This window comes from Arthrobacter sp. R1-13 (assembly GCF_054161475.1).
Genome location: NZ_CP096420.1, coordinates 223,975 through 280,315 on the forward strand (window position 1 = coordinate 223,975; position 56,341 = coordinate 280,315).

54 protein-coding genes and 2 pseudogenes (2 of these 56 running past the window's edge) are annotated in these 56,341 nt (G+C 61.6%); 31 read left to right on the top strand and 25 right to left on the bottom strand.

Annotated elements, in window-relative coordinates; translation table 11 throughout:
• Together dhaM and M1D88_RS01145 are read left to right on the top strand one after the other, a co-directional pair.
• Positions 1–674 carry the 3' portion of a dihydroxyacetone kinase phosphoryl donor subunit DhaM gene (gene dhaM, locus M1D88_RS01140; protein ID WP_458112798.1) on the top strand. 31 nt of this gene lie to the left of the window's left edge, so the window shows 674 of its 705 coding nt (coding positions 32–705); the start codon falls outside the window, past its left edge; the stop codon is at positions 672–674.
• Between the two features lie 157 nt (positions 675–831).
• Positions 832–1,302, top strand: a complete 471-nt coding sequence (locus M1D88_RS01145; protein WP_458112799.1) for a sensor histidine kinase — start codon at positions 832–834, stop codon at positions 1,300–1,302.
• A 6-nt stretch (positions 1,303–1,308) separates the two neighbouring features.
• Here the strand turns inward: M1D88_RS01145 and M1D88_RS01150 are convergent, their stop codons facing one another.
• Together M1D88_RS01150 and M1D88_RS01155 are read right to left on the bottom strand one after the other, a co-directional pair.
• Complete coding sequence (locus M1D88_RS01150; protein WP_458112800.1) at positions 1,309–1,839, bottom strand: hypothetical protein; 531 nt, start codon at positions 1,837–1,839, stop codon at positions 1,309–1,311.
• Positions 1,840–1,941: 102 nt separating this feature from the next.
• Positions 1,942–2,931 (bottom strand): A/G-specific adenine glycosylase, encoded by a 990-nt coding sequence (locus M1D88_RS01155; RefSeq protein ID WP_458112801.1) that lies wholly within the window; start codon positions 2,929–2,931, stop codon positions 1,942–1,944.
• Between the two features lie 92 nt (positions 2,932–3,023).
• Here M1D88_RS01155 and M1D88_RS01160 point away from each other — a divergent pair, with 92 nt between their 5' ends.
• The gene (locus M1D88_RS01160) at positions 3,024–3,782 is read left to right on the top strand and encodes a hypothetical protein (protein ID WP_458112802.1); all 759 of its coding nucleotides are present in this window, start codon (positions 3,024–3,026) and stop codon (positions 3,780–3,782) included.
• Between the two features lie 87 nt (positions 3,783–3,869).
• Here the strand turns inward: M1D88_RS01160 and M1D88_RS01165 are convergent, their stop codons facing one another.
• Together M1D88_RS01165 and M1D88_RS01170 are read right to left on the bottom strand one after the other, a co-directional pair.
• Entirely contained in the window at positions 3,870–4,391 is a 522-nt protein-coding gene (locus M1D88_RS01165) for a DUF2087 domain-containing protein (RefSeq protein ID WP_458112803.1), read from the bottom strand.
• A gap of 90 nt (positions 4,392–4,481) precedes the next feature.
• Positions 4,482–4,919 (bottom strand): hypothetical protein, encoded by a 438-nt coding sequence (locus tag M1D88_RS01170; RefSeq protein ID WP_458112804.1) that lies wholly within the window; start codon positions 4,917–4,919, stop codon positions 4,482–4,484.
• A 183-nt stretch (positions 4,920–5,102) separates the two neighbouring features.
• On the opposite strand from M1D88_RS01170, the gene M1D88_RS01175 reads away from it, so the two are divergent.
• Complete coding sequence (locus M1D88_RS01175) at positions 5,103–5,372, top strand: GlsB/YeaQ/YmgE family stress response membrane protein (protein WP_458112805.1); 270 nt, start codon at positions 5,103–5,105, stop codon at positions 5,370–5,372.
• Positions 5,373–5,398: 26 nt separating this feature from the next.
• Here the strand turns inward: M1D88_RS01175 and M1D88_RS01180 are convergent, their stop codons facing one another.
• Positions 5,399–6,169 (bottom strand): HNH endonuclease family protein, encoded by a 771-nt coding sequence (locus tag M1D88_RS01180; RefSeq protein ID WP_458112806.1) that lies wholly within the window; start codon positions 6,167–6,169, stop codon positions 5,399–5,401.
• Between the two features lie 58 nt (positions 6,170–6,227).
• On the bottom strand, positions 6,228–7,304 hold the full coding sequence (gene disA, locus M1D88_RS01185) for a DNA integrity scanning diadenylate cyclase DisA (RefSeq protein WP_247041202.1): 1,077 nt from the start codon (positions 7,302–7,304) through the stop codon (positions 6,228–6,230).
• A gap of 341 nt (positions 7,305–7,645) precedes the next feature.
• Between disA and M1D88_RS01190 the strand changes: the two genes are divergently transcribed.
• Positions 7,646–9,259, top strand: a complete 1,614-nt coding sequence (locus tag M1D88_RS01190) for a peptide chain release factor 3 (RefSeq protein ID WP_458112807.1) — start codon at positions 7,646–7,648, stop codon at positions 9,257–9,259.
• Positions 9,260–9,268: 9 nt separating this feature from the next.
• On the opposite strand, the gene M1D88_RS01195 is transcribed toward M1D88_RS01190, so the two are convergent.
• Positions 9,269–9,997 carry a FadR/GntR family transcriptional regulator gene (locus M1D88_RS01195; RefSeq protein WP_458112808.1) on the bottom strand — a complete coding sequence of 243 codons (729 nt, stop codon included), beginning with the start codon at positions 9,995–9,997 and terminating at the stop codon, positions 9,269–9,271.
• Positions 9,998–10,171: 174 nt separating this feature from the next.
• Here M1D88_RS01195 and eat point away from each other — a divergent pair, with 174 nt between their 5' ends.
• The 8 genes from eat (at position 10,172) to M1D88_RS01235 (ending at position 18,494) form a co-directional block, all read left to right on the top strand.
• Positions 10,172–11,608, top strand: coding sequence for an ethanolamine permease (gene eat, locus M1D88_RS01200; RefSeq protein ID WP_458112809.1), 1,437 nt, complete (start codon positions 10,172–10,174; stop codon positions 11,606–11,608).
• 64 nt (positions 11,609–11,672) lie between these two features.
• Positions 11,673–13,082, top strand: coding sequence for a glutamine synthetase family protein (locus M1D88_RS01205; protein WP_458112810.1), 1,410 nt, complete (start codon positions 11,673–11,675; stop codon positions 13,080–13,082).
• Entirely contained in the window at positions 13,063–13,830 is a 768-nt protein-coding gene (locus tag M1D88_RS01210) for a gamma-glutamyl-gamma-aminobutyrate hydrolase family protein (protein ID WP_458112811.1), read from the top strand. Before M1D88_RS01205 ends, M1D88_RS01210 begins: the two co-directional genes overlap by 20 nt.
• Positions 13,811–15,178 (top strand): aldehyde dehydrogenase family protein, encoded by a 1,368-nt coding sequence (locus tag M1D88_RS01215; RefSeq protein ID WP_458112812.1) that lies wholly within the window; start codon positions 13,811–13,813, stop codon positions 15,176–15,178. Before M1D88_RS01210 ends, M1D88_RS01215 begins: the two co-directional genes overlap by 20 nt.
• A 28-nt stretch (positions 15,179–15,206) precedes the next feature.
• Positions 15,207–15,986, top strand: coding sequence for a 3-oxoacyl-ACP reductase (locus tag M1D88_RS01220; protein ID WP_458112813.1), 780 nt, complete (start codon positions 15,207–15,209; stop codon positions 15,984–15,986).
• Positions 15,987–16,211: 225 nt separating this feature from the next.
• Positions 16,212–17,630, top strand: coding sequence for a sigma-70 family RNA polymerase sigma factor (locus M1D88_RS01225; RefSeq protein ID WP_458112814.1), 1,419 nt, complete (start codon positions 16,212–16,214; stop codon positions 17,628–17,630).
• 162 nt (positions 17,631–17,792) lie between these two features.
• Positions 17,793–18,032, top strand: a complete 240-nt coding sequence (locus M1D88_RS01230) for a hypothetical protein (RefSeq protein WP_458112815.1) — start codon at positions 17,793–17,795, stop codon at positions 18,030–18,032.
• A 219-nt stretch (positions 18,033–18,251) separates the two neighbouring features.
• Complete coding sequence (locus tag M1D88_RS01235; RefSeq protein WP_458112816.1) at positions 18,252–18,494, top strand: hypothetical protein; 243 nt, start codon at positions 18,252–18,254, stop codon at positions 18,492–18,494.
• Positions 18,495–18,723: 229 nt separating this feature from the next.
• On the opposite strand, the gene M1D88_RS01240 is transcribed toward M1D88_RS01235, so the two are convergent.
• Positions 18,724–18,960, bottom strand: coding sequence for a hypothetical protein (locus M1D88_RS01240; protein ID WP_458112817.1), 237 nt, complete (start codon positions 18,958–18,960; stop codon positions 18,724–18,726).
• Between the two features lie 279 nt (positions 18,961–19,239).
• Between M1D88_RS01240 and M1D88_RS01245 the strand changes: the two genes are divergently transcribed.
• Complete coding sequence (locus M1D88_RS01245; RefSeq protein ID WP_458112818.1) at positions 19,240–19,824, top strand: RNA polymerase sigma factor; 585 nt, start codon at positions 19,240–19,242, stop codon at positions 19,822–19,824.
• Here M1D88_RS01245 and M1D88_RS01250 read toward each other — a convergent pair.
• Both M1D88_RS01250 and M1D88_RS01255 read right to left on the bottom strand, forming a co-directional pair.
• Positions 19,824–20,037, bottom strand: a pseudogene (locus M1D88_RS01250) (DDE-type integrase/transposase/recombinase); the annotation flags it as partial. The gene M1D88_RS01245 and the pseudogene M1D88_RS01250 overlap by 1 nt on opposite strands.
• A gap of 187 nt (positions 20,038–20,224) precedes the next feature.
• Complete coding sequence (locus M1D88_RS01255; RefSeq protein WP_458112819.1) at positions 20,225–20,956, bottom strand: alpha/beta fold hydrolase; 732 nt, start codon at positions 20,954–20,956, stop codon at positions 20,225–20,227.
• A gap of 109 nt (positions 20,957–21,065) precedes the next feature.
• Here M1D88_RS01255 and M1D88_RS01260 point away from each other — a divergent pair, with 109 nt between their 5' ends.
• Positions 21,066–21,728, top strand: a complete 663-nt coding sequence (locus tag M1D88_RS01260) for a helix-turn-helix transcriptional regulator (RefSeq protein ID WP_458114601.1) — start codon at positions 21,066–21,068, stop codon at positions 21,726–21,728.
• Positions 21,729–22,069: 341 nt separating this feature from the next.
• Here the strand turns inward: M1D88_RS01260 and M1D88_RS01265 are convergent, their stop codons facing one another.
• The 3 genes from M1D88_RS01265 to M1D88_RS01275 all read right to left on the bottom strand — a co-directional run bounded on the left by M1D88_RS01265 (position 22,070) and on the right by M1D88_RS01275 (position 25,023).
• Positions 22,070–23,191: an IS110 family RNA-guided transposase gene (locus tag M1D88_RS01265; RefSeq protein WP_458111517.1), complete on the bottom strand. Its 1,122-nt coding sequence runs from the start codon at positions 23,189–23,191 to the stop codon at positions 22,070–22,072.
• 296 nt (positions 23,192–23,487) lie between these two features.
• Entirely contained in the window at positions 23,488–23,820 is a 333-nt protein-coding gene (locus M1D88_RS01270) for a histone-like nucleoid-structuring protein Lsr2 (protein WP_458112820.1), read from the bottom strand.
• Between the two features lie 261 nt (positions 23,821–24,081).
• Positions 24,082–25,023 carry an NAD-dependent epimerase/dehydratase family protein gene (locus M1D88_RS01275; protein ID WP_458112821.1) on the bottom strand — a complete coding sequence of 314 codons (942 nt, stop codon included), beginning with the start codon at positions 25,021–25,023 and terminating at the stop codon, positions 24,082–24,084.
• 92 nt (positions 25,024–25,115) lie between these two features.
• Between M1D88_RS01275 and M1D88_RS01280 the strand changes: the two genes are divergently transcribed.
• On the top strand, positions 25,116–25,778 hold the full coding sequence (locus M1D88_RS01280) for a ScbR family autoregulator-binding transcription factor (RefSeq protein WP_458112822.1): 663 nt from the start codon (positions 25,116–25,118) through the stop codon (positions 25,776–25,778).
• Positions 25,779–25,887: 109 nt separating this feature from the next.
• Here M1D88_RS01280 and M1D88_RS01285 read toward each other — a convergent pair.
• Positions 25,888–26,700: pseudogene (locus M1D88_RS01285) on the bottom strand (ScbA/BarX family gamma-butyrolactone biosynthesis protein); the annotation flags it as partial.
• A gap of 182 nt (positions 26,701–26,882) precedes the next feature.
• Here M1D88_RS01285 and M1D88_RS01290 point away from each other — a divergent pair.
• Positions 26,883–27,119, top strand: a complete 237-nt coding sequence (locus M1D88_RS01290) for a hypothetical protein (protein WP_458112823.1) — start codon at positions 26,883–26,885, stop codon at positions 27,117–27,119.
• Between the two features lie 32 nt (positions 27,120–27,151).
• On the opposite strand, the gene M1D88_RS01295 is transcribed toward M1D88_RS01290, so the two are convergent.
• The 4 genes from M1D88_RS01295 to M1D88_RS01310 all read right to left on the bottom strand — a co-directional run bounded on the left by M1D88_RS01295 (position 27,152) and on the right by M1D88_RS01310 (position 32,141).
• On the bottom strand, positions 27,152–28,675 hold the full coding sequence (locus M1D88_RS01295; protein WP_458112824.1) for a flotillin family protein: 1,524 nt from the start codon (positions 28,673–28,675) through the stop codon (positions 27,152–27,154).
• A gap of 137 nt (positions 28,676–28,812) precedes the next feature.
• Positions 28,813–31,452, bottom strand: a complete 2,640-nt coding sequence (locus M1D88_RS01300; protein WP_458112825.1) for an AMP-binding protein — start codon at positions 31,450–31,452, stop codon at positions 28,813–28,815.
• Between the two features lie 224 nt (positions 31,453–31,676).
• Entirely contained in the window at positions 31,677–31,961 is a 285-nt protein-coding gene (locus M1D88_RS01305; RefSeq protein WP_458112826.1) for a hypothetical protein, read from the bottom strand.
• A gap of 9 nt (positions 31,962–31,970) precedes the next feature.
• A complete protein-coding gene (locus tag M1D88_RS01310; RefSeq protein ID WP_458112827.1) occupies positions 31,971–32,141 on the bottom strand; it encodes a hypothetical protein in 171 nt (56 codons plus the stop codon).
• A 115-nt stretch (positions 32,142–32,256) separates the two neighbouring features.
• On the opposite strand from M1D88_RS01310, the gene M1D88_RS01315 reads away from it, so the two are divergent.
• The 6 genes from M1D88_RS01315 to M1D88_RS01340 all read left to right on the top strand — a co-directional run bounded on the left by M1D88_RS01315 (position 32,257) and on the right by M1D88_RS01340 (position 37,176).
• Positions 32,257–32,889 (top strand): RNA polymerase sigma factor, encoded by a 633-nt coding sequence (locus M1D88_RS01315; protein WP_458112828.1) that lies wholly within the window; start codon positions 32,257–32,259, stop codon positions 32,887–32,889.
• Positions 32,890–32,908: 19 nt separating this feature from the next.
• Positions 32,909–33,136 carry a hypothetical protein gene (locus M1D88_RS01320; protein WP_458112829.1) on the top strand — a complete coding sequence of 76 codons (228 nt, stop codon included), beginning with the start codon at positions 32,909–32,911 and terminating at the stop codon, positions 33,134–33,136.
• The gene (locus M1D88_RS01325; RefSeq protein ID WP_458112830.1) at positions 33,133–33,495 is read left to right on the top strand and encodes a hypothetical protein; all 363 of its coding nucleotides are present in this window, start codon (positions 33,133–33,135) and stop codon (positions 33,493–33,495) included. The genes M1D88_RS01320 and M1D88_RS01325 overlap by 4 nt, the downstream gene beginning before the upstream one ends.
• Before the next feature lie 465 nt (positions 33,496–33,960).
• Positions 33,961–34,524, top strand: coding sequence for a hypothetical protein (locus tag M1D88_RS01330; protein ID WP_458112831.1), 564 nt, complete (start codon positions 33,961–33,963; stop codon positions 34,522–34,524).
• A 325-nt stretch (positions 34,525–34,849) separates the two neighbouring features.
• Positions 34,850–36,295 carry a collagen-binding domain-containing protein gene (locus tag M1D88_RS01335; RefSeq protein WP_458112832.1) on the top strand — a complete coding sequence of 482 codons (1,446 nt, stop codon included), beginning with the start codon at positions 34,850–34,852 and terminating at the stop codon, positions 36,293–36,295.
• A 173-nt stretch (positions 36,296–36,468) separates the two neighbouring features.
• Entirely contained in the window at positions 36,469–37,176 is a 708-nt protein-coding gene (locus M1D88_RS01340) for an RNA polymerase sigma factor (protein WP_458112833.1), read from the top strand.
• Positions 37,177–37,258: 82 nt separating this feature from the next.
• Here M1D88_RS01340 and M1D88_RS01345 read toward each other — a convergent pair whose 3' ends face one another.
• Positions 37,259–39,832: a GH32 C-terminal domain-containing protein gene (locus tag M1D88_RS01345; protein WP_458112834.1), complete on the bottom strand. Its 2,574-nt coding sequence runs from the start codon at positions 39,830–39,832 to the stop codon at positions 37,259–37,261.
• A 223-nt stretch (positions 39,833–40,055) separates the two neighbouring features.
• Positions 40,056–41,099 carry a LacI family DNA-binding transcriptional regulator gene (locus tag M1D88_RS01350; protein ID WP_458112835.1) on the bottom strand — a complete coding sequence of 348 codons (1,044 nt, stop codon included), beginning with the start codon at positions 41,097–41,099 and terminating at the stop codon, positions 40,056–40,058.
• 218 nt (positions 41,100–41,317) lie between these two features.
• Here M1D88_RS01350 and M1D88_RS01355 point away from each other — a divergent pair, with 218 nt between their 5' ends.
• Complete coding sequence (locus M1D88_RS01355; RefSeq protein WP_458112836.1) at positions 41,318–41,881, top strand: AAA family ATPase; 564 nt, start codon at positions 41,318–41,320, stop codon at positions 41,879–41,881.
• A 15-nt stretch (positions 41,882–41,896) separates the two neighbouring features.
• On the opposite strand, the gene M1D88_RS01360 is transcribed toward M1D88_RS01355, so the two are convergent.
• The 3 genes from M1D88_RS01360 to soxR all read right to left on the bottom strand — a co-directional run bounded on the left by M1D88_RS01360 (position 41,897) and on the right by soxR (position 44,406).
• Positions 41,897–42,904, bottom strand: coding sequence for an NAD(P)/FAD-dependent oxidoreductase (locus M1D88_RS01360; protein ID WP_458112837.1), 1,008 nt, complete (start codon positions 42,902–42,904; stop codon positions 41,897–41,899).
• 8 nt (positions 42,905–42,912) lie between these two features.
• Entirely contained in the window at positions 42,913–43,839 is a 927-nt protein-coding gene (locus M1D88_RS01365) for an aminoglycoside phosphotransferase family protein (RefSeq protein WP_458112838.1), read from the bottom strand.
• Positions 43,840–43,938: 99 nt separating this feature from the next.
• On the bottom strand, positions 43,939–44,406 hold the full coding sequence (soxR, locus tag M1D88_RS01370) for a redox-sensitive transcriptional activator SoxR (RefSeq protein WP_458112839.1): 468 nt from the start codon (positions 44,404–44,406) through the stop codon (positions 43,939–43,941).
• A 164-nt stretch (positions 44,407–44,570) separates the two neighbouring features.
• On the opposite strand from soxR, the gene M1D88_RS01375 reads away from it, so the two are divergent.
• Positions 44,571–45,110: a hypothetical protein gene (locus M1D88_RS01375; RefSeq protein WP_458112840.1), complete on the top strand. Its 540-nt coding sequence runs from the start codon at positions 44,571–44,573 to the stop codon at positions 45,108–45,110.
• A gap of 56 nt (positions 45,111–45,166) precedes the next feature.
• On the opposite strand, the gene M1D88_RS01380 is transcribed toward M1D88_RS01375, so the two are convergent.
• Positions 45,167–47,197: an amylo-alpha-1,6-glucosidase gene (locus M1D88_RS01380; RefSeq protein ID WP_458112841.1), complete on the bottom strand. Its 2,031-nt coding sequence runs from the start codon at positions 47,195–47,197 to the stop codon at positions 45,167–45,169.
• Between the two features lie 383 nt (positions 47,198–47,580).
• Here M1D88_RS01380 and M1D88_RS01385 point away from each other — a divergent pair, with 383 nt between their 5' ends.
• The 5 genes from M1D88_RS01385 to M1D88_RS01405 all read left to right on the top strand — a co-directional run bounded on the left by M1D88_RS01385 (position 47,581) and on the right by M1D88_RS01405 (position 52,501).
• A complete protein-coding gene (locus tag M1D88_RS01385; protein ID WP_458112842.1) occupies positions 47,581–48,831 on the top strand; it encodes a sugar ABC transporter substrate-binding protein in 1,251 nt (416 codons plus the stop codon).
• Positions 48,828–49,949 (top strand): carbohydrate ABC transporter permease, encoded by a 1,122-nt coding sequence (locus M1D88_RS01390; protein WP_458112843.1) that lies wholly within the window; start codon positions 48,828–48,830, stop codon positions 49,947–49,949. The genes M1D88_RS01385 and M1D88_RS01390 overlap by 4 nt, the downstream gene beginning before the upstream one ends.
• Entirely contained in the window at positions 49,946–50,845 is a 900-nt protein-coding gene (locus M1D88_RS01395; RefSeq protein ID WP_458112844.1) for a carbohydrate ABC transporter permease, read from the top strand. The genes M1D88_RS01390 and M1D88_RS01395 overlap by 4 nt, the downstream gene beginning before the upstream one ends.
• Before the next feature lie 168 nt (positions 50,846–51,013).
• Complete coding sequence (locus tag M1D88_RS01400) at positions 51,014–52,087, top strand: LacI family DNA-binding transcriptional regulator (protein ID WP_458112845.1); 1,074 nt, start codon at positions 51,014–51,016, stop codon at positions 52,085–52,087.
• 186 nt (positions 52,088–52,273) lie between these two features.
• A complete protein-coding gene (locus M1D88_RS01405) occupies positions 52,274–52,501 on the top strand; it encodes a hypothetical protein (protein ID WP_458112846.1) in 228 nt (75 codons plus the stop codon).
• Positions 52,502–52,623: 122 nt separating this feature from the next.
• Here M1D88_RS01405 and M1D88_RS01410 read toward each other — a convergent pair whose 3' ends face one another.
• A complete protein-coding gene (locus tag M1D88_RS01410) occupies positions 52,624–55,260 on the bottom strand; it encodes a GH32 C-terminal domain-containing protein (protein WP_458112847.1) in 2,637 nt (878 codons plus the stop codon).
• 258 nt (positions 55,261–55,518) lie between these two features.
• Between M1D88_RS01410 and M1D88_RS01415 the strand changes: the two genes are divergently transcribed.
• Positions 55,519–56,341 carry the 5' portion of a LacI family DNA-binding transcriptional regulator gene (locus M1D88_RS01415; protein ID WP_458112848.1) on the top strand. Its footprint extends 248 nt past the window's final position, so only the first 823 of its 1,071 coding nucleotides appear in the window; the start codon lies at positions 55,519–55,521; the stop codon falls past the right edge of the window.

A 56,341-nucleotide genomic window follows, 5' to 3' on the forward strand; every position in this document is an offset into this window, starting at 1 on the left:
GCGAAAAAATCGCCGACGGTGCGGTGGAGCTTGCCGCTCAGATGGCCCCCGACGTCGTCATACTCCCCGCCGGGGGAACTGAGGACGGCCGGATCGGCACGAGCCTTGAAAAGGTGATGGCGGCGCTCGCCAAAGCCGCAGACGGCGACGGTATTGTGGTCCTCACGGACCTGGGCTCAGCCGTTATGACTGCTGAAGCGGCCATCGAGTTTTCCGACGACCCCGATTCAGTGATGCTTGCCGATGCGCCGCTGATCGAGGGGCTCATCGCCGCCGCTGTGGCTGCCCAGACAGGTGCCGATCTGCGGACGGTGAAGAAGGCGGCGGAAGCTGTCCGGGGAGCCCTCGGGCAGGGACGGTACGAGCCTTTTGACGTCAATGAAGGGGCCCGGACTCAACAGACGACGGAATGGGTCCCGGAGGTCAGTGAGAGTTTTGAGCTCGTCAACGAAGCGGGGCTGCACGCAAGGCCCGCTGCCAAGATCGCCGGCGGTCTCGCCGGGATGGATGCCGAAGTGACCATCAACGGCGTCGACGGTGCTTCCATGACCGGCCTGATGACCCTAGCGGCGGGCAAAGGTTCGGTGCTTCGCGTCGAGGCCAATGGTCCGGATGCGGCTAGAGCTGTGCGCTATGTACAGGGGCTGGTGCAGTCCGGGTTCGGCGAATCCTGAATCCTTGCACTCTTGAGGAGAATTTGCGGAACTCCTGCTATAAGCCGACATGGTTCTTGAGTGTCCCGGCGCAGTCTGGGGATATGAGCCTTTGGGGCCCGGCGAGGGGCCGGCCCCAAAGGCCGTCAAAGGACTAGAGCAGCGGGGGGCCGACGCCATGACCACTACATCGGAAGAAGAAATCAAAGCCGTGCACGGTGTTCTCACCGACCCGCGGCCGCTGGATTTTCAAGCCCTGGGTCTCGCAGGGTGCATTGACAGGCTGGCAACTCCACTGCGGGGGCAGGGAACCAGGCTGCACTGGGAAACACCTCACCACGGAGTTGAGATCGACGCCCGTTCTGCGTCACTGCTCTACCGGGCCGCCCAGGAAACTCTGAGCAACACTTACAAATATGCCCACGCAACAGATGTCACCATCCGGCTTGACGCTGTTTACCACGGTATCCGGCTGGTCATCTCAGATAACGGGACCGGCTTCGATTGCAAAAAGGCGGTCCGGGGCAGGCGGCACGGATTCGGGCTGCGCCTGATGTGCGCCGCCGTGACGGGGGCAGGTGGCAGCAGCGTGGTGGACTCCAATCCTGGAGCCGGCACCAAGGTCACCATCACGCTCCCGCTGGACTAGTGGCATTTAGCTGGCAGGGATGTCTGGCTCGATGCTCTGGTTCAGGCCCGTCTGGCGGAGGCTATCGGCGTCGAGAATGAGGGAAGCACCGAGGAACTTTCCACACTGCTGGCCAAAGGGATACTCGCTCGTCGGGGTGAACGTCAGAGAGCGCTGGGGCAAGGGAGCACCATTGGGGGATGTTCCGGTCAGGGAAGCGTCAATCGGGGATTCCGTCAGGACGTCCAGCATGAGCATGCCCACCAGGGTGCCGTTGGGAACTGAAGTGGCGGAGCAGGAATCGTCCGGCCCATCGCCAGTGCAGCCCTGGTCAACGGAGGCGGTCCCCGGCCTTAGATCGAGGTCCGCTTCCTTGCAGACGCCGTCTTGGCATGCTTTGAGATGGATGCTTTTCACCGAGGGCACATAGCTGGACTCCACCGTCAGGGAGACGACCGAAGCCTGCGCAATCGCCGGGCACGGCTGCTCGTAAAAGTGGCAGCCCGAGGTCAGAACCGCCGTCACCCCGAGAGCAAGGAATCCGTACAGGATGCGCATACTTCAGGGTAGATCTGCGGGTGCAGGGGGGTATGGAGGAAGCCGAAGTGGGACCTACATCGTTACTTTTAGGGCCCCAGGCCGCCCTCTCAGCCATCCCCCTCACCCCGGGAGTTGGAAGCCGGCGCGGTGCAGCTCGGCGAGACCGTCGTCGAGAAGCCCTGCCAGTGCACGCTCCAACTGCTCGGGTGCGGAGTTGAGGCCATGAAGGGCCGCGAGCGGCACGCCGATCCCGTCCGGTTGGAACCCCAGATCGGCGGGAGCCTGCAAAAAGAATTCGGGGGCCACCGGAGCGTCCGCGGCCCGGAGGACCGCCATGATGGCGCCGCGGACCTGCCGGTCTGTCCCGTGCCAGGACTGCCCCTTCGGAATGTACGACGGCGGCGGCTCACCTGCCGCCAGCCACTCGCAGGATTCGCGAACAGGACAGTCAGCGCACTTTGGGGAACGGGCGGTGCAGATGAGAGCGCCCAGCTCCATAACCGAGGCGTTCCAGCGGACCGAGGCATCGTCGTCGAACGGAAGCAGCTGTTCCGCAAGCCTCATCTCCGCCGCCGTCAAAGCCGGCGAAGGTAAGGCTGCACCGCAAACGAGCCGGGCGTGGACACGGCGGATATTGGTATCCACCACGGTCTCCCGCTTCCCGAAGGCAAACGCCGCCACGGCAGCGGCTGTATAGCTGCCCACCCCCGGAAGTTCTAGGAGCTCAGCGTACGTCCGTGGCACGCTTCCGCCATGATTGCGGGTTATGTCGACGGCGGCTGCGTGGAGCCTGAGTGCCCGCCGGGGGTAGCCGAGGCGTCCCCAATGCCGGACCGCTTCACCGGCAGCATCCCTGGCCAGGTCCCCCGGCGAGGGCCAACGGTCGAGCCATTCTTTCCACACGGGCAGAACCCGGACCACCGGAGTCTGCTGCAGCATGATTTCGCTCACCAGTACGCCCCAGGGGCTGCAGGCGGGATCTCGCCACGGGAGTGTGCGGGCGGTCTCCTCGAACCAGGCGTCGAGCGCACTGTGGAGCTTATTCAGGGCCAGGCCAGGAGGAATGACCGGCGGAATGGCGGAGGGATCTGTTGGAGCTTTGATTCCCATACTTTAGTGGATGTCGGCCCGCTGCCGGAAAGGGACTGGCGGGCGGCGTGGTGGTTCCTCATCCGTGCCGCTGGTTCTCTAGCCTAGAAGATATGGTCAGGCAAGGCAGCACAGGAAACAACGGTTCAAGGCAGGGGACGTCCTCCGGCAGGAAGCCCGCGAGCAGTTCAAACGGCGCTTCCAGAGGAAGGTCGGCGGGAACGTCTCGCGGCAGGTCCGCGGGCAAGTCTGTCAGTGCCCTGTACCGCCGTCGCCGTCTGTTCGTTGGGGTCGCTTTGCTTATGGTGCTGGCCATGGGCTTCGGAGGTTTTGCAGCGGTGTCAGGGATGCTGAACGGCGACCAGGAGCATGTTTCTTCCACGGATGGTGGCAACGCTGATGGCGGCTCAAATGCCTCTCCGCAGCCAACCGCCGGCCAGGACGTTTCCGCCGCAGCGCCCAGCTCCCCGCCTGCGACCCCGAGCTGCGACCAGAACCTGGTGACTGTGACGGCCTCAACCGACAAGCCTGTGTATGGCGATGGTGAAAACCCGTTGCTGAGCCTGAAGGTCACGAATGGCGGCGAGCTGCCTTGTGACGTCAATATCGGCACTTCGCAGATGGAATTCCTGGTGACGAGTGGTTCGGACCGGATCTTCTCTTCCCTTGACTGCCAAGCGAACAGTGAGGACCTGATAAAGACCATCGCTCCCGGGAAAAGCGAAACCGCCAACTTCCCCTGGCCCCGCAACCGCAGTGTGCAGGGCTGTTCAGCTGTCTCGGCTAAGCCCGGTGCCGGCGGCGCCTACTACGTCTTCACCGCCAAGCTCGGGGCCAAGACCAGCCCCAAGGCAGTTTTCCAGCTGGGTTAACGTTGGACGAGCGGCCCTGCCCCACATGAACGGCCCTGCCCCGCTCAACCGTTGCCGGCCAGCAGCGGTTGAGCGGGGCAGGGCAGCTCAAGCCGGCTGACCTGAGCTGCCGGGTGGTGTCGGGGCCAAGGAATATTCGGAACCTGATGCTGTCCGCACGAGCCAGCCGCGGTCGACGAGGTATCGCCGCAACAAAACGTAGTCGTCGGCCACCGCCTTCAGCCGCTCGTTAATTGCCTTTTCGCTCAGGACTTCCCCGCCGCTGATGACCTTCGCGCAGGCCCAGGCAAGCACCTCATCCCGATGCCTCGCTCTAGTGGGATACGTTTCTATCTTGCCCTTTGTAAGAAAGCGTTCCACTCCGGAAGGGCCACGTGGTTCTTTAGCGGCTTCGAGAATGTCCTTCATAAAGGAAGAGTTGAAGGCTGCATCCTCGCTCCGGAACAGGCCCGATTTCACAAGACGGTCCCGGGCTTTCCTCCGCTCTCCCTCGGAGAGGGACCGGCCTGACCTGGCCGCTTCTTCCAGGATGAGTTCCGCTGCTGCCAGCCGCAGGTTCTCATTGGCGAGGATGGACAGCACGCCTTTCCACTGTTGGGGGTCGTTCAAAATGCTCCTCCTTCGCCACTGTCTTTTTCCATTCTGACTTGCCCGGTTCGAGACGTGGAGACCCCGGCCAGAGACCCGGAGAAGGATCGGCTACTGCTCAGCGACGAGGACGTTTTCGTGGATCCTGGTCCATCCCGCGGACTCCAGCTGACTGGTGTCAACGCCGTCCTTGACGAGCATGGCGGATAGCGCCAGGCCGGTATCTGTAACAAGGACTATCTGTTCCGAGGCGACCTGGTTGCCGCAGCCGGCGGACCCCGAGAGGTCGGCGCCTGACGGGATCATGGCCAGGCAGGCCACCGTTCCCTCCTCGTTCTCGCCGGCAAAGTACCTAACGCCGGAACGAGTGGCGAGCAAACGTTCTCCGCCTGCCTTCACTTCTTCGCCAAGTGCAACGCCACTCGGAAGGGTGTCGTCCGGTGTGGCCGCTCGGTCCAAAGCCTGCAGCCCGTTCTGCACCGAGCAACCGCTCATCAACAGCGCTAAGCCGATCACCAGTGTGACCAGACGATTCCGAAACCGATTCATTGCACTGCCCCCTCAGGCTCTTATTTCCCCTGAGGCTATCCCAAAGAACGAGGTCTGGAGGGGAACTGGGTCAAGGCTCACGGGACATCCGGGAACCGCACGTTTATGATCGACAGAAGAGCAGGCCCCGGGCAGCCAAGCGATCCCGGGAGCGTGGACAGAAGGACGAGAAGGGTGCACATCATGATCGGATTCATTGTTGCGGGCCTCGTTATCGGTGCTTTGGCCCGGCTCATCAAACCAGGCAAGCAGAACCTCAGCCTCCTCGCCACACTGCTGCTCGGCCTTGTGGGCTCAGTCATCGGTGGCAGCATTGCCAGCCTGCTGGGAACGGGAGACATCTTCGAACTGAACTTCCTCGGGTTCATCGTGGCGGTCATCGCTTCGGTGCTGCTGGTCGGCGTGGCTGAAGGCCTGTCCTCCCGCCGTGCGGCCGCCCGCCGGAACCCCTGAGGGTCCTAGATCAGTCGACTCCAGACCTACTTGCAGGCGGTGAGAATTCGGGCGATAGCATCGCGTTCCGGCTGGGTGACCCACAGCTGGTATTTGGCCTTCACCGCCGTCTGTCGCCCCACGTACTCACACCGAAACGTTTTGTTGCCTGGCAGCCAGCTCGCGGCGTCTTTATCGCCCTTGCTCATGTTCGCCGTGCCATCGGCGGCCATGAGGTTCAGTGGATCGTTGGCGAACTGCCGTCGCTGTTCTTCGCTGATCTGCTGGGCGCCGGTCTGCCAGGCCAGGGACAGCGGAATGATGTGGTCGATCTGGACTTCGGAGCTGGTGTTGGCACCGCGGACGAAACTGATGGTGGTGCCGGTGTACTTGTCGGCAAGCTTTCCGGTCAGCACTATGCAGTTGTGCGTGCCTGGCTTGAAGGTCTCACCTTCGAGGTCCCTTGCGAGGATATCGTTGCGGGTATCACAGCCGTTATGGTCGACGTCGGCCCAGGCGGCACCAAACTCCTCCCGGCTGTAGCCGGTCTTAGGGGCGCGGCCCTTCACAGGGATGGTTGCCAGTTGCTCCAGTGCGGCGGCGGCTTCGCCGGCCGCCGAGGATCCTGGAGCGGCCCCGGCGGGGGTTGAAGGCCCCGCTTCCTGAACCGCCTCCACCGCATCGGCGACGGCGGTGTTAACCGTGCCGCATCCCGCCAGCCCTCCGATCAACAGAACAGCGGTCAGCGAGGTCAGGGCTTTAGCGGTGCGGTGTGCGATTGTTCTGTCTTTCTTCAAGCATCGGGAGGGCAAAGACACCCTACCCCCTGCGCACGCTGCAAAGCGGGAGGCCAAAGTCCGGGAGCGGTGGCCGGGCCTACAGGAAGCGGTCCAGCAGGCTGGCTTCTGCCATGCGGCTCAAGCCCTCGCGCACGGTCCGGGCACGCTGATCGCCAATACCGTCCACGGTCATGAGGTCGTCGATGGTGGCAGCCATAAGGTTCTGGAGCCCGCCGAAGTGGTCCACCAAGCGGTCGGCCACCGCTTTCGGGACAGCTTTGAGTCCCGAAAGGAGCCGGTAACCGCGGGGCTGGACGACGGCGTCGAGCGTTTCCACACCTCCGGCGAAACCGATGATGTGGGCGATCTTGCCCAGATCGATCAGTTCGGTGGGCCCAAGACTGACCAGGGCATTGACGGCGCCGTCGATGTCTTCAGGCGAGGCGTCCGGCCCGGCGTAGTCGCGGATAATCACATCACTGCCCGGACCGCGGCCCACGGTGAGTTCATCGAGCTGGAGGGACAGCAGACGGCCGTCTTCGCCCAACTCAAGCACGTACTGCGAGATCTCCTCCGAGATGCGCCGCACCATTTCCTGGCGCTGCAGTGTGACGGCAACGTCCCTGACCGTGACCATGGCCTCGATCTCCAGGGCGGACAGCGAACTGGTGACCTGATCCAAACGAGAACGGTACCGCTCCAGAGTTGCCAGTGCCTGGTTGGCGCGGGCCAGGACCTTCTCTGAGCCTTCCAGGACGTGGCGCAGGCCGTTCACATACAGGGCAATGATCTGCATGGACTGGCTGACGGAAATGACGGGAACGCCGGTCTGGATGGCCACGCGCTCGGCGGTCCTGTGGCGGGTGCCCGATTCCTGGGTTTCGATACTGGAATCCGGAACAAGCTGGACGGCGGCCCGGAGGATGTTGCCCGCATCCTTATCGCAAATGATTGCGCCGTCCATCTTGGCCAGCTCCCGAAGGCGGGTCGGGGAAAAATCAATGCCGATGTCAAAACCGCCTGAGCAGATGGATTCGATGGTCCTGTCAGAGCCCAAAACGATCAGAGCGCCTGTGCGTCCGCGCAGGATGCGTTCGAGTCCGTCGCGCAGCGCTGTTCCGGGAGCCACTCTGCCCAGAGTCGCCTTGAGTGAATCTTCAGGGCTCCGAGCCATAGATTTTCCCTTCAAAGGTGCGGGCCGCTGCCCGCAGGTATGCCGGTTTTCGAAGAGCTCCGACAGGATAAAAAGTACTCGTTTTCCCGCAAGCACCATGATAGAGGTAAAGCCGCCCATTAACCGCACGGGCAAGCCTTAAAGTGCCTCATTTGCTCTCGTCGGAAACAGCCAGGCAGGTGCCTCCGGGGAACCTTCACCAAGGGCCGTTTTAGTCCGCCCATCAGCATCCCCGGGTGGGCTGCGATAAACTGGGGAACCGGACTGCACCACTGTGTGCACCACGCACCCGGCTCCCAGATCCCCTCCGCGTTCCCCTTGACTGCAGCGAAAGTAGCACCGTGTCCCAAGAAGTCCTTAGCCCCGCCAGAGTCCACGAGATTCACAAGCAGGCGGCCCGGCGTCGGACGTTCGCTGTTATTTCCCATCCCGACGCCGGCAAGTCGACGCTCACCGAGGCGCTTGCCCTGCATGCCAAAGTGATCGGAACCGCCGGGGCCTCCAGCGGCAAGGCCAACCGCAAGGAAACGGTCTCGGACTGGATGCAGATGGAGAAGGACCGCGGTATTTCCATCAGCTCCGCAGCCCTCCAGTTCTCCTACCGGGATACGGTCATCAATCTCCTGGACACCCCGGGTCACGCCGACTTCTCAGAAGACACTTACCGCGTGTTGGCCGCCGTTGACTGCGCTGTGATGCTCGTTGACGCGGCGAAAGGCCTGGAAACGCAGACCATGAAACTCTTTGAGGTCTGCAAGCAGCGCAACCTCCCCATCATCACCGTTATTAACAAATGGGACCGTCCGGGCCTGGATGCCCTTGCCCTGATGGACGAAATCACCGAACGTACCGGGCTGCTTCCCATGCCGCTGACGTGGGCCGTCGGCATCTCCGGCGACTTCCGTGGGGTGTGGGATCTCCGCAACGACCGCTTCGCGCAGTTCAAGCGCAACAACGCTGGCGCGAACATCGCCCTCACCGAGTACTTCACCCCGGAAGAGGCCGCTGCCAGCCAGGGCAACGACTGGGATAACGCCGTGGATGAGGCGGGTCTCGTGATCGAATCGAACCTGGAGTTCGATGTCGACAGCTTCCACGCCGGCAAGGCAACCCCCATCCTCTTCAGCTCGGCCGCCCTGAACTTCGGCGTCAAGGAAATCCTCGACGCCCTCGTGGACTTTGCTCCTCCGGCAGCGCCGCGTCCGGATGTAGACGGTGCGCCCCGGGCCGTTGACGCTCCTTTCGCTGGCTTCGTCTTCAAGGTCCAGGCCGGCATGAACAAAGCGCACCGGGACCACGTTGCCTTCATCCGGGTGTGCTCGGGGGTCTTTGAGCGCGGAATGGTGGTCACGCAGACGCGTACGGGCAAATCATTCGCGACGAAGTACGCCCAGCAGGTGTTCGGCCGGGAACGCGAAGTGATCGACGAGGCCTACCCGGGCGATGTTGTTGGTCTTGTGAACGCGTCGTCGCTGCGGGTGGGAGACAGCCTGTTCCTGGAGCAGCCCGTCGAATTCCCGGCCATCCCGCTGTTTGCGCCTGAGCACTTCCAGGTTGCCAGGTCCAAGGATCCGAGCCGCTTCAAACAATTCCGGCGGGGCATCGAGCAGCTCGAACACGAGGGCGTTATCCAGGTCCTGCGCTCGGACATCCGCGGTGATCAGGCGCCGGTGCTGGCCGCCGTCGGCCCCATGCAGTTCGAGGTAGTGGAGGATCGCATGGCCCACGACTTCAGCGCCCCCATGCGGCTGGAGCGTCTCCCTTACTCAATTGCCAGGATCTCGACGGCGGATGCCATGCCTGCGCTCGCAAATGTCCCCGGCGCTGAGGTGCTGCTGCGTTCCGACGGCGAATACCTCGCTTTGTTCAACGACGTCTGGGCGCTGCGGCGGATCGAGAAGAACCTTCCCGAGCTGACCCTGGTTCCCATCGGAACGCATAACCCCGCCAAGTAGCAGCCTGCTTTATTCTTCCCCTGGGCCCAGGAATCCGTGCAGCAAAGACGCCGTGCCCAGCAGGTGGTCTTCCATGGCCCGCCGCGCTTCCTCGTCGTCGCCACGCAGGATGGCGTCCACGATCCGCTGGTGCTGGCGGTTGGAATGCTCCAGGTTGGGCTCCAGAAAAGGGATGCGGTCCAACAGGTCATTGATCCGGGCACGCACATCAGCCACCGCAGCTGCCAGGCTCGGCGAACCGGCGAGTTCGGCTACAGCGACGTGGAAGCGCGCATCCTTGGGTCTGTAAAGCTCCGCCGGGGCGGTGGCCACGTCCGCCAAAGTGTCCAGCAGATGCCGGCGCTCCCGCGGGGAGAGCTTGGCCCTGGCAGCAAGTGAAGCCGCGGCCGGTTCCAATACGCTCCTGAAGGCGAGGGCATCGTCCACTTCGGCTGGATCCAGTACCGTGCCCTTGCCGCGTCCTGCCGGCAGTTTCAGGGAAACATAGGTCCCGCCATAGCGGCCGCGCTGAACCTCGACGTACCCGGCCTTTTGAAGTTCAGCCAGAGCCTCACGGAGGGTTGCACGGGAAACGCCCAGTTGCTCGGAAAGCTCACGCTCCGGAGGTAATTTGTCGCCGGCGGCAAACAGGCCCAGCTTGATGGTCTGGAGGAGACGTTCGATGGTTTCCTCAAAGGCGTTTCCATGCCTGACAGGCCGGAGCAGGGACGCTTGGGTTTCGAACGGCACCTGATCCATTCCTCCATCCTAAACCGCCGGAAAAGTACCAATAGGCCGGACCGCCGACGCCCGGCACATTGGCAGCAAAAGAAAAAGCTTGACTCACGCGGTGACGTCTACCACACTTGGGCAGGAGCCAGTGGACTAAAAATAGTCCATTGAAGCCATGGTCCCTCGAAAGAAGGAAACAGGATGTCACCCTCCAGCGCGGATTCAATCAAGGACGACGACGGTTACCTCAAACACAGACAGCTGAAACGGGGTGCAGCGGGCTGGATTCTCCTGGCAGGGCTGGGCGTTGCTTACGTGATTTCCGGGGATTTCGCTGGTTGGAACCTTGGGTTGGCCCAAGGCGGATGGGGCGGCCTCCTCATCGCATTCGTACTGATGGGAATCATGTACGCCTGCATGGTGTTCGGCTTGGCGGAATTGTCCTCCACCCTCCCCACCGCGGGCGCCGGCTATGGCTTTGCCCGCAGGGCCTTGGGCCCGCTGGGAGGCTTCGCCACCGGAATGGCAGTGCTGATCGAGTACGCCGTGGCTCCTGCCGCCATCGCCATCTTTATCGGCGGGTATGTGGAGGCGCTGGGGCTCTTCGGTCTCACCAACTCCTGGCCCGTTTATCTAGTGACGTATGCGATCTTCGTCGGCATCCATCTCCGGGGTGTTGGCGAGGCACTGAAGCTGATCTTCGGCATCACGGCAGTGGCGGTGGTGGCCCTGTTCGCTGTGGTAATTGGCCTCATCCCGCACTTCGAAGCAGCCAAGCTGTTTGACATAGTTCCCAATGGCTCGCCCGCATCCAGCGCCTTCCTGCCGATGGGAATCAGCGGAATTATTGGTGCACTGGTTTACGGCATCTGGTTCTTCCTGGCCGTTGAGGGCGTTCCGCTGGCAGCTGAGGAAACCGCGGATCCGAAGAAGGACATGCCCCGCGGAATCATTGCGGCAATGGCGATCCTCGTGGTCTTCGGCGCCTTGATGCTGGTTCTTGTCCCCGGGGCAGCCGGTTCCACGGCCATGAGCACGTCAAACAACCCGCTGCCGGAGGCCCTTCGCCTGGCGTACGGTGGGAACACTTTCCTGGCCGACTTCGTGAACTATGCAGGCCTCGCCGGGTTGATAGCCAGCTTCTTCTCCATCATCTACGCCTATTCGCGGCAGATGTTCGCACTCTCAAGGGCAGGCTATTTGCCGAAGTGGCTCTCCCTGACAGGCAAGAGGCACACCCCCTACCTGGCGCTCATTGTGCCGGGCACCATCGGCTTCATTCTGGCAGCAACCACCGGCAACGGCGCGCTGCTGATCAACATTGCAGTCTTCGGTGCCACAGTTTCCTACGTGCTGCTTAACCTGTCCCACATCGTGCTGCGCATAAAGGAGCCTGACCTGCCGCGCGGCTACCGCACCCCAGGTGGCATCTGGACCACCTCGGTCGCGTTGGTGCTGGCGCTCGTGGCGGTCGTGGCCACGTTCGTCGTAGACGTCTTTGCCGCAACCATTACCGCAGCTATTTTCGGGGCGGCACTGCTCTATTACTGGTTCTACAGCCGCCACCACATAGTGGCTGGTGCCCCCGAAGAAGAGTTCGCACACCTGGCAGCGGCCGAGGCCGAACTTCAGCACTGACAACTCAGGTTAGACCGTGGACCCAGGCTCCCGGTCCCTGATGAAGACAAGGTAACGGAAGAAAATGACACATCAATCAAATGGAACAGATGGTTCAGACAAATCAGCTGGATCAGTATCAAATGCCCCGTTGAGCGTCGACGCACTTAGGGAGATGGTGGCTGCCGGAACAATCGACACAGTGGTAGTTTCCATTACCGACTCCCTTGGCCGGCTACAGGGCAAGCGGTGCGGTGCCAGATCCTTCCTCGAAGACGTCCTGGGCCACGGAGCAGAAGGCTGCAACTACCTGCTGTCCGTGGACGTGGAGATGAACACGATTGACGGCTATAGCATGTCGTCATGGGAGAACGGGTACGGGGACATGGTGATGAGGCCCGATGTCTCCACCCTGCGCCTGGTTCCCTGGCTGGAGGGTACCGCCATGATCCAGTGCGACATCCTCTGGCTCGACGGGAGCCCGGTAGTGCAGTCTCCGCGGCAGATCCTGCGGGGACAGATCGAACGGCTGGAGAACCTGGGTTACCGCGCGCACATTGGCACCGAACTTGAGTTCATCATGTTCGATGACAGCTATGCCGAAGCATGGGACAAGAAGTACGAGGCCCTGACCCCATCCACGAGCTACAACGTGGATTACTCTCTGCTTGCCACCGCACGGTTGGAACCGGTGATCCGCAGCATCCGGACCAACATGGAAAAGGCGGGACTCGTCGTCGAATCTTCCAAAGGGGAGTGCAACTACGGCCAGCAGGAAATCACCTTCCGCTACGCCGAGGCGCTGACGGCGTGCGACAACCATGCTTTCTACAAGAACGGCGCCAAAGAAATCGCCGATCAGCACGGCAAGAGCATCACGTTCATGGCGAAGTACAACGAACGCGAGGGCAGCTCCTGCCACATCCACTTCAGCCTTACGGACCTTGACGGGAACCCAGTACTGCCGGGGGATGGCGAGCATGGTTTCAGCCCCCTGATGGAGCACTTCATCGCGGGACAACTGGCTGCGCTGCAGGAACTGGCCTACTTTCAGGCGCCAAACATCAATTCCTACAAGCGCTTCGTCGAGGGCAGTTTTGCGCCGACCGCCATCGCCTGGGGCCTGGACAACCGCAGCTGCGCCCTGCGCGTGGTGGGCCGCGGCCGGGGGATGCGGGTCGAAAACCGGGTAGGCGGAGGAGACGTCAACCCGTACTTGGCTGCAGCATCACTGATTGCCGCAGCGATACACGGCATTGAAAATAAACTCACGCTCGAACCGATCATGACCGGCAACGCCTACCTCTCCGATTCGGCCAGGATCCCCAGCAACCTCCGCGATTCCCGGGCATTGCTCGCAGGCAGCGAGATTGCGCGCAAGTCCTTCGGGGATGAGGTGGTGGACCACTACGTCCACGCCGCCGACGTCGAACTGAAGGCCTTTGACAGTGCAGTGACGGACTGGGAGCGCAAGCGTGTCTTTGAGCGCCTCTGATTCTGGTTCGTACCGTCCGCGTATCGGGCTGACCACCTACTACCAGGAGGCCTCCTGGGGTGTCTGGACCTCAGAAGCTGCCATCCTGCCCGGAACGTATGTCCAGGCGGTGGTGGCGGCCGGAGGAACTCCAGTCCTGCTACCACCGGTAGGAACAGATCCCTCGATTGTTGAGTTGCTCGACGGGCTGATCATCTCAGGGGGATCCGACGTCGGCCCTGAACACTACGGGGCACAGTCTCACTCGCTGACACGCTCCCAGGCCGACCGGGACCACCATGACATCGCCCTGACCCGCGCCGCTTTGGACAAGCAGGTGCCGCTCTTCGCGATATGCCGCGGAGCCCAGATCCTGAACGTCGCGTTGGGCGGAACCCTGATCCAGCACATTCCGGATGTGAATCCTGAGGCAAATTATCAACCTGCGCCCGGGGTATTCGGGGACGTCGAATTCACCACAACCTCCGGCAGTATCAGTGAGCGGCTGCTGGGTCCGCGGGCAAGCGCGCCCTGCTACCACCATCAGGCCATCGATGAGGTGGCACGCGGTCTTCGCGTCACAGCGGAGGCGTTGGACGGCACGGTAGAAGCAGTCGAAACAACATCCGGCGGCTGGGTTCTCGGCGTCCAGTTCCACCCCGAACAAAACGCGAATGACCTGCGGCTTTTCAGCGGGTTCATTGAGGAAGCACGCCGTTACAGAACACATCGAATGGAGGGTTCTGCTGATGTCCAGCAGTACGTATGAGGTATTAAATCCTGCCACCGAGGAAGTCATCCACACTCTGGAGCTGGCGACCCTGGAAGAGACGGACAGGGCCATTCAAAAAGCCGCACGGGTGTTCGAAAGCTGGCGTCACGTGGCACCCGCAGACAGGGCATTGCTGCTGCGCCGCTTTGCCGCCGCCGTCGATTCCGACCTGGAGAATCTGGCCCAGCTGGAAGTGCTCAACGCAGGCCACACCATCGGCAACGCCCGCTGGGAAGCGGGCAACGTCCGGGACGTTCTGTCCTACTACGCTGCCGCGCCGGAGAGGCACCTCGGCCAGCAGATCCCCGTGGATGGGGGAATCAACGTGACCTTCAACGAACCCCTCGGCGTCGTGGGTGTGATCGTTCCCTGGAACTTTCCCATGCCCATCGCAGCGTGGGGTTTCGCCCCCGCGCTGGCCGCGGGTAACACGGTAGTCCTTAAACCCGCAGAGCTGACACCGATGACAGCCGTTCGGATTGGCGAGCTCGCCCGTGCGGCCGGTATTCCTGATGGCGTGCTGACCATCATCCCGGGCAAGGGCTCGGTGGTAGGGGAGCGGTTCGTCACTCATCCGGCAGTCCGGAAGGTGGTTTTCACGGGATCCACAGCGGTGGGCAAGCGCATCATGGCTGGCTGCGCGGACCAGCTGAAACCTGTCACGCTCGAACTGGGTGGCAAGAGCGCCAACATCATCTTTGCTGATGCCGATCTGGAAGAAGCGGCTGCTGCTGCACCGGGCGGAGCCTTTGACAATGCAGGCCAGGACTGCTGTGCCCGTTCCCGGATCCTGGTCCAGCGCAGCGTGTATGGAGAGTTCCTCGGTCTGCTGCAGCCGATTGTAGAGGCCTTGAACGTGGGGGACCCGGGGGATGAGTCCTCTTTCATGGGTCCGCTGATTTCCGCGGCCCAGCACCAGACGGTTTCCGGGTATGTCCCGGAGGGGTCACCTGTTGCGTTCCGCGGTTCGGCTCCGACCGGGAAGGGCTTCTGGTTTCCTCCAACAGTCCTAACTCCGTCCCCCGGCGACAGGGTTATGTACGAGGAGATCTTTGGCCCCGTCGTCGCCGTCGTCCCGTTCGACGACGAAGCGGACGCCCTGCGTCTGGCGAACGACTCGATATACGGGCTTTCGGGCTCCATCTGGACCCGAGACGTCGGACGCGCCTTGCGGATGGCTCGCGGCCTGGAATCGGGGAACCTTTCCGTGAACTCGCACTCTTCGGTCAGGTATTCAACCCCGTTCGGAGGGTTCAAACAGTCCGGCCTCGGACGCGAACTCGGACCGGATGCGCTGAACGCCTTCACCGAAACGAAAAACGTCTTTATTTCCACCCGGGCTTAGCGCCTAAGCAAGAGCAAGGATGCCAGCAATGTTCGAAGTAATCTCAAACCGTCTCAAGGACCGCAGCGCCGTCATCACCGGTGGAGCCAGCGGAATCGGCCTGGCGACAGCCCGCCGCCTCGCTTCTGAGGGGGCCAAGGTAGTGATCGCCGACGTCGACCCCACCGCCGGATTGCGCGCTGCAGAAGAAGTGGGAGGCCTTTTCGTAAAAGTGGACGTCACCAGCGAAGAGGACGTCAAGAACCTCTACGCCGTGACCAACGAGACCTACGGAAGTGTTGATATTGCCTTCAACAACGCCGGCATCTCCCCGCCGGATGACGCTTCCATCCTGAACACAGGCATCGACGCCTGGCGCAAAGTCCAGGAAGTGAACCTGACCTCGGTGTTCTACTGCTGCAAATATGCCCTGCCATACATGCAGGCCCAAGGCAAGGGGTCCATCATCAATACCGCCTCCTTCGTCGCGGTAATGGGGGCGGCAACCTCGCAGATCTCCTACAGTGCCTCCAAAGGCGGAGTCCTGGCCATGAGCCGGGAACTCGGCGTCGAATTCGCCCGCCAGGGCATCCGGGTCAATGCCCTCTGCCCGGGCCCGGTCAACACGCCGCTCCTGAAGGAGCTGTTCGCCAAGGACCCGGAAAAGGCGGCCAGGCGCCTGGTCCATATTCCCTTGGGCAGGTTCGCCGAACCCGAGGAACTTGCCGCCGCAGTGGCCTTCTTGGCCAGTGACGACTCATCCTTCATGACGGCCTCCACATTCCTGGTGGACGGCGGAATCTCGGGAGCGTACGTAACTCCGCAGTGATCCGTTTTCCGGGGTCGCTTCTGTGGTGGACCGGAGTATAACCAACGGGGGACATGGCCCGGCGCTGGGATGCGCCGGGCCTTCTGCCGCTTACAGATGTCCTGACGGGCCGGCATCGGCGTCACGATTTCGTGAGGAGTGGGTTAAGTATGAGCCCGGAGTGGGGCGGCGGGGAGTCTCAAGCGAAAACCGCGAGTCGAATGATTGATAGGCGGTGCCAGGACAGTGCAGAAACCAACGGAAGTTGCGGACGAAGATCTCATCCGTTCCGGCCGCGACGGCGACCGCACTGCCTTGGAGGTCCTCTACAACAGGCATCACGACGCCGGTCTGAAGTTCGCGCGGCGGCTCACCGGCAACAAGGCAGACGCCGAGGACGTCACCCAGGAAGCGTTCCTCAAAGTCGTCTCGGCCATGGAACGCGGCAACGGGCCGGAAACTGCATTTAGGCCGTATTTTCTGAGGGCAGTGCGCACCGTCGCCGCTGACAACTGGGAGAACCAGGCCAAGGAGACACCCACGGAAAACGCCGGTGATATCCCGGTGGAAGACGCCTCGCTGGCCTCCCTATTGCAGCGGGATGACCCCGAATTGGTCATGAAAGCGTTCCAGTCACTCCCGCTGCGGTGGATGACTGTCCTCTGGCATGCGGAAGTGGAACGGGAACCACCCCGCAAGATTGCCCCAGTCCTCGGCATGGAACCCGGGGCTGTTTCAGCACTGCTCTTAAGGGCAAGGAAAGGGCTTCGCGAGGCTTATCTCAGCGCCTATGTGGATGCCCCCCTGCGGTCAGGCTGCGAACCGACTTTTCCCTACCTTGCAGCGACGGTGCTGGGGACAAGCTCCGCTCGTGATCGGCGGAAGGTGAACGAACACACCCGCGACTGTGAAGACTGCGCCAAAGTCCTGGCTCAGCTGACCGACGTCGGAGCGACAATGAGGGGCATCGTTGCCCCCTTTGTGCTCCTTGGCCCTGCCCTGGGCGGCGCCCGCTTCTCTCTGCAAGACCGTTTCCCTTCGCGTTGGCCAAGAACGGCGGCTGCCGCGGGCGTAGCGGCTCTGGCAGTCGGAGCTGTGGCCGCCGTCGCCGTAGCGGGTGGTCTCGTCAGCGGCGGGCCGAACGCTGCCCCGCCCCCGCATGAAACTGAGTTGAGCCGAGCAGTTCCTGCAAGTCCGGAGCTGCCTCCCGCAATCACCAACACAGCGCCGCCCCCCACCTCCGGGCCCTTGCCTGCGGAGGACCCCGGCTCACCGGGCTCGGATTACCCGGCAGGGTCCCGATTCGCTGAACCTGACACCGGCGCCTTTCACGGAATGGCACCTGTGGGGCCTTGGCCGCCAGTTCCTGCCGCTGGCCCGCGTAGTGCTGGGGGAGGTGTTCCGGCCAGGCCGACGGCGTCTCCCACCTCGACTCCAGCACCGGCGCCCACCGCTGTAACCTCCCCACCGGCCACACAGACTCCAACGCCTACACCAACGCGGACTCCGACTCCGACAGTAACCCCCACCCCTGCTCCGACACTGACATTGACTCCGGCCCCCACGCCAACCCCGACCCCCACCCCGACTCCGACCGTTAGGCCTACTGACCCCCCGCGTGAACCAATCTGCCCCATCATTTTTGACTTGTGCTTCAGCATTTAGGAACAGCCAGCATAGAAGCCAGGCTACGTCGAGTTATAAGGCGACCGGGGAGGTTTTTGAACATCGCCGCGATTCCTGGGCCTGCTACTGGAGGGGTCGGCCCTTCAAGCCCGTAGTATTGGGAATTAATCAGCATACGTATCAATTTTGAGGGGAATAGGCATGCCTGATGAATCGGGAGGGCGGCTTACCTTGTTTGTGGGCCGTCGGGAGTTCGAAGAACTCGCGGGTGCTTGGGCCTCTTACCTCCAGGCAACCAAAAGCCTTGAAGCAGTCGACCCGGTCTTGGCAATGCAGAGGACAGGTGCTGTTCTCCGGGCCTTGGAGCAGCTAATGAGCACGCTGGAGCCGGACACCAGGTTGGGCGGATCCAATGGCGAGGATGCCCCGCAACGGGCCTAAATCTAAAGACCCGCGTCATTCGATGACTTTTCCGTGTTCTTTATGACCAAAAGTCACCCGATTTATCTGCGGGTGGTTGCGTTGGGGCATTCCCCTGTTCCGAGTTGCTCGGGACCCCAAGCCTGCGGAGCCCGAATGTCCAGAATCGATCCTTTCCCATCAGCGCCGTCCGTGACGGAGAGGGCTGGGGTTTGCCATAGGCAGGCAGCGGGTACTTACGTGATCGGGGCATTTGTCACCCTTCCGGAAGATTGGCGTCGGGCCCTCTGGTATTCCGATATGCAGGGCTTGACTCCGACCGAGGCCGGACCATTACTGCAGATAAGTCCGGAGCTGTTTTCAGCCGTCCTTGAAGATGCGCGCACAGCCCTCCGAGTGGCCTTTGCCAGTGTGCTTCTGCGTGCAGCGGGCACGGGCATTGCCCCCGAGAATGGAAAGGCGCAGCCCGGGCTGACCATGTGAGGGTCAGGCCTGGCCTGATCTGGGGCAGGCGGTATCCGATCACGTCTCAAGGTTTGCGGATACCGCCAGCCCCTTGCGGAAGCATTTGTGCTGCTCCGCCTCGGTGCAGTGCCATCTGCGGTAAAGGGGACTTACCGCAGGACAAGGGCTGCGTAGCCATCCTGCACAGCTGTATAACCTCGATGCCGGCTTTTCATGACGGCGCTGATTCGTCATGAGACGAGTGGACTTATGAGGGACCCTGATTGGTGGATTTTGCGGAAACAATCACCTCACCGACGGCGTGGATGAGAGTTCCTGTCCGGTGCAGGGCCTCAACTGGATCAATCGGTCCGTTACGCGGGTCTGTGATGGAACAGTATTCGGACCATTCGTGCTTCAGCTTTCCGAATTGCCTGGCACCCACCGATGCTGTCACTGTGGCTGCCTCCTGAACGTTCTTCAGCTGGAGGTGTTCTTCATTCATGCCCTGATTGACTCCCGGGAAAGCGAATCGTGACGCGAAGGAAATGATGGATGGATTGAGAATCGACGTCGGGATGAATATTGGCCGGTCGAAAACGACCACTATGCGGGATCTGCCTGCCCAGCATGTGGATCATTCAAAAGATCACGTCATGAATTACCACCCGTTAGTTCCAACTACTTGGGTACTTGGCGTCGGGCCTGTACTGATGAACGAACGGAACAAACCAGGTTGGCTTTACAAGGGGCTTCAGGCGAACCACGGCTTGGAACAGGTGGGATGGGGGATCCCGCGCTGCTAACGGCGCTGAGGGCTGGGAGCAAGGAAGCGGCAGATGTGTTGTATCGGCGGCATGCCGCTGATGCACTGTCATTTGCCCGGGGACTGGTTCGGACCGAGCATGACGCGAAAGATCTTGTGCAGGAGGCCTTCGCCAAAACCATCAGTACGGTGGCTAACGGAAAGGGGCCGCATGAGAATTTTCTGGGCTACCTCTTTACGGCAATCAAGAGCTGTGCCGCGGAGTGGTGGAGTAAGAATTCGAGGGAAGTGCCGGTGGAAGCCGGCGTGCTGGATGCAACACAGGGCCCTACCGACGACGATCGGCTGCACCGGGTTTTCGAACGGGATGGCAACGAACGAATACTGGCAGCTCTGCAGTCCTTGCCTGCGCGGTGGCAAACCGCACTCTGGTATGCCGATGTCCTGCAGGAGCCGCCTCGGCGGATAGGACCTGCCCTGGGCATAAAACCCAACGCAGTGTCCGCATTGGTAAGACGGGCGCGGGCCGGACTACGGGAGGCCTACGCCAACGTGCTCTCCGAAGAGAGCCAAGGGGTAGTAAATCCACCACTAGAGGACTAGCTGTACTGGTCAGACAGAACGCGCTCAACTGTGATGCCCCGCTGATTGAACCACTCGACAGCGCGAACGAGCACCGCTGTGGCAGTTTGAGCGGTTTCTTCATCATGTTTCGGCGTAGGCGACGCGGGAATGGCCGTCGATGAACGTGTGGACATAGGCGTAGCCCAGAAGTGGGTCACTGTGTTCGTTGCGCGGTTTGCCGGGTGTCTTGGCGGCGTGGGCCAAGAGACCTGGAATCGGGCGGCAGCTTCGCTGATCGCCCAACCGTCATCGACGACGAGGCGGGCGACCTTTAGCCGGTGGCGCGGTGTGAGAGCAGCGTTTGGGTGGGTCATGAATTCCCCCAGAAATGGAAAGGGGCCAGCCGGATTCGGCTGACCCCTTGAACTGTGCGTGCAGTTCAGTTGGTTCGCGAAGCCTCTGACTGAATGGCCTTGGCGAGGTCGCGGGGACTGCTCCACATAGGCCAATGGCCCGTCGGGAGGTCAATGACATCGAGGTGTTCAAGGTTCGCGACTTCGGTGAACATGGGATGACCGGTTTGGGCCAGCTCTAGCACCTGCGCACTAGAGATTGAGCAACAGACCAGGGTCGTCCGGACCTTGCGGCGGGCGTCGTTGGTGAGCTCAATGGGCTGACGAAGCACGGGGCCGGGCTCAGGGACGGCTCGGGCCCGAAACTGCTCGAGCGCCTCTTCGCTCAGGCCTTCGAGGCTCGCCTGCTGTGCGAGGACGTCGAAGGGCGGCAGCGGAAGCTCCTCCAACTCCTCCGGGAGGTCTGGGGCGAAGACACTTCCCGTCGCTACAGGGCCGGAGTCGACCCACACTACCCGGTGGACAAGCTCAGGGTATCGGTCCATGACGAGGCTGACGGGAGCGTTAGCCCCACTGTGGGCGACGAGAATTGCAGGCTGATTACCGTGTTGAGTAATGACGTCCAGGATTGCTTCAGCCTGGGCGTCGAGGGTTTTAGTCGCACGCTCAGGATCGTGCGCGTCGAGACCGGGCAGTGTCATCGCGATGGCACGAGAATGGTCGGTTTTCAGGTGTTCAAGAACCTCATCCCACGCCCAAGCGCCCAGCCAGTGGCCGGCGATGAGAATGATGGTCGGACTGCTCATGGCGGTTGTCATGTCACAACTCTCGCAGGCCCTATGGACATTGGTATGTCACTATTTATGTCATGAATTTGCCTGGGTCAGAGCAGTGAAGCGAGCAGAACGGCTCCATGCCCTATCAGAAATGTTGCGCCGCAACGGCGCGCGGGGGGTCTCCGCCGAACGGTTGGCGAGAGAGTTCGAGGTGTCCGTGCGCACAATCAAGAGAGACCTCGATGCGCTGGAGAACAGCGGTGCCCCTCTATGGTCGCGCCCAGGTCCGGGCGGTGGCTACGGATTGGCTGTCGGCGCGTCCCTGCCACCCGTCAGCCTGTCCCCAGCGCAGGCAGTGGCGCTCATGTCAGCCGTGTCCGCTGCACCCGATGCCCCCTACGCCGATCTGGCAGCAGCAGGTATCCAGAAGATCCTGGACGTCCTCGATCCCAAAACCCGCGCACGAGCCGACAAGCTGGCCCACCGCGTCTGGGTCAATGCGCTTCCCTCGTCCTCGCGCGCAATCAAGTCGGCACTGGAGGAGGCGATGGCCGAGCAGCGAGTAATCCGTATTCGCTACACATCGAGAGACGAGACCACGACCACCCGCGACGTCGAGCCCGTGCTGTTCGCCTCCACGAACGGCCAGTGGTACCTAATTGGATGGTGCCGAATGCGCGACGCAATCCGATGGTTTACCGTGTCGCGCATCGAGCAGGCCACCGTAACTAAGGCGGCCTGCAGCGGCCACACTATCCACGAGGTCGGAGAACCCCCAGCGAACGCGAGACCGGTACACGGTCGTGGCGAGTGAACCACTCAATCAAAGTATCCGTCAGTACAACTGATATGTAGTCCTGCGTTGTCAATAGGCATGGGGAAGCGGTCCCGGGGTTGAGTTGCCTGGGACCGCTTCCCTTTGTGGCCGGGATGGGCGTTGGTGTGTGGTCAGCGTGTCGTTGGCGACGGCGCGGTCAGACTGATATGCGCGGGTTGGTTACCGCAGGACGAAGTGTTCGGCTGGAGGTTACCGCTGGTCTAGCAATGACGGGCGTCGCCGTTTCCGGTTGCCCATAGGTGTATCGCGGGTTTACTCCACGCGCTGCAAGGACCACTCACGACTTTCACTTCCCGGGTTTTTCCTTGCCCCCTGGATCAGGGGCCGGAAGCTGTCGAGCGGGGGCCGACTTCGGCCTGATGTGCGCCGGTGGCCAGGGACCAGCACCAGCCGGCGAGCTCGCGGGCGACGGCGACGTTGGCGATGACCGGACGCTTACGGCGTTCGAGATAGTTGATCCAGCGGTTATGCAGACGCCGATTACCGGCATGGCCGCGGATCCGTGCTTCGGAACTGGCTTCTTCCCACCGGGACCGCATCAGCCGTGACGGGTTGTCGTATGGTCTGCGGTGGTGCCAGGCTGCCTCGACGAGCAGCCGGCGGGCGTGTGTGTTGCCGGTTTTGGTGATGGAGCCCAGAGACCGGGACGCTCCCGATGAATGCTCTGTCGGGACCAGCCCGAGGTAAGCCCCGATCGTGGCGCCGGTAAAGCGATGCCAGTCACCGATCTCCACAGCCAATCCGAAGGCAGTCAGGGTCGAGATTCCCCGCAGGCACTGCAGCGCCCGGACAACGGATGTGTATTCGCTCCCGTACGCCATCGCAGTGATCGCCTCATCGAGGCGGTCGCGGCGGTCCGAGATCTCGTGCATCGCCTCAAGAGAAGACTCGTAGGTCAGTTGCCGGGCAGGGGCATCGAAATGCTGCCGGGCCAACCAGAGCTGATGGGTTCCGGTCCAGGCCTGCCCGCCCGAATACACCATGCCCTGGCGAAGCAGGAGCTTGGAGATCCGGTGCCGGGACCGCATCAGATCCCCGCGGACATCTTCCCGGGCGCGCACGAGGTCCCGTGCCGCTTCTTGGTCCGCTGACGGGATCCTGACCGACGTAATCTCGCCGAGTTTCAGCAGCCGGGCCAGATGGAGTGCGTCCTTGGCATCGGTCTTCACTCGGTCCCCGGACGGGCGCTGGAGTTTGGACGGAGCCGCGACCACCGTGTCGATCCCCGCCGCGAGCAGGAACCGGGCCAGACCGAAACCCGTCGGGCCGGCCTCGTAGACCACCCTCACCGGGGTAGGCAGGGATACGATCCAGGCAAGAATCTCGCCATGGTCCGGAGTCATCCGGTGCGGAATGACTTCACCGGTCTGCCCGTCCAACGCGCATGCGACAACGGTACGGGCATGGACATCCAAGCCAACGCTTGTACGCTCGAACATAGCTGGAACCTCCAATTTTCAAATGTGGCTCTACCTGTCCGCCAAGTGTGGCAGGCAACCCACGCCTTGCTTTGAAAAGGAGGTTCCAGCCCTTTCGGGCCACACTTCCTGGTCCTTCTGGCAGAGGCCATCAGCGCCGGGACCAGGATCCGGAACGCCACTACACTTTTACAAGCGCCCCCACGAACCTGGCGATCCGGATCCGCCCCGGCGACAATGGCATTCAGAAGGACCGCCCCTCGGCAGCGAGCCCCTCCTGCCTCATATCGTCTAGCCAGGGGTTTTGCCTCTTAAAGTCAGGCAGTGGCTAGCTCGTGGGCGTCCAAGATCTCAGCGGGTAGCCTTCCCCTGCTGTTGGCTGCATAGCCATTTCGTTCAGCCCATTCACGAATGCTGGACGGGTTGGACGGAGCTCGTCGGGCTTGGCGGACGGCTTTTTCTCGGCGATTCCTGGCAGTTACCTTCCGCCCAGCTGTCATGTAGGGCGTAAGCAGCTCCCTCAATGCAGCGGCATTCATGGCCGATAGATCAATTTCGTAATCAGTCCCATCAATCATAAAAGACACGGTTCGGTCGGCCGTGGTTCCGTCCAGATCATCGACGAATTCGGTCACTATCTTTCTTGCCATGAAAGTCATCCTTTATTCAGAGTCTGTGCTGGCAGGTGCGGCCGGTTGCGGACTGCTTCACAACCGGCCGCAGGAATCCAGCGCTTACACCGCCAGAATCCCCCTCCGCCGGCGTACTGCAGGATCCTCGGCGGATTAATGCATGCGGGCAGCTGATATGCCTGTGCCCGAACACTCCTTAAGACTGTGAAAACGGCTAATCGTGACGCAGGACGCCGTCGAGCCGCTTAACAGGCAGCGGGCTTAGTCCGAAAGGCTCTGTCAGTAGCGCTTGGTGAAATGGCGGTACCAGAGGGCCGCTTCCGCAGAAATCGTGAAGGCTCGGGGCTTCAGGCCGGTGAGGGCCCACAACCGGTCCGACTCATACCAATGGTCTTGCGAGAGCAGAGCGGCCTGGTGACAGGTGAATCCGCTTTGGAGAAGGAGGATAAGGGAGCGTTCAAAATCCGTCGAGGCTGACCCCAGTGGCCCGGTGATCTTGTCTTGGATGTCAAGCAGTAGCCGTGCAACACTCACCGGTTCTGGTTCAGCGGCGTGGAATGGCCCCGAAATCCCGACGCCTAAGCCCGGACCTATTAGAGCTGCGATCAGCTGGCCCAGATGCCCTACGTCGATCACGGACAGTTTTGTGCTGCCGTCACCAACTGGTCCACCGACGACGGTAGCCATGCGAATCAGGGCCGGGATAAACCATTTGTCTCCCTGGCCGTAGATCAGCCCAGTGCGAATTACACTGCCTCCGGCATTCAGGACCAGACGTTCAGCTGACGCCCGTGAGCGGCTTGCAGCGGATTCGGGTGCATAGGGGAGTGAAGTGCCCTCTCCTCGGTGTGGGCCTGTTCCGTAAACGGACGTGGTGCTGATCTGTATGAACCGCGAGACACTGTTTCGGGCGGCGGCATCGAGAAGATTGCCGGTGCCGTCCGAGTTGACCTCAGTGGCCGTTGTAGCGTCTGCGCCGGTGTACGTGGCAGCGTTAACAATTGTGTCGGCTCCAGGGAGCGCACTGTTGAGGCTGTCGACGTCTGTAATGTCCCCGACGTATATGCTGGCCTTACTGCTCTCCGGGAGGACTGTCGTCGGACGTGCCAAGATGCGAAGGTCGTTTTCGCCGCGTGCGGTGATGGCTTCAAGGATGCTGCGGCCGATGAATCCGGATGCGCCTGTGAGCAGAACTATCGGCTTCCGCGAACCTTTTTTCATGATTCGCTCTGCCAGGCGGGGAGGGTTCTTGGTCTTGTGTGGGACGACGCCCCGAGTTTGGTGGCACATCCAGTCAACGAGGAATTGTATATATGCCTGTGCAGGAACGTGCGAGGGTGACGAGGGGCTCCATAGTTGCCGGGGCCGCTGCAGTGTTCGAAGAAGCAGGCTATGGCAGTGCGAGCCTGAGTACTGTAGCCGAACGGGCAGGTGTGACGAAGGGTGCCCTGTACTTTCACTTCAGTTCCAAGGAAGACCTGGCCCTTGCTGTCATCGAGGCACAGCATGCCCTTGTTACTGAAGAAGCCAGGCGTACGGCATCGTATGGACGCGATGCTTTGTCTACTATGGTCATGATTTGTGGAAGTTTCGCCAGACAACTGGTCAGGGAACCAGTAGTCCGTGCAGGTGTGCGATTGACTCTCGAAGCCTCCGCTTTCGGGCAGCAGGTCACTAAGCCTTATCACGACTGGATCCACACTATGGAGAGCTTGACCCGGCAGGGCCAGGCAAAAGGTGAAATCAAAGATGCAGTGGACGCTGCTGCTTTCGCCCGGTACCTTGTGGCGTCATTCACTGGAGTACAGATGCTGTCCGCGATTCTCACTGAACGCGCGGATGTGCTGGAGCGGATTGAGGACATGTGGTCGATCCTGCTCCCCTCACTGGTGCCAGACTCGAAACGGGATGAGTTCCTGAAGCTGGTCCGTCTGAGTGTCGCGGACACAGAGTTCCATCCGAACTCTCAGGCATGAGCTCAAACTCGCACGTCAGCACCACGCACACATCCGCGTCGACCCTGATTTCGGCGGTGGCTTTAGTGCGGTTGTGATGGCTCTTGCTGGGGAAGACAGAAACGTCAGCTTTGTCGTTGAGCTCAACGATTTTCAGGAACGCGGCGTCGAAGCTCACAAAATCCAGGTGAGGCTGCCTCGTGTGAGCCCGGAGCGCCTGGCGGATGGCTTCCAGCAGGAGAGCCCCCGGGACGTGGTCCAGGGGATGGTCAAACATGATGGGATTCGTCTTGTCGACGTGCAGCGGCCACGTCCCATCGCGGGAGCTTTCGCCGATAACCACATGGCCGGAGTGCCGCTGACCCACCTGCTCCGGTGGCACTGCGACGGTCGGCCTGGGCGGATCTCGGGTTTCGGATCGGAGCCGCATGCGGGCATATGCGGAGGGGTCTACCACACGGGCACCCGCTGTCCCTGTCGCGATGCAAGCGCCGTTCACATAAAACCGTGCCTTGATATGTAATTTCGCGGGTCCCCGGGGAGTCCGTTGCAGGACATCCACGTCAAGACTGATATGAACGTTTGTCGGTGTGCTGGGATCGCGAGAGTACCCGTCGAGGGCTTGAACGGCCATCTCCGGTAAGAGGAAGACCTGACCGAGGGGCACGCCCTCCATCGAATGAGCTGAAAGGATCGTAGCCTGCCGAAGCGATTCCACAATCAACGCCGAGTCGTAGACCCGAGGAATCGGATGGTAAAAGGTGTGCATTCGTGGCCATTGAGCGCCTGCAATGTAGCGGCCGTCGCCTGCTCTGCGGATATCAGTCATAAAGACCTCGGAAAGTCCCCAGCGGTGTACCAACTCCCGTGGAACGGTGCTGCTGAACGTGACACCTCCATCGCAAGCAGGCGCACCGCTGCGTCTCCCACGACCAAAATGCATGGTCCCCCTTCCTCAACCAGCTGGTGGCAAAAGCATACCGGTCGTATGGCTTATTCCGTTACAGGCTAGTACTGTGGCCAATGCGCAGCGCATTTTTGGGGGCGGGCCACGATCTCATCCCCCGGAAGGCTGCCCATCGCGCCCTTGAGGCCAAGTACTGATCGGATCATTAGGAGTGGCACATGCCTGAAAAATCAGGAAGGCGGCTCACTGTTTCTGTCGGACGCCGGGAATTCGAGAACCTTCAAGGAGCCTGGGCTGCTTATCTCGACGTAACCCAGACGGCGAGGCCGGTGGATCCTGTTCTGGCAATGCGGCAGACCGGTTCATTGCTCCGTTCTCTGGAACGGTTGGCCGGCACCGTAATCTCTGATCAGAATGTTCCAGGAGTCGACAACGACGCCGGGCGGCGCGGCTAGCCACCCGGCGTCGTGCTCCTGTTTTTGGGGAGTTACTTGTCCTTTGCCGTGTCAATGACGACGGCGGTCAGCGCCGGTTCGTCAACAGCACCATCCCCGGTGCGCTTGGCCTCCTCTGCCGGACGTGATTTGCCGAAGCCGGAGAGCATCTCAATGACATCAAAGCCCGTTGTGTCCTTGAGCATCTGTGCAGTCTCCTGCACGCCCGAGGAAACATTTTTGCTCAACTGACTTGCGCCGTCGTTGGAGATGACCGTCATGTTGCTGATGGCCCCCATCGGTGCGGCGATCTCCTTGGCGATGCCCGGCAACACCTCCAGGACCTTGTTCAGGATGGCGGCCTCGTTGAACTCGCTGTACGCCTTGGCCTGGGCTTCGATGGCTCCTGCTTCCGCCTTGCCGCGAAGCCCAATGACATCAGCTTCTGCCACACCCTTGGACTTGATGACCTCGGCCTCGGCAAGGCCACGGATCTTGTTGATCTCGGTCTCGGCATTGCCCTTGGCGGTGTTTGCTGCTGCCAGAGCCCTTGCTTCGACCTCGTTACCGGTTGCTTTCAATTTGCGCGTTTCGAGCTCGGCAGCGGCTTCGACCTTGGTGGCTTCGGAGATGCGTGTGCGGCGCGCAAGATCGGCCGCAGCTTCCGTTTCAACTTTGTACTTGGCTGCGTCAGCGGGCTTGCGGACCTCGATGTCCAGTTCCTTTTCGCGGAGCTCGGCCTGACGTGCAACCACCTGCTGGTTCTTGAGAATGATTGCCTGCTGTTGCTCGGCCTGCGCCAGAGGGCCGGCTGCGTCAGCTTCTGCTTGTCGGGCATCCGTTTCCTGCTTGAGTTCAGCGCGGCGGAGTGCCAGCTTCTGTTCAGCTTCGGCTGTCTTCTGGTCGGCGAGAGCCTTGGCTTCCGCAGCTTCCCGTTGGGAGTTAGCTTCAGCGATACTCGCATTGCGGGCCACTAGAGCGGCCTCAGGGCGGCCAAGGTTCTTGAGGTAGCCGCTGGAATCCTCGACGGACTTGATCTGGAACGTGTCGATGACCAGACCCTGGTTGGTCATCGAGTGTTCGGCTTCTTCCTTGACCGAAGCAGCGAACTGGGCGCGGTCCTTGATAATGGCGTCGACGCTGAGCGTACCCACAATGGACCGCAGCGATCCGGAGAGAGTTTCCTGGGTGTAATGGTCAATGGCGTCCTGCTGGTCGAGGAAGCGCTGGGCTGCTTTGCGGACCGATGCCTTGTCGCCGCCGACCTTAACCTGTGCAACGCCAGCCAGGCGGAGTTGGATGCCGTTGTTGGAGATTGCTTCAATGGTTACTTCCACTTGGCGCGAGGACAGGGAGATGTGGCTGACGCGTTCCGTGATGGGATTGACGAAGGCCCTGTTGTTGATCACGACGCGGGACTGGTCCTCGGACATATCTTCGGTTGGGTTGGGGTCGCTCTTACCGGTGATGAGCATTGCCTCGTTCGGCTTAGCGAACCGAATGCTCATGACGTAGTACATGAAACCGGCAATGAGCAGGAGGACGAGCACGCCCCCGCCGATCAGTAGTTCAATCATTGTTCCCCCTTAGGATTTGCATCGAGCCAGACGGCCCCACGACCAGAGACAAGTATCTCTTGACCTGCACGCACACGTGACGAGGACGCGGGCGATTGGTTGGATACCACGTTATCCCGGGGACTGAGGGCAGAGGTCTAGACGGGTGCGACGTCGTAGTTTCGTCTGCTTTGAGCTCTGGCCCTGCGCCGCCGAAGTTGGCGTTCCGCCCATCCCATCGTTCTGGTCGCCGCGCCCCAGTAGAGGATTCCTGCTGCCAGGGAAACGAGGACAGCGAGGCCTTTGCCCGATTCTTCGACGAGCGGATATACCAACCAATGAGTGACGTAGATATACAGGGAGGCGCTGGCCAACAGGGCGATGAGCCGGTGAAGTCCGCGCGGCACCGTCAGAGTGGGCGCCCAGAGCAGAATGAGGAATCCCACCAGCATTGTTGCGGTGCGGTACTGGTCGCTGAAGGATAGCGGGATGGTCAGGAGCGCAATCGCCGTTACGGCCGCCCGCTGCCACAGCGTTCGGGATGCGGCTGCGGCCCAGCCGAGACCGAACAGCCAGAGAACGGGGCCCTGGCCTGGGTAGCGGGAGTCAATCAAGCCGAAGAACAGCGGCATATCCACAGCTATCAACGCCAGGGCGAAGGCCCACGGCCACCGGCGCTGGGCCCGGTCGGCGGCCGGTATGGCGAGGAGAACCGCGAGGCCCAGCAGGATGTGTACGAGGATCTCGATAAACCAGAACCTGGAATGGTTGCCCCAGCCTTCCGGTCCAAGGAGGGGGTTCAGCAGGAAAACATTGACCCAGGTATAGGTATCTGTCACAGCGAACGCGAAGCCGATGAACGCAATGCTCGGCACGATGATCCGGGCGATACTTCGCAGTTGCCGTTGGAGCCGGGCTCGGCGGGTGCCGGTGAGCTGGAACCGGGCAAAGTTATAGCCGGCGACGGCGATGAGTACGTGGGCGGTGCCGCCCCAGTGGAAGAACCCGACGTGGGTGGAGACGATGAAGATGATGGCGATGGCCCGGAGCACGATCCCCGTCTCCATTGGGGCAAACATCCGCCGGTACACATCGCGGGCTATGCGTCCGACCCTCATCGGTTGCCGGGATTCAGGCGTGCCCGTCGCCGGCGCGGCTGCGGGGTTCTGCGGGCGGTGTGGGGCGGGAACAAGCTCGCAAAGCGGCATCAGGTGCCAGCCCTGCGGGATGTAGCCCAAGGCACGCTCCAGCCGGAGCGATGCTGCTACATATGACAGGGAGTCGCCGCCCAGGGAAACGAAGGTGTCCGTGTCGGCGACGTTTTCCTGTTCCAGGACCTCGGCGAAAATCCTCCGGACGTCAATCCGGGTTTCTCCCGTGTCCTCTGCTGGAACAGTGTCTCGGTCGCGGCCCTCATCGCGAGATGCAAGGGCCTGGACCGCTGGGTAATCAGGCTTACCGTTGGCCAGCCGGGGAATCTCCTGGACGGAACGGAGCTGAATGGCTGCGCGCGGTACGCCTAGGTCATGTGCGAGGGACTTGGCGATCAGGGCGAGGTTGTGGCTTCCTTCCACCGCTGCGACCACTGCGTCATCAGTGCCTGCAGCCGCGGCCGTCAGGCCGAGGTCGGCCAGCAGACGTTCCACCTGGCCCAGGTCCACCCGGAGGCCAACGATTTTGACGAACCTGCTGCGACGGCCGACGATTTCGTACAGGCCGTTCGAACTGCATCTGGCCAGGTCGCCGGTGTGAAGCTCTGTGATGACCCGTCCCAGGGCAAGGTCCTCCGGTCTTTCGGCGTATCCCAGCATCACATTTGGTCCTGTGTAGACAAGCTCAGAGGCGTCGAGGCCCGGCACTGGCTCCAGCCGGAAGGACCCTCCGGGCACGGGAACTCCAATGGCATGCGGATGTTCTGCTGCCATGTCAGGAGGCAGGTAGGCCATCCTGGCGGTGGCCTCGGTCTGGCCGTACATGACAAACAGGTCCCAGCCCTGTCTCCGGCCCAGTTCGGCGTAGGAACGCACCCGGTCCGGGGCGAGCCGCCCGCCCGCCTGGGTAATGTAGCGCAGGCTGGGCAGGTCCTTGTGCTCAAACCCCACCCGCTCCAGCAGGTCGAAGGTGTAGGGAACTGCTGCAAAGGACGTCACGTTTTCGGCGCAGACCAGTTCCCAGAAACAGGGGTCCACTACCGAGAAGTCCGTTAGTGCCAGGGATGCGCCAACCAGGAGGTGGCTGTTCACCACACTCATCCCATAGCAGTACGAGAGGGGAAGTGTGGTTGCAGCTGTGTCGCTGGGACGCAGGTGCAGGTACTCAGCTATCGCCGCCGCGTTGGCTTGGACTGATTCGGCGGACAGGCGGACGAGTTTGGGCGAACCGGTGGAGCCCGAGGTACTTAGCAGGAGCGCCAGTTCCGGGTGCAGCTCATGACGGGTCTCTTCCCGCCTTACGTCCAGAACCGCCTCGCCGTCTGAGGCGTGGACCACGATATCGGGATCGTAGGCTGCGACGAGCATTTCGGCGGCCGTCCCGCCGCCGGTAGGCAGGATGAGCAATGGATTGCCGGAGGAAAGGGCAGCGAGGTATGCCACCAGAGACGGCAGGGAGTTCTCGGCCTCGAGGGCGACCAAGCGCCGCGATGGTCCGAACGCACGGGTCATATCCTCGACACGTCGTGCCAGCTCGCGGTAGCTCACTGATTGGTTTTTTGTCCTGATGGCGGTGCTGTCCCCGAAGCGGGCCAGCTTGGCCGCGAATGAGACACCGGCCAGCTCTGGCTGTACAGTCACCCGCATCACATTAGAAGGTAAAGCTAACCTAACTCAAATGGACAATGTTCAGGCGTCGCCAAAGTTACACCCGGGAAGACCGGTCTGATGGATTTCCGGATTACGAATCCAGCGATATGGGCCGCGATGACCAGGCGGTTGGAGCGCGATCAGCGAACCTGCCGTGGCAATACCCATGCTGAGTACGCCCCATCCCGCTTCCGTTGTGATGGAGGCATAGATCAACCGGGCTAGTCGCCGTCTTCCAGCCCAGCCAACTGCTCCATTTCCAAGGCGGCGAGAAGCTTCGTTACAGGGACGTTGATGGCTTGGGCGGCCGCGGACAGCATGGTGAAGTGTTGCCTGGCCAGAGCGATGGCCAGCTCTGTCGCGGCGTTGGGGCCGTTGCGCTTTACCAACTCACTGACCAGTTCGGTCATGCGGGCGGTCAGTTGCCCCGGCCCTTCTGATTCCTTGGCCGCAATTTTCGTCATAACCACCGCAGCCAAGCCGGCGTCATCATATCTCAGTCCCATTGAAACACTTTAGAGCCGTCCGTCGGGATTTTGTGCTTTTACACGTTGTAAGTTAGACACTTCTTTCAGATAGCCGGCAGCACGTTCCGGTGGTGTGGTTGTGCATTGGCGGCCTGATGTTTGCCGGGCCTTCACCAGCATGGTCTGCAGGTCTTTCGCTTCTGCCCCCAAACGCTTCACAGCAGTGGTTTACGCATCCCAAGAAGTTTCGCGTCATAAAACGGAAGCCGCCCGCGTATAGGGGGAGAGCGGTAGTCATCGCTAATTGGTTTGGGCGAGTGATTGGAAGAATGCTGTGGAGATAGTGGGGGAACTGGTACCCGAGGACGCTGGCGTCTTTGGGTCGGAGGCGGAGCTGATCGGTGGTGTGCGGAACGGGGAGCCGGGTGCGATGGCTGCCCTGTATGAGCGGCACCGGGAACCGGCGCTGAGGTTTGCTCGGTCGCTGATGTCTCAGGCGGAGGATGCTGAAGATGTTCTCCATGAGGCGTTCGCGAACGCTGTTCGCGCTATCCGTAACGGCTTCGGACCCAGCGACACATTTGCGCCTTATCTGAATACCTGTGTGCGCTCGGTCGCAAATAATGCCTGGAAGAGGCAGGCGAAGGAGAGGGCGTCACCGTTCGAAGACCTGGACCCTCTCGCCGTCGCCGTCGAAGACCCCGGCTTGGAAACAGTGCTGAGTGTTTTCGAGCACGAGCACGTCGCGGCGGCAATGCGGACTCTGCCGGAGCGGTGGCGCATGGTGCTTTGGCATGCCGAGGTAATGGGAGAACCGCCAAGGAACATCGCCCCTTTGCTGGGCATCGAAGCTAATGCGGTCTCATCGCTCCTGATCAGGGCCCGTGCCGGGCTTCGCGCCGCCTACGAACATCAGATCCTCCCAATGACAGAACCGGAAGGCGCCGAGCGTGGTGGACTCAACTGAGGGATACGAGGGGAGACCCATGGGTGCAGGTCTTTTTCCCAGTGACATGGTGGGCGTCGAGGGGATGCTGCTTCAGGACCTTGCCGGATCCTACGCGGAATACTGCCATGCCTTGGCAGGCCCCTTTGACCCTGTGAAGATCCTGGCACTCACCGGAGACGTCCTCCAGTCCGTCAGCACTATCCTCTCCACCATCGAGCAGCCCCCCGAGCAGCACACCGAAGACCCAGGAAAGGCCAGGCAATGATTGATGCCCATCACCTCGCCTACGCCGGAGTGCTCCTGGTCTTCCTCGCAGGGGCATCCTTCGTGGCCATTAGCGCCTTCCTAATCTTGGGGACGGCATGGCTCACCGTTGTTGGGGTCCGCTTCATCAAACGCCGCACACCGCACAAGCCGCCAGGCGGGGAATGTAAGCGGAGGAACGCCCTGGAGCCGGTCCTGCCGATGGAGGAGGCACTACGCCAGGCCGCTGCGGGAAAGGCCAACTATCCCCAGGAACGATCCGGGAACCGGGAAAGATCAATCGGGGCACGGACAGGCCCAAGCAGGCGCCTGAGTGCGCAGCGACTCCAGCCATCGGCCCGAACTAAAACTGTTGCCTAACAGTATTGCTCTGCTCCCAGACGCCGTTCGCCCGGGCGAATTTTCCCCGGCAAAACTGCGTCATGAATTGCATTCTCCCGGGTTAACCAAATGTGCGGGCGGTTGATGCCCGGATCTCTCATGCAAATCCCCCCGGATGGAGTTTGAGAGTCCCGCTCAGGGCGCCAAGACGTGAGACTCCTTGCCGCCCAAGGGGACGGGCGGAACAGAGATCCTGAAGAACTGAACCGCCCGTCCCACACCACCACACGTTCGTGTCATGGAAACACAACCAAATATCCATTTGCCTTATAGACGAGAATCCCTGCGGGGTCGTGACGCCAAGCAGCCAGCCAGGACCGCACCGTCACGATCGGTCCTGTTGATCGTCTAATCAGGGACTGCAGGTAGTCTCATCTGCCGTCATCTCGCTGTTTGGATACCGTCGGGTCCAGCTTTACAGTCCATGATGAAGTCGGGTTGCCAATGCATGTAAAAGCAGATTCGTCCCTCAACAGGGTGGCGGTGGTGCGGTTGCTGGTTCTGATACCTCTGATAGTCGGCATCCTTGTGGTTGTGGCTTACTACATCGAGTCGCGGGCCGCGGACAGCCTTGGAAGTCAGGCAGGGACTGCCCGAGAGGTCCAGGTGATAGCCGGATCGGAAAAAGTGACTCTCAGAATCGCAGTTACAAGTGTCCGTCCAGGATCCACTGATGACCTCAACAGATTCGATATCCCATCTGAAGATCAGGACAAGATCCCTCATTACATTTGGTTCAGATCAAAAATCACGTCCGGTTCACTGCATTCAGGGGAACCGTTCCCAATAACGGTCGACCAATGGGAAGCCGTTTCCTCCGGAGGAGAAACGTTGCAGGGCATCCCATTGGGTGACGATCTTCAGCCTTGTCCTCAGATCAGCAGCCAGAAGCTCTCTGCCGGGGAAGCAGATGAAGGATGTTTTATGGTCTTCAACGAAGCCGGGAAAGGCCTGACAAGCGTGTCCCTGAATCTTGTGGGAGGCGAAAATATCCGCTGGAGGTTTTAGGTCAGAGGCCCGCTTCACAGCCCTGTGGCGGGACTAGCTTGTTCAGGCACCCCTTTACGGAACGTCCTGACGTAAGTTCGACCGCCAGTTCCCCATGTGACGCCCAGCGCAACGGCCGATCAAGATTCGCTCAAAAAGGAGACTTTTACAGCGAAGAACCGTCGATTCGAACAATTCGACACCTACTCGTCAGTAGCATCTCTCATTGCCGCTGTGTTCTTTTGGTGGCAGCCTGACCACGATCAACGTGAATTTGGGCCCTACAAACAGCCGCCAGGCCTCCATCCGAGAATCGGCGCGCTCAAAAAAGAAAGTTCACTCTACGATGCTCAGATCTAGAAACCTTCCCGCCCGGAGACCCCTGGCCGCTTCAAGCTTCACCCGTGTTATCGCAGGGGGCGCGGCTCTGATAGCCGTTACCGTTGGATCCGCCGTTGCCGCGTCCGCAACATCAGGATCACCGACCTGCGTCAACCCACTCGCCCAAACTCACAACTTCACAGTCATTGTGGAAGACAACGCTGCTCTTGGCTCAACGGGTGCGGGTGGCGAAATCGAGGGAAGCCTGGCATCTGGCGGGGACGTCAGTTTTGGTCTGTACAACCTTTTGGACCATTCCGATGGGAGCGCGCTGCCGACGATCGGGAGTTCTGCGACCCAGCTCCTGGTGGGAGGAAGTATCGACTACAGCAGCGGGCAGAAGCTTGACCTGAATGCAGGATTCGGCAAGATCACCGACACCAGCGGCCTGAGTGTTACAGCCGATGGGAGGCTCGTGCAGCATGACGCCAACCGCTATGTGAAATCGCAGTTCGGTGCCGGCCAGAGCAGTCTCACCGACTACACGGCAGCCGCCGAGACGTACAGCGAAGCTTTTCCCGCTGACTATTTCAACCGGTTGCGCACTCTGTCGACTCAGTACTCGACTCTGACCGGGGGCGATGACGTCGCCCAGGTTTCCACTACAGGTAGCGGCGAGGTCCAGCTGGTCCTCCAAGAAGGAGAAACCAATGTGTGGAGTGTTAGCGCTACCAGTCTGGCTAGTGTCACCGCAGTAAACTTCGACGGAGCCACTCCCAGCGATGATACGCGGCTGGTTATCAACGTCATCCCCGACGGTTCCACAGAGGTTGGAGGAGTGCGGTTCAACGGTGATCCCGTCTCGGACCGATACTTTGCCCCCTGGGTGGTTTGGAACTTCGAGGGCTGGGAAAACCTGCGCCTTGTTGGTGCGACAGAAATGAGCGGTATGCTGCTGGCCCCTGACGCTGCGCTCGACTACAACCGCAACAACCCGCTTCGTGGCCAGATCCTTGCGGAAAGCATCAACATCACCGCGGCAGGCGAGATCCACCACTGGAGCCATGCAGCGGCGGCTTGCACCGAGGTGACCGTGGCGCCGTCGGCATCGGTTACGCCGACGCCGGACGCCACAGTTACGCCGTCCCCTGAGGTCACGGTTACGCCGTCGTCCACTCCTGAGCCCACCGTCACCCGTCCGGGTCAAGCCGCCACCGTCGGCCCGACGTCGTCGGCAGGCCCCACGCCATCGACGACTGCTCCGGTAGTTGCTTCCACGTCTGAAGCCTCAGCCCCCAGCACCACCGGGACACTGCAGAGCGCTTCATCAGATCAGCTCGCAGAGACTGGCTTCGACCGTGCCTGGATTGTCGCCGTCGCACTCGTCCTGATGCTTGGCGGCGCCCTCGCCGTGGGGTTGAACCGCCGTCATCAAGGCAAGCGGACTGCCGGCAACAGGGCAGGACACTAGTTCCCATAGCGGGTTCCATCCTGCCAATCCCTGCCCCATACGGGCGGGGATTGGCAGGCGGGGTCGAAGCAAGTAAGTTTTTGGCGGATTTGGCGTCATGAAAGGTCATTTCGACCGTGTAGGTGCAAAGTAGTGTCATCGCCTCAAGCAGTTGGGGCTCATCGACGGGGTGAATGACTGTGCAGAATCATGGGGGCATGGCGCTTGGGGAACCGCCACAGCAAGAACATTCGCGTTTTCATGCGGGCAGCATCGCTCCCGCTGGGAAGGTTGCGCTGCAGATCGATCCGTTGATCTCCGGCGCTTCCGAGTCCCACCTGATCGAGGGGGTGAGGAGTGGGGAACAGGCTGCCATGGCTCAGCTCTACGAGCGGCATCGTGAACAGGGAATGAAATTTGCCAGGTCCCTCCTCAACTCTCCCGAGGATGCAGAGGACGTTCTGCATGAAGCCTTTGCCAAAACTGTTAGCGCTATCCGAAGGGGGTTTGGTCCGACAGATAGCTTCGGAGCGTACCTGAGCACCTCCGTTCGGTCGGCGGCAAACTCCCTATGGACCAAACGCGCGCAGGAGAGCCCTTCGTGTTTGGACCACTTGGATCCCGAGGCGGTGGACGACCCTTCCCTGGAAACAATCCTCTCCGTGTTCGAACATGACCGCATTGCCGCGGCGATGCGATCACTACCTGAACGGTGGCGGACTGTGCTGTGGCATGCCGAAGTGATGGGCGAACCGCCCAGGAACATCGCCCCGCTACTTGGCATCCAACCGAATGCTGTTTCAGCTCTGCTTATCCGTGCCCGCGCCGGACTCCGCGCCGCCTATGAGCTGCAGTCGCTCTCCAGATCTGATGGCAGCACGTCCAGTGAGGGCCAGGCGTAGGGATGCGACGGGCGCGAGTGAACTGAACGAACGGGTGGAGCGCCGAAACATCGTTCCGACGCCCCACTCCGGGGCTCTCCGCCTAGTCGGTCCAGGCGGACCGCAGCGGCGTTACCTTCACCGATTTGAGGACTGCACCTCCGTCAGCCGCGAATGCCTCGAGGCCGTCGCTGCCGGCGTCGGGGAAGATCTGGTCCGTGATAACCACCGAGCCGTCCTGGCCGAAGACCTCCACCGAGGACCAGTCGACCAGAACCCGCAGGGTCACCTCGCCGGTGGACCCAACCTTCATAGGGGCACGTTGGACGCCGGCAAAATCGGTACTGAAGCCTACATCGCCCGATTTGGTCCGGTCGACGTAGACCTCTCCGGCTGACCGGTCGTAACCGATCCTGGTCTCCTGGCCGTTACCTGTGCGTACCTTCACCCCGAATTCGCTGGCCGTACCAGGTACGAAGGTTGCCGTCAGCTCGTAGGCCGTGCCTGTGGCCGGCAGTGGTGCAGAGCCTGCAGGAACGGCCACGTTCTTTGCGTTCAGCACTGCTTCCCCGCGCAGGTCCTGCAGCTCGGCGACGGGTTGCTGTACCAGACGCACGCCTTCAGCGCTGCTGCGGAGACCCAGTTCGCGCGGCACGGTCATCGCACTGCGCCAGGGGTCGGTCGGGATGGATCCGGAGTAGTCCCAGTTGTTCATCCAGCCCATCATGACGCGGCGGTCAGAGGGAGCGTCGTCGAAGGTCACACCCGCATAGTTGTCCTTGCCGTAATCGACCCAATGCGCCCGCCGGACGCTGGAAAGCGCTGGCGTGTCCGAGAGGTTGAACTGGTCTGCGAGGATATGGCCCCAGCCGCCGGTGTTGTTGTCTGCCAGCACGATCCGGGCGGTTTTACCTTGAAGGTTGCGCACATCCCAGCCGTTCCAGTCGAGCGCCTCACTGTTTGAGCCGGTGGCCGTCCTGACCACTTGGCCGTCGACGACTAGGCGCACCGAGGTATCGACGGCGCGTGCTGCCGCTGCCTCGTCGGAAAACATGATGTGGTCAACGTTGATGTGTCCCCAGCCGCCGGAGCTCCTGTCGACGATCTGGATTGTGGCGGTCTTGCCGGCGTACTCCGAGACGTCCCAGCCCGTCCAGTTGAGTGCCTCGTTGTTGGCTCCGGTGGCAGACCTGACGATCTTACCGTCGACCACCAGATCAACGGAGGTGGGTTCGCTTGCGGTAAAGGGGTGGTTGCCTCCGCCGACGAGCAGGTTGATGTGGATCTTGGCGATGGTGAATTCCGGGGAGGTGATGGTTCCCTGTGAGGTGTCGTGGTCCATGAAGGTGTTGACCAGCTGCTCGCCGACGTAGCCGGTGACCTGCTGCTGGTCACCGATAGTGCCCTTCACGGGAGCGGTGCCGGCAAAGTCGCCTGTCGCTACCCAGCCATCGCCGTACCCGCTACCTTCGAAGTCCGCGAAGACCTCTCCCGCAGGAGGCGAGGGGTTGAGGGTTGATCCGGGCACGTAGGGGTGCTTGCCGCCGCCCACCTTGAAGTTAAGGTATCCCGCGTCAACAGTGAACTCGGGAGAGGTCAGAGTGCCGGTGCCCCCGTCAAAGTTGTTGAAGCTGTTAGCCAGTCCGGCTCCGACCCAGTCGGAGACACCGCCCTGTCCCGGCAGGTTCCCGGCGGCGGGAGCCGTACCGAAGGCAGTGCCGTCGGGTGCCCATCCGCTGTACGTTCCGTCGTCGAAACTGCCGACGTCGATTCCGGTCGGTGCGACGTACGGTTTGTCGTCCGCGACGAAGTTCTTGCCGTCGAAGGTTCCGGTGAAGTACTGGTTAGCCGATCCGCCGGCGATGCCGCCCGAACCGATGTTGACCAGGAGTACCCATTTGACCTTCTTCTTGTCGCCGTCCACAGGAAGCGGGAAGAGGTCCGGGCACTCCCAGACCCCGCCGATGGCGCCGGCCGGACCGAAGTTGCTGAGATGCTCCCAGGTCTTCAGGTCACTCGAGCGGTAGAAGGCCACCTTGCGCTCGGCGCTCAAGGCCACGCTCATGATCCACTCCTGGCCTTGTTCGTACCAGAACACCTTCGGGTCGCGGAAGTCACGTGAACCGATGTCCAGAACAGGGTTGTCAGCATATTTTGTGAACGTGCGGCCGCGGTCGGTGCTGTAGGCCAGTGCCTGGGACTGGATGCCCGTGGCCTTGTCCAGACGTGTGTACACCGCTACCATGGCCGGGTTGTCCTTGGTGCCGAACCCGCTGGTGTTGTTGGTGTCGATGACGGCACTGCCCGAGAAAACCATCTCAGCGTCGTCATGTGGAATCGCGACGGGCAGCTCGCTCCAGTGCACCATATCCGTGCTTACGGCGTGGCCCCAGGACATGTTCCCCCATTGGTTGCCCGAGGGGTTGTGCTGGTAGAAGAGGTGGTACTCGCCCTCGTAGAACACCATCCCGTTCGGGTCATTCATCCAGTTCTTCTCCGGCGTGTAGTGGAACTGGGGTCGGTACTGCTCGGTGTAGGGGGCGGGTTCGGGTTCTACGGAGGAGGCGGGTGCCCCGGTGGCCATAGTGGCGGCAAGGGCCAGCGCAACGGTGGCGACTGCGGTGGCCGAGCGCCTTCTGCGGAGACGTCTGCTTGGGCCTTGGATAGGGTAATTCACAAAACCACTTCCTTGTGTTGGGGAAATTGCGGGTGCGAGTAATACGTATAACTGTCGTGCGCCCCACGTGGAAGCGAAGAGATTTTCGACGCAGCGACTGTGCAGCAAACCGACGCCTACAAGGACGAAATTGCCCTCCGGTACGCAGGTATGTCGATTAGTTATGCGTATAACTGACGGAACTGTATCCTGCATCACATCGGAGGTCAATGGAATGGTGCGGCTATGACATCTCTTTAGGGTGGGTGACTGACTTGCGTTCAATCAAAGGGCACTCCATCAGCTCGACCCGGCCGTCTGGTTCGGTATTTTGGAGGATCAATTCGACCGCCCGCCGGCCCATTGCGATAAACGGCAATTCAAGGGTGGTCAGGCCGGGACGCAGGTTTGGCGCCAGAATCGCCTGGTTGTCGAACCCTACGATCGAGACGTCGCGGGGGATGGAAAGGTGCAGGTCTGACACAGCCTGGTAGGCACCCCAGGCGCCGCGGTCATTGCCGCAAAAAATTGCGGTTGGTGGTTTGCCGGCGGTCAGCAGTTCCATCGTGTGGGTGTAGCCGTCTTCCTCGCCGCCGCGCCCAAAGCGGATGAGGTTCGGATCGGGTTCCAAGCCGGCCTCGCCGAGGGCTGCGAGGTAGCCTTCATGGCGCCCGACGGCGGCGGGGAGTCCGCTCTCCAAGCTCTGGATGTCGATGAACGCTATCCGGGAGTGCCCCGCGTCCAGCAGCCTGCGGGTGGCGGTGTAGCCCCCGCGTACCTCGTCGGGTGCGACGCTGGGAAGTCGTCCGGCCTTGTCCTGTGAGTTGAGAACAACGGCACGGACACCGGCTAAGGCCTCCGGAACGTCCAGTCGCCGGTGATACATGGCGCCGTAAACCACTCCGGCAACTTTGTACGAGAGCATAGTCTCAAGAGATGCGCCCTCAAGCCCTTTGTCGCCACCGGTATTGACCGTGAGCAGGAGAAGTCCGTCCTCCCATGCCCGCTGTTGCGCCCCTTCGATGATGGCGCCGGCGAACGGGGATGTGGCTACGGAGTCACCAATAAAGCCGATCATCCCGGCCACGCCCTCCCGCAGGGTTTTTGCGTGAGCATTGGTGCGGTAACCCAGTGTGTCCACGGCATCCTGTACACGCTTCTGGGTTTCTGCAGAGAACCGTGAACCACCGGCTGAATTCAGCACCAAAGATACGGTGGCCTGCGAGACTCCTGCGGCTGCGGCAACATCGTGCATCGTGGGGCCCGACTTGGGCCGTGATCCAGCCATGGGCACCTCCCTGGGCCACTAATGAGAACAGTTATTCGTATAACTCGGAAACCGTATCCTGCATCACAAGCAGCGTCAATAGAGCTCAAGCTCGAGCAGAATGGTGCCGTTCCGGACGGTTATATTCTGTTGGCTTTCCGCAGTGCCTGTTGCTCAGCCGTTGCCGATCCATTCCGGCGGACTTGCAGGCAGCGACGGGGTGCGGGTTGACTTGCGGAATGAACGCGCATCCCTCCCAGGCTGGGGTTCCTGAGCGCCGGCTGGTGCTCATCATCGGCCCGATTGCCTCGGGAAAAAGCACATTGGCAGACACCCTTGCAGGCAAGTTGCGTAGGAGTGGCGAGACGGTGGTCGTGGTTGGACTAGATACTGTGGCGGAGATGGCCCTGCCAACCTTGCCTGACTGGACCTGGGCGCACGAGGTCCATGGGCGCCTGGTTGGGGCCTGGCTGGACACTCCGATTCCGACCGTCATCGCCGAGGGGCCCGAAACCCCTGAGGAGATTGGGCAGATCATGGCTCATGTTGGTCCGGATGTCAGCGTCCAGAGGGTGCTGATCACAGCTAAGTATGAAACAGCGCTGGCACGGGCCAGCTCCGACCCGTCCCGGGGGCTGTCAAAGGAGCCGGAATTTCTCCGGCGGATGTATCAACGGTTCGAGCGGACGCGGACTGACATTTCCCATGACGTTGTGTTCGACACAGAGGAACTATCGTCGGATGACATGGCGCAACGGATCATCGAGGGGCTTCCCAAGCTACCGGGCGCCAGCCGTAAGTGAGATGCAGATTGGGTACTAGAAGCGATCGGGGCGGCAACCTGATAACGCAGATTCGGCGATGCCGTCGACCAATTCCCGCGCAATAAGGCGGCCCACGGCCGGCGCAAGCGTGACGGCCGAGTGCATCACCGCCAGGTAGAGACCAGGCACATCCGCTACCGGACCGATGATCGGCTCACCGTCGGCCGGCATTGGGCGTACTCCGAGTCGTGTGCTGATCAGTTCAACGCTCCCGGCGCCGCGGAAACCCGACCGGACGGCGGCGAGGGTCCGTTCGGGCGAGTCCGCGGCCGCGATCAGCCGGTCCCTGGCGACCTGCCGGAGATCGAAGTCCTGAGTGTTGACCACTGTGTTGACCAGGCCAGCCGGAGCCCGAAGCCGGAAGAGCGGGCACGGCGACGGCTCGACCGGGACACGCAAGCCGAGCGGCGCGCCCAGCGCGGGCGTGGCAATGCCGGCGGCCAACACCACAGTCGTACTGGAGAGGGGTCCAACGGCGGTGTCGACCCCCGCAACCTGGCCCGCTGGGCCCCGGCGGACACCGACGGCTGAGGTGTCCAGGTGTATCAGGGCGCCATGGTCGCGGGCGCCCGCGACCAGCCGCTGGGTAACGCCCATCGAGTCGACGGCACCGTCGCCGGGTGCCCATACGGCCCACTCCGGAGGCTGTCGAAGGTTGGGCTCGAGCGTCATCACGGTGGTGGCGTCCACAATCTCCTGCCCCGGCCCGGCCTCTGGCGGGCCGCCTTCTGTGCGCCAGCTAAGGGAGCCAGACCAGTTCACCGGGAGTCCCGGCAACTCGGCCTCAACTCGGCGGTATTCCTCCATCGCGGTGGCCCGTATCCTGGCAGCCGGACCTGTACGCACGCCGGACGCTCCGACCCAAGCGAACGAGTCCGCCGTCACGCCGGCGCCTGGCTGCCCGGCGTCGACCAATGTCACGGAGGCACCTGCCCGGGCTGAGTGATAAGCCACCGACGCGCCGACGATGCCGGCGCCGACGACGATTATGTGCCTACCCACATGTGCGCTCAACACGTTGATGGCCTTACTGTCCGCATCGGCTCCCAAGCTGACATGATGCGGCTTAACGTGCTACGTCCCAGTTCGCTCATGGTCGGGTTAGTCTGGCGGTAATACCAGACAAGACCCATGGCCTGCACTAGTGCCCATGCCATGCCGCGACCCCACTCGGTGTCATCGCAGCCCAGCGACTCCCGAAATTTGTTCCTGGGTCTTTCATCCAGGAGATGCCAACCGGCCACCAGATCCAATGCAGGGTCGGCCGGGCCGAAGCCCCCTCCGTCCAGCACGCCGGAGAGCCGACCGTCTCTAACCAATAAGTTTGCGGGGATGAGGTCCATATGGGACATCACGTCCGACCCGCTGCTCGGCAGCTCCCTTAACTCCGACCACAGGCCCCGGAATCGGTTGACGTCGAAGAGACTTTCGCTTTCGCGAAAGCATTTTTCCATCCAATCATCGTGATCGGTCAGCTGGCCGCCCCTGCCTGAACCAGAGAAAAGACGCCCCTTCGTATCTGCCGAGCGGAAACCGTTGATCAGAGTCACAAGGTCGCCGGCGAATGCCGGATTATTACCCGAGGTGCGCGGTGTGGCAGTTTCCCCCGGCAGCCAGGTCTGGACAGACCAAGGCAGCGGATAGCCATCTCCTGGAGACCCGATGGCCAGCGGCGTGGGCGTCGGATAGACACTAGCCGTTGCCATTTCAACGCTTGCCGCCGCTTCTCTTTCCAGTATCAGTCGGGTCTCAACCGGATCCGACCCCACGAGTGGGAAACGTGCTACCAGTGTCGATCCAATCTGAAAAATGGCGTTGACAGTTCCCGACCCGACGACCGGCTTTACGGGCAGCTTGGACCACTCCGGAAACTGGTGCCGGATCAACCGCCTGGCTATCGAATCGTCCACGTGGTGCTGGCCGATATGCATTCCCATGGAGCAAGCCTGTCGGCAGACTGACAGGAAGGCAAACCATCTGCCCAAGGTGGCGGCCCCTTTAAACCCCGCATAGGCCAGGTTGGCGGATTCGTCCGGTTAATCGCCCAGTCTCTCGGCGCTGCGGACCCACCGTGAGCCGGAGCCTTCGGCTGCGGCTTCATCTTCGGGGTTGAAGAGCGTGCATTTTCCGAGGGAGAGGCATCCGCAGCCGATGCAGCCGTCGAGGTCAGACGCGAGGCGTTGAAGCACTTCGATGCGCATCGCGACGAGGCGCGCCCAATTGCGGGACATGTTGGTCCAGTCCCGCTGGGTGGGCGGGCGGTCTCGGGGGAGGTCGTTCAGGGCGTTGGCGATCTGCTGGAGGCTGAGTCCGACGCGCTGACCGGCGGCGATTAGTGCGAGCCGGCGCAGGGTGTGGCGGGGAAAGGCTCGGTGCCCGCCAGTGGTCCGAACGGCGTCGATCAGATTGCGTTCTTCGTAGTAGCGAAGGGTCGGGACGCTGACGCCAGCGCGCTTGGCGAGTTCCCCGATGCTGAGCAATTCGTTGGGCGCGATGTGTGGCATCGGCTCAGTCTTTCATCGAGAGAATTTGACCTCAAGTGGACTTGAGATTATTTGATGGCGTTATGGACATCAGAGAAGTAGTACTTCCAGCACGAGACACAGAAACCATAGAGCGCTTCTACGGAGGTGTATTGGGCTTGGATACAGTGGGTGATCTAACCCGAATGACCGTAATGCTTGGAAGCACGCGGATAGTGTTCGAGAAGAGTGCCTACGAAGGCGCCCATCACTTGGCCTTCACGATCCCGACAGGAATGTTCACGCAGGCCAAGGATTGGATCGCGGAACGGGCGACGCTGCTTGGACGAGATGGAGTAGTCGAGTTTGAGGGGCCGGCCAGCTGGGACTCGCGTTCGGTGTACTTCGATGGACCAGATGACCAGGTCCTCGAGCTCATCGAGCGACGCGGGCTGCAGCATACGATCGCCGATCAGTTCGGCCCGGGTGGCCTCCTTTGTGTGAGCGAGGTGGGTGTGGCCGTGCCCGACGTTCTCGCGAGCGTCGACCACTTGTACGCCAAGGGGATCGAGCCATATGGGGGCCCGCCGGGCGAGGGTTTCGCAGCTGTCGGTGACATCCACGGCATGCTGATTCTCGTCTCCCCCGGACGCGGCTGGATGCCGACCGGGGATCGATACGCCCAGCAGGCGCCTGTCGTCATCCGGGCAGACGGAGCCGCCGCAACGGAACTCACGTTTCTCTAAGGCCGCCAACAGCCGCTCGTGGTCCTCCATGTGCACGTCTCCCCTGAAGCTGTGAGCTAGGCCGGAATAACGGTGGCTGCGCCGTGCCGATCGACGTCGACATTGAAAGTTCGGCCTCCTGCTTGAAGCCCTTCGAAGGTACACGCGCCAAACGGCACGGGGACGGCGGCAGTCACCTCGGGCAGCAGCCCGGGGCCTTGCGGGGTCAGGCCGAGCGTTGCGAGCATCAGGGGCACCGCGGATGCTGCTGCCCAAGCCTGGGGGCGGCACGAGGCAGGGTACGGCTGAGGTCCGCCCTGGGCTGAGCTGTGACCGGAGAACAGCTCAGGCAGGCGGTAGTCGAAGATTTCGGCCGCATCCATCACACCGGCGGCCAGGAGGGCTGCTTCGTCGTTAAAGCCGGCTTTTGTCAGGCCGTCGAGGGTCATGGCCGTGTCATGAGCCCACACGGATCCGGAGTGGTAACGCAGGGGCCAGTAGGCTCCGTTGCCTGTATCCAAGGTGCGGACGCCGTAACCGGAAAACATGGTGGGGTGCATGATCCGGCGTGCCACAAGCTCGCTTTCCTCCTCATTCAGGATGCCGGTGCCCAGCAGGTGACCCATGTTGCTTGCGACTCCATCAACCGGCCGCTTATCCACATCCAGAGCAATCGCCGGGTAAGCGCCGATCTCATCCCTGCACCAGAACGCGCTGCGGAACTTGTCAGCCATGGCTGCTGCATAGGCCCTCCATTCCTCAGCCCCTTTAAGTCCGAACGCGTCCAGGAGATCGGCTGCATGTGTTGCGGCTTGATAGGCATAACCCTGCACTTCGGCCAGCGCGATGGGGCCAGTGGCCAGCGAACCGTCGTTCCAGCGGATGGAGTCGGCGGAGTCTTTCCAGCCCTGATTCGCCAGCCCGAATCCTGTCTCGTCGATGTACTCAAGGAAGCCGTCGCCGTCGGGGTCGGCCCAGTCCCGGAGCCAGAGCAATGCTTCTTCCAGGTTGCTCATCAGATCCTTAACTTCCTCCTCCGGCATGCCCCATTTCCAGGCGTCGTGGAGTAGGGAGATCCAGAGCAGTGTGGCGTCCACCGTTCCGTAGTACACAGGTGGAAGCCGGAGTTCCCCGTTGCTGACGTCCCCGGGCATCCGAAGCTCGCCGCGGCGCACTTCGTGAAGGATTTTGCCCGGTTGCTCAGCAGTGGCAGGATCGTACTTTGTGCCCTGACGGGCAGCGAGCGTGCGCAGCGTTCCTGCTGCCAATGACGGCTCAATGGGGAGGAGCATTCTGGCTGCGATCAGGGAGTCCCGTCCAAACAACGTGAAGAACCACGGAGCCCCGGCGGCGAGGAAAACATCCTGCGGCGAAGAAACTGCGGACATCCGCAGCCCTTCAAGATCTCCGAGGGCCTTTTCTGCCAGTGCGGTCAGGCGCCGGTCATCAGCACGGACACGGAATGATGCAGTTGTGGGCTGGGCAGCAACGAAGGGGGCAAGACTGTCCTTGGCCTGCACCTCCCAGCCAACCCGGGCCGTACCGCGGGCCGGAATCCTCAATTCCCACCTGAGGCGAAGCTGACTGTTTTTCGGTTCAATCACAGCCCCTGGCGCGCTGATCGAAGAGCTGACGCCTTCCGCAGCTGCCTTCCAAACCCCGCCGTCCAATACCGGCGGGACAGGGTGGGCCCTGCCACCGGCCTTTACCGACTCCAACGGTGAAAAGTCGGACCCGAGCTCCATCTCGATCACGGCTGTGACGTCCTTGCTCAGATCGGATCGCAGGATAATTTCCTCGCTGACGCGATCTGTGAGGATGCTGCGGCGACGGGTCAGGCTTACCAGAGGATCGGGATTCTCGCTTCCGAGGGTCCGGATAAGGGCGTGGAAGGAAACAACCGAGCCCTGCGCCGAGCTGGAGCCCACGGATTCGGGTTCCTCGCCGTTGACCGTCAGGACAGCTTCATCGATCACCCGGGTATCTGCACAGTAGATGCCCTGGACACCGCCGCTGCGCCGCAACTGCCCGTCATGCTCGGACCAGACCTGCATGGGGGCGGCCAAAAGGACATTCAGATCGTGGAGGAACGGCTGCCTGTTGTTCATTGATACTCCTTGGCCGCAAGCGCGGAACATTGCTTTCGGGCACTGCACGTGCGCTGTTGAAAATTGCTGGCAAAGTGAACCGAGATTCCCGTCTCACTCAATTTGACGTCTTGGGCCTTGACAGTGGCAGAACTCACAACCATCATTGTGAAACACCCATTTGATCGTTCAAATACAGTTTTACAGCAAAACTTGATCGATCAAAAGCCCCCGGTCCCAAATGACACACCACCGGCGCCCGCTGCATCAACCGCGGCCTGCACTACCCGGGACCGAGGAATCCTGGCCAGCCCGGCACCCACGGACCGGCCGACCCGAAGTGCACGCAAGCCACGTTCAATGCGCCCATCGACGGACGCATTCCGAAACAGAGGATCCCCCGAATGAAAACACCACGCGCCTCACGCCTCGCCGCAGCGATCACCATTTGCGTCACCGGGGCTCTCGGCCTTACCGCTTGCGGTTCCGGGTTCGCCAGCCCCTCCGCCAACGAATCATCCGATGCGGGCTCCGGGCCGATCAGCGTGCTGATCGGTGCTTCTGGCGATGCCGAGGCAACTGCAGTGAAAGCTGCCGTTGCTGACTGGTCCAAGACCTCAGGCACGGAAGCCTCCGTGAACGTAGCTTCAGATCTGATCCAGCAGCTCAGTCAGGGCTTCGCTTCCGGAAAGCCTGCCGACGTTTTCTACCTGTCCCCTGACCAGCTCAGCGGCTACGCCGCCAACGGTTCCCTTGAGCCCTACGCGGACTCGCTTGCCAACAAGGACGATTTCCAGCCGAGCCTGACCAAGGCCTTCACGATTGACGGGAAGTTCTACTGCGCGCCCAAGGACTCCTCCACCCTGTCCCTGGTTATCAACAATGACCTCTGGAAAGCGGCCGGCCTCACTGATGCAGACATTCCCACCACGTGGGATGAACTCGAAGGCTCAGCCAAGAAGCTCACATCCGGCAACACGGTCGGCCTCACTTTCAGCCCTGAAATTGCACGCGTCGCAGCCTTCTTCCCTCAGGCAGGCGGGTCCCTGCTCAGCCCGGACGGTAAGACAGCCACCGTCAACAGCGCCGAGAACGTGGAGGCACTGACTTTTGTAAAGAAGATGCTGACCGACGGATCAGCAAAGTTCTCCTCTGACCTCGGTGCCGGTTGGGGAGGCGAAGCCTTCGGCAAACAACTTTCCGCCATGACAATCGAAGGCAACTGGATCTCCGGAGCCCTCTCCAAGGACTTCCCCTCCATCAAGTACAGCACTGTAGAGCTTCCCGCAGGCCCCAAGGGCAAGGGCACTCTGCAGTTCACCAACTGCTGGGGCATCGCAGCGGACAGTAAGAACAAACCCGCAGCCAAGGCCCTGGTTGAGCAGCTGACCGGTACCCAGACCCAGATGACCTTCGCGAAGGCCTTCGGCGTCATGCCGTCAGTTGTCTCTGCAGAGAGCGAATTCAAGAAGGAATTCCCGGAACAGGAAGCATCCATTGCAGGCGTCGAGTATGCCCAGACGCTCCCATCGCAGCCCGGCGCTGCTGACGTACTCAAGGACTTCAACGCGAAACTGGCAACGCTGCAAACGTCAGATCCGAAGGCCATTCTGGACTCCATCCAGACCGAAATGACGGCGACGTTGTCAAAGTGAGCACCCTTACACGCAGTACCCACAGGACCGGTGCCCCCAGAACCCGGTCCGGCGGCGGCGGGGCAAAGGGCAAGCAGAACGCTACCGGGTGGCTCTTCACGGCTCCCGTGCTGATCATCCTCGGCCTCTTCCTGGTCCTGCCTGTCATCATGGCAGCCTGGGTCAGCATCTCGGACTGGACGGGAAGGGGGAGCCCCTTCGCCGGCACCACACAATTCGTGGGAGCAAAGAACTTCGAAGCGGTTATCTCCGGCGGCGGTCTGGCAGAAAGGGACTTCGGTACCGCCCTGCGGAACAACCTGTACTACGTTGTGCTGGTTGTTCCGCTGCAGACTATAGCGTCCCTCTTCTTGGCGGTGATGGTGAACGGCAGGCTACTGAAGGGAAAGGGCTTCTTCAGGACCGCCTTCTACTTCCCCTCCGTCACCAGCTCAGTGGCGATCACGGTCCTATGGCTGTTCCTGTTCAATGCCACAGGCGCTGTGAACAAATTCCTGTCACTGCTCGGAATTACCGGCCCGAACTGGTTCCAGGATCCTAAGGGGATCATCCATCTCCTGGCGCAGTCGGTTGGCATTGGCAGCCCGCCCCCTGCAATGGAGTCCGGAACGTTCCTGGGGGTGAGCTGGTGGGAGTGGCTCTCCGGGCCGTCCGTGGCCATGTCCGCTTTCATCCTCATGGCGATCTTCACCACCTCCGGGACGTTCATGCTCCTCTTCATCGCCGCTCTGCAGAACCTGCAGGGCGAGCTTGAAGAAGCGGCAATGCTCGACGGCGCCACCGGCTGGCAGCGTTTCTGGTACGTAACCCTGCCCATGCTCCGCCCCACGCTCTTCACCGTGATCACGCTCGGTCTGATCGGGTCGTGGCAGGTGTTCGATCAGATCTACACCGGAACCGAAGGCGGCCCAGCCAAGACCACCATCACCCCTGCCTACCTGTCCTTCAGCACCGCCTTCAACAACCAGCAATGGGGGCAGGGCGCAGCCATAGCTTTCTTGCTGTTCGCGATCATCATCGTCTTCACCGTGATCCAGCGGGTGGTGCTCCGAGAGCGTAATACTGTGCCCCGCCGCAAGCGAATGAATCCAGAACCCAGCAGGGGGAGAGTACTGTGACCACGCTGATATCGGATACGCCGGAGACCACCGCCCCGGCATCCCCGGCGCCTGGCAAGACCCGCAGGAAACGTCAGGGAAAATTCATCTGGCTGGCCTATGTAGTCCTTATTTCACTGGCCGTCGTCTACATATATCCGTTCCTCATCAACCTCGCGACGTCATTCAAGACCGAACCGGACGCCGCGAGCGATCCCCTGTCGCTGTTTCCGGCAACCTGGTCCACGTTGGCCTACCAGAAGCTCTTCCTCAACTCGGATTTTCCGTTGTGGTTCGGGAACTCCGTGGTGGTTACGGTCTTCGTCACCTGTGGGCGGGTATTCTTCGATCTGCTCGCCGGCTACGCCTTGGCTCGCATCCCCTTCCGCGGAAGGTCAGTGATTTTTGCCGGAGTTGTGGCTGTCATGGCAGTCCCTGGTGTCGTTCTCCTTATCCCGAAATTCCTGGTGATCAACCAGTTGGGGCTTTACGACTCCTACGCGGGCATGGTCATTCCGCTCATGGCTGACGCGGCCGGTGTGTTCATTATGAAGAACTTCTTCGAGTCCATCCCGGCAAGTGTCGAGGAACAAGCCAGAATCGACGGCGCAGGAACCTTCCGCACGTTCTGGTCGGTCGTCCTGCCTATGTCCATGCCGGCCGTCATGACCATCGTCATTCTTTCGTTTCAGGGATCCTGGAACGAGCTGAGCCACTTCATCATCTCCGCACAGAGCCCCGAATTGACAACAATCACCAAGGGCGTGGCCCAGCTCTCGTCCGGTCAGCTCAGTGCGGGAACGCAATATCCGCTCAAACTGGCGGCGGCAGCGATCATGACCATCCCGGTGGCCATCGTGTTCTTCATCTTCCAGAAAAGGATCATGAACAGCACGGCAGGGGCGCTCAAGGAGTAATCGGCCCGTCGGCCTAAGGCCGTTTGCCTTTGGACTGGAGTCCGCTACCAGACTCCAGTCCAAAGCTCCCAGCCTTCCGCCGTCGCCGCCATACACTAAAGAAAACAAGGCTTGATCGTTCAACTAACCCCTGACATTTACGTCTATCAGCAAGGAAGCAGAGGATCAATGGGTTCCCGACCAACCCTGGCGAGCCTGGCGGGGCAGCTCGGAGTCTCCCGGCAAACCATTTCCAACGCCATCAACGCCCCTGAGCGAGTCAGCCCTCCCACTCTGGAGCGGGTTATGGAGCTGATTGCCGCGTCCGGATACCGGCCAAACAGTGCCGCCCGGCAGTTGCGCACCCGGCGATCCCGGAACCTTGGCTACCGGCTGTTTCCGTCCGCGGACGGCATCAATGCAGCGATTATGGACCGGTTCCTCCACGCCCTGACAGAGAGGCTGTATGAGCACGGCTACCGCGTCACTGTATTTGCCGTCTCAAACGACGACGCCGAGATCGAAGCCTACGAGGAGCTTCTGGAGACCGCAGAACTTGACGGATTCATCGTCGCGGATACCCGACAGGACGATCCCCGGACGAGTTGGCTGATGGACAGGGGAGTCCCGTTTGTCACTTTCGGACGACCGTGGATCGCTGACAATGACAGCTGCCCTCACTCTTGGGTGGACGTCGACGGACGTGTCGGAACTGCTGAAGCGACCAACTACCTGCTCAGTCAGGGCCACCGTCGCATAGGCTTTCTTGGCTGGCCCGAAGGCAAAGAACTCGCACGCGACCGTCCCACCGGATATGAACTCGGACGCGACCGCCGCGAAGGCTGGAAAGCGGCGCTCGCACCCCATCTCGAATCAGGGGAGTTGGAGTCATTGTCCGTGGGCGTGCCCGACAGGATCCGTGAGGGTGCAGCCGGAGCCCTGACCCTGCTGAGGAACGGCGCCACGGCGATAGTCTGCGCCAGCGACTCCCTGGCGCTCGGGGCGTCGGAGCGACTCAGAGCCGCTTTTCCGGACAAGTCCCCGGCTGTTATCGGCTTTGACGACACGCCAGTTGCCGCTGCGGTAGGGATGAGCAGCATCTCCCAGCCGGTGGAAGAGGTGGCCGAGAAGGTAGTCGAGATCATGAGAACCATCCTCGACGGTCCCGCGAATCAGGCGAAGGAACCCCAGCACCTGCTTCTTCCTCCGCGGCTCGTGCTGCGTGACGGCGGAGGACCCTTGGCCAACACCCCAACTTCTTAGACAACAAATCGACCGCAACAAAAGAGGGCAGGTCCTTTGACCGTGCCCAGATGTTTCCTGCCCCAATGGGGCTTTGATCTGGATACCCCTAATGTGCTCCCAAGAACAGGAAATCCCTCTTGACCATCCCATCCTTGACCGTCGGCCCTGTTGCGCGGCACCACAAGAGAATGAATTGACAGGCGGATGATCCCGCCTGCTGAAGGCACCCGTCCCTCACCAGGAATGCTGGAAATCAGCGTGACGAAGGCGGAGGAAGTGGACCAGGCGATAAGGGATGCCATTGGCGAAGTCTCCGAAGCGGCCACACAGTACCGGATGGGCATCCTGGTCACACGGATCGGCGCAGGACGCTACATAGTTCGGGCTCATCCTGCCGTCCCCTACGGGCTGATACGTCAAAAGCACGACTGATCAGGCTGTCCCTGGCAAGGCTATTTTTCCCCAAGAAGTGTGGCCGTGGCCGAACAGTTCGTCGTCCAGTCCCCTGTAGTGGTCGGTGCGCCCCGACCGCCTCCCGGCCGGGGCGCTTTGTTTTACCCGAACATCGACTGTTCCAGAGGCGTGACCGTCAGGGACTTCAGGCGGGCAGTGCCGCCGTCGGCGAACAGTGCTACCTCGTCTGCACCCGAACCGGGGAACACCTGGTCTGTGATGGTGCGTTGGCCGTCTTGGGCGAAAACCTCCACCGAGGACCGGTCAACGTAGATCCGCAGTGTCACGGTGCCGTCGGCGTTCAGCGTGACGGGGGCTGAGTCGATCGAGGTGAACAGGGGGTGGAATCCGGTGTTTCCGGAGTTGCCCCGGTCCACGTAGACCTCGCCGCTCGATGCGTCGTAGCCGATCACCGTGGAGTGTGTCCCGTCGCCAAGGACTGTGATGCCCGACTTTGCTGCTGTTCCGGGCGCGAACGTTACGTCGATCCGCTGGACGTCACCGGACGCCGACGCCGGCAGGGGGTGCGTGCCCGGGGCAATATTGGCGCCCTTCTTGTCGCTGTAGCTCGCCTTGGTGCCTAGTTTGTCCACCTGCTTCACGGCCTTCTGGGCTAGCCTGGGGCCGGCCGGGGTTTGCGTCAGCGAGACTTCGCGCGGCAGGGACATGGCGCTGCGCCACGGTGAGGTGGGGATGGTGTTGGCGTAGTCCCAGTTGTTCATCCAGCCCAGCATGACTCGTTTGTCCTCGGGCATATTGCCGAAGGAGACCGAGGCGTAGTAGTCCCGGCCGTAGTCAAGCCAGTCGTAGGAGTTGATCCGGGGCCTTGCCGGTGCAGACGAGGCGATGAATTCGTCCGCGAGGATGTGGCCCCAGCCGAAGCGGTTGTTGTCCACGATTCTTATCTGCGCCTGACGGCCCTTGAACTCGGAGACGTTCCAGTTGGCCCAGTCCAGAACCTCACTGTTTGCTCCTGTTGTGGACCGGACCACTTGGCCGTCCACCACCAGGTTCACGCTGGTTTCGTCCGAGCGGGGCACCGCTGCCTGGTCGGTCAGCATGACGTGGTCCAGGGTGAGGTGCCCCCAGCCCCCGGTGGCCTGATCGACGATCCGCAGCTGCGCCTGCTTGCCCGCAAACTCCGAAACGTCCCAGCCCTTCCAGTTGAGCTGGCCAGAGCCGTCCCCTGAGAGGGTCCGCACGACGACGCCGTCCACCAGCAGCTGGGCCTCAAGCACCTGGCCGCTCCCGGGGTTGCGCTGGCCGCCGCCCACCAGAAGGCTGATGAAGTTGCGCGTGAGAGTGAACTCCGGGGATGTAAGGGTTCCTTGACGATCATCGCCGGGGGTGGCGCCGGTCTCCCAGGTGTTGATGCGTTTGGCGCCTAGGTAGTAGTCGCCGCCGGAGGTGGCGGGCTGGAACGACGGCGCGAGGTCACCGGTGCCAGTCCAGCCGGCGTCGGCGAGGGTGCTGCTCTCGGGAACCTCAAAACCGTCGAACAGCAGATCGCCGGCCGGGGGAGTGTTGTCCAGTTTGTCCGACACCCTCGGGTGCTGCCCGCCGCCCACCAGAAAGTTGATGTAGTCGCTGTCCACGGTGAAGTCGGGGGAGGACATGGAGCCCAGCGGCCAATCGCCGTCGTTGAATGAGTTGATCAGGCCAGCGCCGGCAAAACCGGTGACGGGGCTCTGGCCGGGGAGCGATCCGGCAGCCGGGGCGTCTCCGAATGGTCCGTTCTTCCAGTTGCCGGGCTCATTATTCACCGTCCAGCCGTTGTAGGTCCCGTCGTTGTACCCGGCTATCGGAGTTCCGGCCGGCAGGGTCTCACTTGGCTTGGTGCTTTCGGAGGTGAAGGTGGTGCCGTCGAAGCTGCCGACGAAGTATTGTCCGGCCGAGCCCCCGGCCACGCCGCCCGGATTAATGTTGACCACCATGACCCATTTGACGTTGTTCGGATCGCCATCCACGGCTAGCGGGAAGAGATCCGGGCACTCCCACAGCCCTCCCGTAGCATTGGCTGGCCCGAATTCGCTGAGGGCTGTCCAGTCCTTGAGGTCGGTGGACTTGTAAAGCAGCACCTTGTGGTCGGTTGCCTCTACGGCTGTCATGACCCAGTAGCCGCCGCCGTCGGGGGAGCTGTACCAGAAGACCTTGGGGTCGCGGAAGTTGGCCGAATTCCGGTTCAGGACTGGATTTCCGCTGTATTTGGTCCAGGTCTGGCCGTCGTCCAGGCTGTACGCGAGCGACTGCGCCTGCAATCCTCGGTGCGGGGAGGCGTCCTTGTACGCGCTGGTATAGATGGCCACCAAAGGCGGGTTTTCTGCGGTTCCGAAGCCCGAGGAATTGTCCTTATCCACCACGACGCTTCCCGAGAAAACGTCCTCCTGATCGTCCGTGGAGATGGCCAGCGGCTGCTCCTTCCAGTGCACCAGATCCGGAGACGTGGCATGCCCCCAGGACATGTTCCCCCAGGTGTTGCCTGAGGGGTTGTGCTGGTAGTAGAGGTGGTAAACGCCCTTGTGGTAGACCATCCCGTTGGGATCGTTCATCCAGTTTTTCTCCGGCGAGAAATGGACTGCCGGGCGGTACTGTTCCTGCCCGAGGCCACCTTGGGGACTTCCGACGTCGGACTCTCCGGCCGAGACGGGACCTGCCCCGGCGAGCAAGCCGGCGAGCGTCAGCCCGGCCAGCGTCATGGCCGAAAAAGAGTGGAACCTTGCCGTTCGTTTCGTGTCCATATTTTTGAATTCGCCCTTCATTGCGCGTGCCTTTCCCCAGTAGACAACGTTGTCAGTGAGGGGAACGCTAGGCTAAGTCCACGGGACAAGTCAATGAATAAAAAAGTTGTTGACACGCTTTAGTAACGCGCGTAACCTCGATCCAACGTCTTAGTAACGCGCTTTACTCACGAGGTGGACGCGGATCCAAGAGACACCAGACCAAGCACCATCGCCAGTCACAGTGCCGGCGTCAACGGAGACCACGGGAGAATTCCAATGGCGAAGAACGGCCCCATCACGAAGTCGGCCGCAGTGCGGGCTCGGGGCGTCACCATGAACGACGTCGCGAACTATGCGGGCGTCAGCCGCACCACCGTATCCTTCGTTCTGAACAGCCGGTCTACTGCCAATATCTCGGAGGAAACCCGCAAGCGCATTATTGAGGCGGTGCAGGAACTGGGCTACCGCCCAAACGCCGGCGCACGCGCCTTGGCCTCCCAGCGAAGCGACTGGTACGGGCTCGTCACCGAAATCGTAACGGCTCCGTTTGCAGTGAACGTCATCAAGGGCGCCCAGGACCAAGCCTGGCTTGACCGCCGGTTCCTTCTCATTGCCCCTTCCGACCAGGCCGATGCCGTAGGACCCAACCAAGGCATGGAAGATGCTGCCGTTGAAAAGCTCCTGGAACAACGAGTGGAAGGGCTTTTGTACGCGGCAACATACCACCGCGGCGTGCATGTTCCGGAAAGCGCCCACGAGGTTCCCACTGTGCTGATCAATTGTTTCGATGCGGACGGGAAGCTGCCCTCGATCGTCCCGGACGAGCGCGCCGGCGGCAGGGTTGCCGTCGAACGTTTGCTCCTGGCTGGCCACAGCAGGATCGGAGTCATCAATCTGGACCCGCACATCCCGGCGGCCGTCGGGCGTTTGGAGGGTGCACGCGAAGCACTCGCGGGCGCCGGGCTGGAACTGGATCCGGAGCTGGTGGTGTCCGGACATGCGACGGCGGATGGGGGCTACGAGGCGGCCTGCGAAATCCTGGACCGCTATCCAAAAGATCAACGGCCAACCGCCCTGTTCTGCCTCAATGACCGCATGG

Coding starts and splice junctions, on each gene's coding strand:
- M1D88_RS01400 (WP_458112845.1), top strand. CDS start 51,014: ATGGGTTCCCGACCAACCCTGGCGAGCCTGGCGGGGCAGCTCGGAGTC.
- M1D88_RS01155 (WP_458112801.1), bottom strand. CDS start 2,931: ATGGGAATCAAAGCTCCAACAGATCCCTCCGCCATTCCGCCGGTCATT.
- M1D88_RS01195 (WP_458112808.1), bottom strand. CDS start 9,997: ATGGATCAGGTGCCGTTCGAAACCCAAGCGTCCCTGCTCCGGCCTGTC.
- M1D88_RS01245 (WP_458112818.1), top strand. CDS start 19,240: ATGGGGGATCCCGCGCTGCTAACGGCGCTGAGGGCTGGGAGCAAGGAA.
- M1D88_RS01220 (WP_458112813.1), top strand. CDS start 15,207: ATGTTCGAAGTAATCTCAAACCGTCTCAAGGACCGCAGCGCCGTCATC.
- M1D88_RS01175 (WP_458112805.1), top strand. CDS start 5,103: ATGATCGGATTCATTGTTGCGGGCCTCGTTATCGGTGCTTTGGCCCGG.
- M1D88_RS01265 (WP_458111517.1), bottom strand. CDS start 23,191: ATGTTCGAGCGTACAAGCGTTGGCTTGGATGTCCATGCCCGTACCGTT.
- M1D88_RS01355 (WP_458112836.1), top strand. CDS start 41,318: ATGAACGCGCATCCCTCCCAGGCTGGGGTTCCTGAGCGCCGGCTGGTG.
- M1D88_RS01240 (WP_458112817.1), bottom strand. CDS start 18,960: ATGAATGAAGAACACCTCCAGCTGAAGAACGTTCAGGAGGCAGCCACA.
- M1D88_RS01160 (WP_458112802.1), top strand. CDS start 3,024: ATGGTCAGGCAAGGCAGCACAGGAAACAACGGTTCAAGGCAGGGGACG.
- M1D88_RS01385 (WP_458112842.1), top strand. CDS start 47,581: ATGAAAACACCACGCGCCTCACGCCTCGCCGCAGCGATCACCATTTGC.
- M1D88_RS01300 (WP_458112825.1), bottom strand. CDS start 31,452: ATGCGGGTGACTGTACAGCCAGAGCTGGCCGGTGTCTCATTCGCGGCC.
- M1D88_RS01410 (WP_458112847.1), bottom strand. CDS start 55,260: ATGGACACGAAACGAACGGCAAGGTTCCACTCTTTTTCGGCCATGACG.
- M1D88_RS01280 (WP_458112822.1), top strand. CDS start 25,116: ATGCCTGTGCAGGAACGTGCGAGGGTGACGAGGGGCTCCATAGTTGCC.
- M1D88_RS01230 (WP_458112815.1), top strand. CDS start 17,793: ATGCCTGATGAATCGGGAGGGCGGCTTACCTTGTTTGTGGGCCGTCGG.
- M1D88_RS01405 (WP_458112846.1), top strand. CDS start 52,274: ATGATCCCGCCTGCTGAAGGCACCCGTCCCTCACCAGGAATGCTGGAA.
- M1D88_RS01170 (WP_458112804.1), bottom strand. CDS start 4,919: ATGAATCGGTTTCGGAATCGTCTGGTCACACTGGTGATCGGCTTAGCG.
- M1D88_RS01375 (WP_458112840.1), top strand. CDS start 44,571: ATGACCGTAATGCTTGGAAGCACGCGGATAGTGTTCGAGAAGAGTGCC.
- M1D88_RS01270 (WP_458112820.1), bottom strand. CDS start 23,820: ATGGCAAGAAAGATAGTGACCGAATTCGTCGATGATCTGGACGGAACC.
- M1D88_RS01260 (WP_458114601.1), top strand. CDS start 21,066: ATGTTGCGCCGCAACGGCGCGCGGGGGGTCTCCGCCGAACGGTTGGCG.
- M1D88_RS01290 (WP_458112823.1), top strand. CDS start 26,883: ATGCCTGAAAAATCAGGAAGGCGGCTCACTGTTTCTGTCGGACGCCGG.
- M1D88_RS01215 (WP_458112812.1), top strand. CDS start 13,811: ATGTCCAGCAGTACGTATGAGGTATTAAATCCTGCCACCGAGGAAGTC.
- M1D88_RS01150 (WP_458112800.1), bottom strand. CDS start 1,839: ATGCGCATCCTGTACGGATTCCTTGCTCTCGGGGTGACGGCGGTTCTG.
- M1D88_RS01335 (WP_458112832.1), top strand. CDS start 34,850: ATGCTCAGATCTAGAAACCTTCCCGCCCGGAGACCCCTGGCCGCTTCA.
- M1D88_RS01365 (WP_458112838.1), bottom strand. CDS start 43,839: ATGGGAATGCATATCGGCCAGCACCACGTGGACGATTCGATAGCCAGG.
- M1D88_RS01350 (WP_458112835.1), bottom strand. CDS start 41,099: ATGGCTGGATCACGGCCCAAGTCGGGCCCCACGATGCACGATGTTGCC.
- M1D88_RS01295 (WP_458112824.1), bottom strand. CDS start 28,675: ATGATTGAACTACTGATCGGCGGGGGCGTGCTCGTCCTCCTGCTCATT.
- M1D88_RS01380 (WP_458112841.1), bottom strand. CDS start 47,197: ATGAACAACAGGCAGCCGTTCCTCCACGATCTGAATGTCCTTTTGGCC.
- M1D88_RS01145 (WP_458112799.1), top strand. CDS start 832: ATGACCACTACATCGGAAGAAGAAATCAAAGCCGTGCACGGTGTTCTC.
- eat (WP_458112809.1), top strand. CDS start 10,172: ATGTCACCCTCCAGCGCGGATTCAATCAAGGACGACGACGGTTACCTC.
- M1D88_RS01255 (WP_458112819.1), bottom strand. CDS start 20,956: ATGACAACCGCCATGAGCAGTCCGACCATCATTCTCATCGCCGGCCAC.
- M1D88_RS01205 (WP_458112810.1), top strand. CDS start 11,673: ATGACACATCAATCAAATGGAACAGATGGTTCAGACAAATCAGCTGGA.
- disA (WP_247041202.1), bottom strand. CDS start 7,304: ATGGCTCGGAGCCCTGAAGATTCACTCAAGGCGACTCTGGGCAGAGTG.
- M1D88_RS01305 (WP_458112826.1), bottom strand. CDS start 31,961: ATGGGACTGAGATATGATGACGCCGGCTTGGCTGCGGTGGTTATGACG.
- M1D88_RS01325 (WP_458112830.1), top strand. CDS start 33,133: ATGATTGATGCCCATCACCTCGCCTACGCCGGAGTGCTCCTGGTCTTC.
- M1D88_RS01330 (WP_458112831.1), top strand. CDS start 33,961: ATGCATGTAAAAGCAGATTCGTCCCTCAACAGGGTGGCGGTGGTGCGG.
- M1D88_RS01320 (WP_458112829.1), top strand. CDS start 32,909: ATGGGTGCAGGTCTTTTTCCCAGTGACATGGTGGGCGTCGAGGGGATG.
- soxR (WP_458112839.1), bottom strand. CDS start 44,406: ATGCCACACATCGCGCCCAACGAATTGCTCAGCATCGGGGAACTCGCC.
- M1D88_RS01275 (WP_458112821.1), bottom strand. CDS start 25,023: ATGAAAAAAGGTTCGCGGAAGCCGATAGTTCTGCTCACAGGCGCATCC.
- M1D88_RS01340 (WP_458112833.1), top strand. CDS start 36,469: ATGACTGTGCAGAATCATGGGGGCATGGCGCTTGGGGAACCGCCACAG.